The sequence below is a fragment of the Bacillus sp. AFS017336 genome (assembly GCF_002555445.1).
Classification (GTDB): Bacteria; Bacillota; Bacilli; order Bacillales; family Bacillaceae_G; genus Gottfriedia.
Map to the genome: position 1 here is coordinate 1 of NZ_NUCO01000037.1, position 57,671 is coordinate 57,671.

General features: G+C 32.9%; 48 protein-coding genes and 1 riboswitch (1 of these 49 running past the window's edge). Of the genes, 6 read left to right on the forward strand and 42 right to left on the reverse strand.

Features of this window, described 5'->3' with window-relative positions; all coding sequences use genetic code 11:
- Positions 1–325 precede the first annotated feature (325 nt).
- The 18 genes from CN601_RS20000 to CN601_RS20085 form a co-directional block, all read right to left on the reverse strand.
- Complete coding sequence (locus CN601_RS20000; protein ID WP_098172103.1) at positions 326–1,699, reverse strand: murein hydrolase activator EnvC family protein; 1,374 nt, start codon at positions 1,697–1,699, stop codon at positions 326–328.
- A gap of 131 nt (positions 1,700–1,830) precedes the next feature.
- A complete protein-coding gene (gene ftsX / locus CN601_RS20005) occupies positions 1,831–2,724 on the reverse strand; it encodes a permease-like cell division protein FtsX (RefSeq protein WP_098172104.1) in 894 nt (297 codons plus the stop codon).
- Positions 2,714–3,400 (reverse strand): cell division ATP-binding protein FtsE, encoded by a 687-nt coding sequence (gene ftsE / locus CN601_RS20010; RefSeq protein WP_098172105.1) that lies wholly within the window; start codon positions 3,398–3,400, stop codon positions 2,714–2,716. The genes ftsX and ftsE overlap by 11 nt, the downstream gene beginning before the upstream one ends.
- A 481-nt stretch (positions 3,401–3,881) precedes the next feature.
- A complete protein-coding gene (gene cccB / locus CN601_RS20015; protein ID WP_257131760.1) occupies positions 3,882–4,217 on the reverse strand; it encodes a cytochrome c551 in 336 nt (111 codons plus the stop codon).
- Between the two features lie 67 nt (positions 4,218–4,284).
- Complete coding sequence (locus CN601_RS20020; RefSeq protein ID WP_098118819.1) at positions 4,285–5,163, reverse strand: YitT family protein; 879 nt, start codon at positions 5,161–5,163, stop codon at positions 4,285–4,287.
- A gap of 373 nt (positions 5,164–5,536) precedes the next feature.
- Positions 5,537–6,635, reverse strand: a protein-coding gene (gene prfB / locus CN601_RS20025; protein WP_098118820.1) for a peptide chain release factor 2 whose coding sequence is annotated in 2 segments (ribosomal slippage) — positions 5,537–6,562 and positions 6,564–6,635 — 1,098 coding nt in all. Because the reading frame shifts where the segments join, the coding sequence is not laid out codon by codon here.
- Between the two features lie 138 nt (positions 6,636–6,773).
- Positions 6,774–9,287: a preprotein translocase subunit SecA gene (gene secA / locus CN601_RS20030; protein ID WP_098118821.1), complete on the reverse strand. Its 2,514-nt coding sequence runs from the start codon at positions 9,285–9,287 to the stop codon at positions 6,774–6,776.
- 216 nt (positions 9,288–9,503) lie between these two features.
- Positions 9,504–10,049, reverse strand: coding sequence for a ribosome hibernation-promoting factor, HPF/YfiA family (gene hpf / locus CN601_RS20035; protein ID WP_098118822.1), 546 nt, complete (start codon positions 10,047–10,049; stop codon positions 9,504–9,506).
- A gap of 275 nt (positions 10,050–10,324) precedes the next feature.
- Positions 10,325–10,522: a cold-shock protein CspD gene (gene cspD, locus CN601_RS20040; protein WP_088001105.1), complete on the reverse strand. Its 198-nt coding sequence runs from the start codon at positions 10,520–10,522 to the stop codon at positions 10,325–10,327.
- Positions 10,523–10,778: 256 nt separating this feature from the next.
- Positions 10,779–12,599: an APC family permease gene (locus tag CN601_RS20045; RefSeq protein WP_098118823.1), complete on the reverse strand. Its 1,821-nt coding sequence runs from the start codon at positions 12,597–12,599 to the stop codon at positions 10,779–10,781.
- A gap of 365 nt (positions 12,600–12,964) precedes the next feature.
- Positions 12,965–13,225, reverse strand: a complete 261-nt coding sequence (gene flgM / locus CN601_RS20050; protein WP_098172106.1) for a flagellar biosynthesis anti-sigma factor FlgM — start codon at positions 13,223–13,225, stop codon at positions 12,965–12,967.
- Between the two features lie 155 nt (positions 13,226–13,380).
- Complete coding sequence (locus tag CN601_RS20055; RefSeq protein WP_098172107.1) at positions 13,381–13,977, reverse strand: ComF family protein; 597 nt, start codon at positions 13,975–13,977, stop codon at positions 13,381–13,383.
- A gap of 80 nt (positions 13,978–14,057) precedes the next feature.
- Positions 14,058–15,191 carry an ATP-dependent helicase ComFA gene (locus tag CN601_RS20060; protein WP_179865624.1) on the reverse strand — a complete coding sequence of 378 codons (1,134 nt, stop codon included), beginning with the start codon at positions 15,189–15,191 and terminating at the stop codon, positions 14,058–14,060.
- Positions 15,192–15,688: 497 nt separating this feature from the next.
- Positions 15,689–16,531, reverse strand: coding sequence for a DegV family protein (locus CN601_RS20065; protein ID WP_098172109.1), 843 nt, complete (start codon positions 16,529–16,531; stop codon positions 15,689–15,691).
- 294 nt (positions 16,532–16,825) lie between these two features.
- The gene (locus tag CN601_RS20070; protein ID WP_098118828.1) at positions 16,826–17,503 is read right to left on the reverse strand and encodes a response regulator; all 678 of its coding nucleotides are present in this window, start codon (positions 17,501–17,503) and stop codon (positions 16,826–16,828) included.
- 171 nt (positions 17,504–17,674) lie between these two features.
- Positions 17,675–18,844, reverse strand: a complete 1,170-nt coding sequence (locus CN601_RS20075; protein WP_098172110.1) for a sensor histidine kinase — start codon at positions 18,842–18,844, stop codon at positions 17,675–17,677.
- Positions 18,845–19,135: 291 nt separating this feature from the next.
- Positions 19,136–20,182 (reverse strand): LCP family protein, encoded by a 1,047-nt coding sequence (locus tag CN601_RS20080; protein ID WP_257131761.1) that lies wholly within the window; start codon positions 20,180–20,182, stop codon positions 19,136–19,138.
- Positions 20,183–20,268: 86 nt separating this feature from the next.
- Complete coding sequence (locus tag CN601_RS20085; RefSeq protein WP_098172111.1) at positions 20,269–20,889, reverse strand: YigZ family protein; 621 nt, start codon at positions 20,887–20,889, stop codon at positions 20,269–20,271.
- A gap of 1,212 nt (positions 20,890–22,101) precedes the next feature.
- Between CN601_RS20085 and CN601_RS20090 the strand changes: the two genes are divergently transcribed.
- A complete protein-coding gene (locus CN601_RS20090; protein ID WP_098118832.1) occupies positions 22,102–22,758 on the forward strand; it encodes a sugar transferase in 657 nt (218 codons plus the stop codon).
- A gap of 500 nt (positions 22,759–23,258) precedes the next feature.
- Here CN601_RS20090 and CN601_RS26585 read toward each other — a convergent pair whose 3' ends face one another.
- The 7 genes from CN601_RS26585 to CN601_RS20125 form a co-directional block, all read right to left on the reverse strand.
- Positions 23,259–24,881, reverse strand: a complete 1,623-nt coding sequence (locus CN601_RS26585; protein ID WP_142317384.1) for an Ig-like domain-containing protein — start codon at positions 24,879–24,881, stop codon at positions 23,259–23,261.
- Positions 24,882–25,014: 133 nt separating this feature from the next.
- Entirely contained in the window at positions 25,015–27,447 is a 2,433-nt protein-coding gene (locus CN601_RS20100) for an SH3 domain-containing protein (protein WP_098172112.1), read from the reverse strand.
- A gap of 287 nt (positions 27,448–27,734) precedes the next feature.
- A complete protein-coding gene (locus tag CN601_RS20105) occupies positions 27,735–28,337 on the reverse strand; it encodes a lysozyme family protein (protein ID WP_098118835.1) in 603 nt (200 codons plus the stop codon).
- A 455-nt stretch (positions 28,338–28,792) separates the two neighbouring features.
- Positions 28,793–30,037 carry a TcaA 3rd/4th domain-containing protein gene (locus CN601_RS20110; protein ID WP_179865625.1) on the reverse strand — a complete coding sequence of 415 codons (1,245 nt, stop codon included), beginning with the start codon at positions 30,035–30,037 and terminating at the stop codon, positions 28,793–28,795.
- Between the two features lie 549 nt (positions 30,038–30,586).
- Positions 30,587–31,183 (reverse strand): YARHG domain-containing protein, encoded by a 597-nt coding sequence (locus tag CN601_RS20115; protein WP_257131762.1) that lies wholly within the window; start codon positions 31,181–31,183, stop codon positions 30,587–30,589.
- A gap of 226 nt (positions 31,184–31,409) precedes the next feature.
- On the reverse strand, positions 31,410–33,056 hold the full coding sequence (locus CN601_RS20120) for an outer membrane protein assembly factor BamB family protein (RefSeq protein ID WP_098172113.1): 1,647 nt from the start codon (positions 33,054–33,056) through the stop codon (positions 31,410–31,412).
- Between the two features lie 296 nt (positions 33,057–33,352).
- Complete coding sequence (locus tag CN601_RS20125) at positions 33,353–36,016, reverse strand: Ig-like domain-containing domain (RefSeq protein ID WP_098172114.1); 2,664 nt, start codon at positions 36,014–36,016, stop codon at positions 33,353–33,355.
- Positions 36,017–36,494: 478 nt separating this feature from the next.
- Here CN601_RS20125 and secA2 point away from each other — a divergent pair, with 478 nt between their 5' ends.
- The gene (gene secA2 / locus CN601_RS20130; protein WP_098172115.1) at positions 36,495–38,876 is read left to right on the forward strand and encodes an accessory Sec system translocase SecA2; all 2,382 of its coding nucleotides are present in this window, start codon (positions 36,495–36,497) and stop codon (positions 38,874–38,876) included.
- Positions 38,860–39,768: an accessory Sec system S-layer assembly protein gene (locus CN601_RS20135; RefSeq protein ID WP_098118840.1), complete on the forward strand. Its 909-nt coding sequence runs from the start codon at positions 38,860–38,862 to the stop codon at positions 39,766–39,768. Before secA2 ends, CN601_RS20135 begins: the two co-directional genes overlap by 17 nt.
- Positions 39,769–39,849: 81 nt before the next feature.
- Here the strand turns inward: CN601_RS20135 and CN601_RS20140 are convergent, their stop codons facing one another.
- Entirely contained in the window at positions 39,850–40,383 is a 534-nt protein-coding gene (locus tag CN601_RS20140) for a competence protein ComK (RefSeq protein WP_098118841.1), read from the reverse strand.
- A gap of 306 nt (positions 40,384–40,689) precedes the next feature.
- On the opposite strand from CN601_RS20140, the gene CN601_RS20145 reads away from it, so the two are divergent.
- The 3 genes from CN601_RS20145 (at position 40,690) to CN601_RS20150 (ending at position 42,353) form a co-directional block, all read left to right on the forward strand.
- Positions 40,690–41,211, forward strand: coding sequence for a sigma-70 family RNA polymerase sigma factor (locus CN601_RS20145; RefSeq protein WP_098172116.1), 522 nt, complete (start codon positions 40,690–40,692; stop codon positions 41,209–41,211).
- A gap of 455 nt (positions 41,212–41,666) precedes the next feature.
- A riboswitch (cyclic di-GMP riboswitch) is annotated at positions 41,667–41,797 on the forward strand.
- Between the two features lie 35 nt (positions 41,798–41,832).
- A complete protein-coding gene (locus CN601_RS27040; RefSeq protein ID WP_172446378.1) occupies positions 41,833–41,970 on the forward strand; it encodes an anti-repressor SinI family protein in 138 nt (45 codons plus the stop codon).
- A gap of 62 nt (positions 41,971–42,032) precedes the next feature.
- Positions 42,033–42,353, forward strand: a complete 321-nt coding sequence (locus tag CN601_RS20150; protein WP_098118843.1) for a helix-turn-helix domain-containing protein — start codon at positions 42,033–42,035, stop codon at positions 42,351–42,353.
- Positions 42,354–42,777: 424 nt separating this feature from the next.
- Here CN601_RS20150 and CN601_RS20155 read toward each other — a convergent pair whose 3' ends face one another.
- The 16 genes from CN601_RS20155 to CN601_RS20225 all read right to left on the reverse strand — a co-directional run.
- The gene (locus CN601_RS20155; protein ID WP_179865626.1) at positions 42,778–42,960 is read right to left on the reverse strand and encodes a hypothetical protein; all 183 of its coding nucleotides are present in this window, start codon (positions 42,958–42,960) and stop codon (positions 42,778–42,780) included.
- Positions 42,961–43,145: 185 nt separating this feature from the next.
- Positions 43,146–44,327, reverse strand: a complete 1,182-nt coding sequence (locus CN601_RS20160; RefSeq protein ID WP_098172118.1) for a hypothetical protein — start codon at positions 44,325–44,327, stop codon at positions 43,146–43,148.
- A 25-nt stretch (positions 44,328–44,352) separates the two neighbouring features.
- Positions 44,353–44,925 (reverse strand): signal peptidase I, encoded by a 573-nt coding sequence (gene lepB / locus CN601_RS20165; RefSeq protein ID WP_098118845.1) that lies wholly within the window; start codon positions 44,923–44,925, stop codon positions 44,353–44,355.
- Positions 44,925–45,500 (reverse strand): hypothetical protein, encoded by a 576-nt coding sequence (locus CN601_RS20170; RefSeq protein WP_098172119.1) that lies wholly within the window; start codon positions 45,498–45,500, stop codon positions 44,925–44,927. The genes lepB and CN601_RS20170 overlap by 1 nt, the downstream gene beginning before the upstream one ends.
- Positions 45,501–45,591: 91 nt before the next feature.
- Positions 45,592–46,362: a hypothetical protein gene (locus CN601_RS20175; RefSeq protein ID WP_098172120.1), complete on the reverse strand. Its 771-nt coding sequence runs from the start codon at positions 46,360–46,362 to the stop codon at positions 45,592–45,594.
- Between the two features lie 546 nt (positions 46,363–46,908).
- Positions 46,909–47,817 carry an LCP family glycopolymer transferase gene (locus CN601_RS20180; RefSeq protein ID WP_098172121.1) on the reverse strand — a complete coding sequence of 303 codons (909 nt, stop codon included), beginning with the start codon at positions 47,815–47,817 and terminating at the stop codon, positions 46,909–46,911.
- A gap of 71 nt (positions 47,818–47,888) precedes the next feature.
- Positions 47,889–48,902, reverse strand: coding sequence for a metallophosphoesterase (locus CN601_RS20185; protein ID WP_179865627.1), 1,014 nt, complete (start codon positions 48,900–48,902; stop codon positions 47,889–47,891).
- Between the two features lie 67 nt (positions 48,903–48,969).
- Positions 48,970–50,766 carry an ABC transporter ATP-binding protein gene (locus CN601_RS20190; RefSeq protein WP_098172123.1) on the reverse strand — a complete coding sequence of 599 codons (1,797 nt, stop codon included), beginning with the start codon at positions 50,764–50,766 and terminating at the stop codon, positions 48,970–48,972.
- Positions 50,763–51,965, reverse strand: a complete 1,203-nt coding sequence (locus CN601_RS20195) for a nucleotidyltransferase domain-containing protein (protein WP_098172124.1) — start codon at positions 51,963–51,965, stop codon at positions 50,763–50,765. The genes CN601_RS20190 and CN601_RS20195 overlap by 4 nt, the downstream gene beginning before the upstream one ends.
- Positions 51,958–52,440: a lasso peptide biosynthesis B2 protein gene (locus CN601_RS20200; protein ID WP_098172125.1), complete on the reverse strand. Its 483-nt coding sequence runs from the start codon at positions 52,438–52,440 to the stop codon at positions 51,958–51,960. Before CN601_RS20200 ends, CN601_RS20195 begins: the two co-directional genes overlap by 8 nt.
- Before the next feature lie 36 nt (positions 52,441–52,476).
- Positions 52,477–52,782, reverse strand: coding sequence for a lasso peptide biosynthesis PqqD family chaperone (locus CN601_RS20205; protein ID WP_098172126.1), 306 nt, complete (start codon positions 52,780–52,782; stop codon positions 52,477–52,479).
- Entirely contained in the window at positions 52,779–53,699 is a 921-nt protein-coding gene (locus CN601_RS20210; RefSeq protein WP_373604994.1) for an aldolase, read from the reverse strand. Before CN601_RS20210 ends, CN601_RS20205 begins: the two co-directional genes overlap by 4 nt.
- Before the next feature lie 108 nt (positions 53,700–53,807).
- Positions 53,808–53,945, reverse strand: coding sequence for a paeninodin family lasso peptide (locus CN601_RS26590; RefSeq protein WP_142317386.1), 138 nt, complete (start codon positions 53,943–53,945; stop codon positions 53,808–53,810).
- Between the two features lie 14 nt (positions 53,946–53,959).
- A complete protein-coding gene (locus CN601_RS20215) occupies positions 53,960–55,891 on the reverse strand; it encodes an asparagine synthase-related protein (protein WP_098172128.1) in 1,932 nt (643 codons plus the stop codon).
- Positions 55,892–56,408: 517 nt separating this feature from the next.
- Positions 56,409–57,077, reverse strand: coding sequence for an HAD hydrolase-like protein (locus tag CN601_RS20220; protein WP_098172129.1), 669 nt, complete (start codon positions 57,075–57,077; stop codon positions 56,409–56,411).
- Between the two features lie 12 nt (positions 57,078–57,089).
- Positions 57,090–57,671 carry the 3' portion of an aldolase catalytic domain-containing protein gene (locus tag CN601_RS20225; RefSeq protein WP_098172130.1) on the reverse strand. The gene runs 1,041 nt beyond the window's last position, so 582 of the gene's 1,623 nt are visible here — the last part of the coding sequence; the start codon falls outside the window, past its right edge — the gene reads right to left on this strand; its stop codon occupies positions 57,090–57,092.

The following is a 57,671-nucleotide window of genomic DNA, read 5'->3' on the forward strand; positions in this document are numbered from 1 at the left end:
TTGACCGAAGTCCAATTTTTGTTAAAAGATGATACTTTTTCATCGGTTTGACGGCATTTTTTTGGATATTCTGCATTTTAATTACGATTTCCCATTTTTAATTGCGATTCTCACTTTTTATTTGCGATTCCACAATTTTAATTGCGATTCTTGCTTTTTATTTGCGATTTCCCATTTTTATTTGCGATTCTCACTTTTTATTTGCGATTCACATCATTTACCACTCCTCAATTTTATGTGCAATCTTCAACACACGTTTACGATTCCTCATCACAATTTAAAAATAAAAAAACCTATCCCAAAAAATTAGGATAGGTTTACTAACTTAAAAATTAATATATTTCATCGGATCTACTGCATTTGTTTTAGCGTAATTCCATTCACCTTTATGTAATTCAAAGTGTAAATGCTGTCCAGTAGAGTGACCTGAATTACCCATATAACCAATTTGCATACCTTTTGAAACAGTTTGTCCTGTTGATACGTTAAAACTAGCTAAGTGAGCATATACAGTTGTCCATACTTGTCCATCTATATTATGTGTAATGAATACACAATTACCATAAGTAGATGAGACGTAAGCACGTATAACAACTCCATCAGCTGCTGCTACAACTGGTACACTACCTGCTGAGGCAATGTCAACTCCTTCATGGAATTCCCCGCCTTCGAATGAACGTTGGCCAAATCCAGAGGAGATGTAACCGTTAGCCGGTCTTGTAAAGTTTCCGCTAGACACTGTTGGAGTACTATCAGAGCTTCCTGTTGAACTACTAGAACTACTAGAGCTTCCAGATCCACTTGAATGACTTGAACTAGTAGATGGTTTATTTTTTTCTGCTTCAGCCTTGCGCTTAGCTGCTTCTGTGGCAGCTTTTGCAGCTGCTGCTTTTTCCGCAGCTTCTTTCTTGGCTCTTTCTTCAGCTTGTTTCTTAGCTATTTCAAGTGCCTTTTGCATTGCAGCTTGTTGACTAGCTAAAAGTTGATCTTGTTCTTTTAAATTTAATACATCTTCATGGGCTTCGCTTTCTCGCTCTTTTAAGGAAGTCATTAATTTGTTCTTTTCACTTACTTGACTTGTAAGTTGATTTTTAAGACTCTTTAAGCTCGCTAAATCACTTTCAATTTTTGCTTGCTTTGCTGTCAAATCATCTTTTTTAGCACTGACTTCTTTTAAGTCCGAGTTTTGCTGTTTAATAATGTCTTCGTCTGCCTTCATAATAGTTTGTACAGCACTCATTCGTTGAATTAAATCTCCGAAACTATTAGCCCCTAGAATGACATCAATATAGGATACCATTCCCCCAGCTTTTTGAAGAGATCGCATGCGGTTTTTCAATAATTCTTGACGAGACTCAATACGCTCCTCAATAAACTTAATTTCTTCTTTTAGTTTTGAAATCTGCACTTTCCCACTATTAACTGCATCTTCCGTTTGGTTAACTTTTTGCTTAGTTACTTTCATTCGGGCATCAAGTTTTTCAAGCTCTGCAACAACTGCTTGCTGGTCATGTTTAATGTCCGCAATTTTGTTGTTTGTTGCATCCGTCTTTTCCTTAACCTCACTACGCTTCGTTTTGATGCGGTCAATTTCAGATTGGTACTTACTTTCAGCAAAAGAAACGGATGGGATAGCACCGATTATGAAAGTACTGCATAACATAACCGTTATTACTTTCGATGATTGTCTCCTATTCATCTAAGATCCCTCCTTTATGTATATAGAAAAGCCCTAGTACCTGTATCAACTCAAAAAAGACGTTAAATGAGGAACTAGAGCTCATCAATCGCATTACGTTATTAATAAAACTATCGATAAAAAACTTACTCCTATTTTCGTAAAAACTTACGAATAGACATAACAGAACCCCACATACCGATCACAGCACCAATACCTATTAAAACAGCAGATAGTTGGTACACAAACGGTGAAAATCGAAGTAATGTAAACATTGTTCCTGCCAATTTTGGCACTAGCATATCATAAATGACCTTATAGCCAGTTAATAGTATAACGATAGGAATAACTGAACCTAATACCCCTAGTAACAAACCTTCTAATAAGAACGGCCAACGAATAAAATTATTAGTTGCCCCTACTAATCTCATAATCTCAATTTCACGACGTCTTGCCATAATCGTTATTTTAATCGTATTAGAGATTAGGAACATTGCAGTAAATAATAGTCCGAAAATCAGTACTAAACCGATGTTACGACCTACAGAAACGGCATTAAATAATTTTTGTACTTGTTTTTTACCATAAATTACTTCGTCAATATATTTTAAGCCTTCAATTTTCTTCGCTACAGGAGCAATTTGCTCAGGAGAATCTGTTTTAACGATATACGTATCATTTAATGGGTTTTGTTGCTCAAATAGTTGGAATGCTTTCCCATCTTCACCCATGCTTTTGATTAGATTATTTAGTTCTTGATCTTTCGACGAGAACTTAACAGTCGTTACATGATCTAATTTTTGAATTTCTTCTTTTAAAATAGCTTGCTGTTTTTTATTTGCTGTTAAATCAACTAATACACGTACTTCAACATCTTTTTCTAAAGTCGTTCCGATATGATTAACATTTAAAATTACAGTTAAAAATACACCAACAAGCATCAATGTAACTGCAACAGCACTTACTGATGCAAAAGTCATCCAACCATTTCTCTTTAAACTACGAAGTCCTTCGCGAACATGTCTTCTTGCAGTTCTAGCTTTCATAACCGTACACTCCTCTCGCTTGGTCGCGTACAATTTTTCCAGATTCAATTGCAATAACACGTCGCTTAATCGTATTTACAATTTCTTTATTATGTGTCGCCATTACTACAGTTGTTCCACGGTCATTGATTTCTTTAAAAATATCCATAATTTCCCATGTAGTCTCAGGGTCTAGGTTACCCGTCGGCTCATCAGCGATCACTACTTTTGGTCTGTTAACAATAGAACGTGCAATCGAAACACGTTGCTGTTCTCCACCAGAAAGCTCAGTAGGTAAGGATCGTGCTTTATGCTTTAACTTAACAAGTTCAAGTACTTCCATAACTCTCTTCTTTATTGTTTTCGGATTTTCTTCAATAACTTCAAGTGCAAATGCAATATTTTCATAAACTGATAATGTCGGTAATAACTTATAGTCTTGGAATACTACACCTATATTTCGGCGTAGTAAAGGAACCTTTTTATTCTTCATATGGCTTAAATCAATTCCATTAATTAAGATCGAACCCTTTGATGGTTTTTCTTCACGATACATCATTTTAATGAATGTCGACTTACCGGCACCACTTGGTCCAACGACATAAACAAATTCACCTTGGCGAATTTTTACATTAATACCATTTACCGCAAGAACACCATTAGGATAGGTCTTGTATACATCTTTTAACTCAATCATGACATTCTCCTTAATTTTTGTTCCATTTTTCTTCTATCAAATCATATTAGATTCATTCTGGATGTAATTTTTCTTGGCTTTTCTTAATCTCACGTTTCGCCTGCTATTTACATTTTTCGATAAATTCAGCTAAGCTCCTCTATTATACCACTTAAAAAATGTCAGAACTGATAAATTTATGTTACATTTTCATAATAGTCAATATAAATTTCGACTTTTCAGAGTGATTCTTTAACAAATTTTGGCATACTGTAACTAAAATGAAAAAAAACAGACCTTTTCTAATTAACAGAAAATAGTCTGTTTTATTAAATTTGGTTTTGGTTTTAATTGGAAAATAAAAGCAAAATAACATGAAAGAAGTAAGGAATGACAAAATAGCCTTCCTTACTTCTTTTTCGTTACATAAACTTGATACATAATTAGCAACCGAACGATTTGCTTGTCCGTTTTAACAGCAAATCATCAAAAAATCTAACGCTTATTTTTTAGTAGCTAACCACATTGCTACACTCTTAGCTTTGTTTCCTTTTAAAGCTTCAGGAGGCATTGATCCTCTACCATCATGAATAATTTTTTCAATATCCTTTTCAGAATATTTCGCTCCAACCTTTTTTAAACTTGGCCCAATTATACCTTCTAAATTTCCACCGTGGCAGCTAGCACAAGTTTGTTTAAAAAATTTTTCACCATTTTCAACCGAAACCTGCACATTCGAATCATCAGTTTTACTTGTACTATCATTATTATTTGAACCACACGCTGCCATTGTTAACAACATACCACCAGTTACAAATGCAAGAAGTAGTTTTTTCACAAATATCGCCCCTTTAAAATTCCCATAACTATAGTCTACTACTTATAAAAGTATTTATTTTTCCTTTTTATGTCAAATTTGTGAATCCTTCACCAAGAACCTCTGTTGCATCCACGACTGTGATGAATGCTTGTCGATCGATTGACTGAACGATGTCACGTAGGGAAGAAAATTCTGTTTGATCTAATACACACATTAATACTAGACGGTCTTCATTAGTATATCCGCCAACACCGGTAAGCTTTGTTACACCGCGATCTAGTTCGTGAACAATTGCGTTCGTTACTTGCTCTACTTCTGATGTAATAATAAGTGCCATTTTTGATCTAGCAAGACCAATTTGAACTAAATCAATTGTTTTACTCGTAACAAATAGTGCAATCAGTGCATACATACCACTTTCAAGATTAAATACGATTGCAGAAGTAAGTACAATTAATCCATCGATGAATGCTACACAGATTCCAAGTGAAAAACCTGTATATTTATGAACGATTTGAGCTGCTAAATCTGTTCCACCTGTAGATGCTTTACCACGGAATACGATCCCCAGACCTAAACCAATAAAAAGTCCACCAAATATAGATGCTAAAAGTGGGTTATCAGTTGCAGGCTTTACATTGTATAAATCAACTAAATATACTACTAGCGGAATAAAAATTGTTCCAACTAATGTTTTTGCTCCAAATTGACGTCCTAAAAAAATAACACCTGCTATAAATAAAGGAATATTAAATGCCCACTGTACAAAAGCTGGGTTAAATCCCATAGTACTTTTTAGAATAGTCGAGATCCCACTTACTCCTCCAGAAGCAATATGGTTTGGTAATAAAAATACACAGAATGCAATAGCTATAATAGCTGAACCAATTAAAACGAAAAAATAATCAAAAAACGTTTTTCCCCACCCTACAGTTAGAGCAGTTGAATATTTTACCTTTTTCAAACTTATCCCCCTCAAAATTTCTCACTTATCGAAAACTTTTCGATTTTATATCCTTTTTATCGGATACTCTCTCTATTTTTTATTATGAAAAAAACAATAAGATTTCATTACACTTAAACAAAATTTACTTTCTTACATTTGTAAAACAATCGAAAAATAAATATGATTCATGTAACTCCTTCACATTAGTAAGAAAGTTCCTTGCTAATCCCCAAAAAGAAAAAAGTTCAAAAGAATAACACCTTCTAAATAGAAGATGTTGTTGGTCACAGACTATCTGAATTAGATTAATAAAAATACCCCTTTAAGTCCTCAAAGATTAAGGCTGGTAAGAATGAAGTGCTCTTCAATCTTATCAGCCCATTTTTCAAAATTAAATCTTTGAACGTAAGTAAGCATCGATAAATGGATCAAGTCCACCATCCATTACTGCCTGAACATTACCTACTTCAGCATTTGTTCGGTGATCTTTAACCATTGAGTAAGGATGGAAAACATATGAACGAATTTGACTTCCCCAGCCAATTTCTTTTTGTTCTCCACGGATTTCATCTAATTGAGCTTGTTGCTCTTCTATTTTACGTTGATATAGTTTTGCTTTTAACATTTTCATTGCAGATTCACGGTTTTTAATCTGTGAGCGTTCTGACTGACAAGTAACAACTGTGTTAGTCGGTGTATGCGTAATACGAACTGCTGAGTCAGTCGTATTAATATGCTGACCACCTGCTCCACTTGCACGGTACGTATCAATTTTTAAATCTTCCGTACGAACTTCAATTTCAATCTCTTCATTAAATTCTGGCATAATTTCACAAGAAACGAATGAAGTATGTCTGCGACCTGAAGAGTCAAATGGAGATATACGTACTAAACGATGTACACCTTTTTCCGCTTTTAAATACCCATATGCATTGTGTCCTTTAATTGCTAAAGTTACACTTTTAATTCCTGCTTCGTCACCAGGTAAGTAGTCTAATGTTTCTACTTTAAATCCACGTTTTTCAGCCCATCTTGTATACATACGTAACAACATAGAACCCCAGTCTTGTGACTCAGTTCCACCCGCTCCTGGGTGTAATTCTAAAATTGCATTATTCTTATCATATGGTTCACTTAAAAGTAACTGAAGCTCAAAGTCATTTAACTTAACTGTTAATACTTTTACTTCAGAAACTAATTCTTCAAATAGTTCTTTATCGTCTTCTTCTTTAACTAACTCATAAGTTATTTCTAGGTTCTCATAACCTTCATCTAAGTCATTAAATTCATTGATTACTTCTTTCAAACCACTTACTTCGCTAATTACTACTTGCGCAGCTTTTTGATCATCCCAAAAATCCGGTTCTGACATAAACGCTTCAAGCTCTTCTAATCTTGCTTGTTTTGTTTCGACGTCAAAGAGACCCCCTAAATGCTTGAAGGCGTTTCGCCATCTTTTCTAATTCTTGCTTTACTTCTACTAATTCCATTACATAACACCTCGATTAAATTTTACGAACAATAAAAAGCAGGTAAAGACAAGTAGTAAAGTGAGTCTAACTAATGAAAGTTATAACTCATCCTTAACAGTACTTGCCCTTGCCCCTTTTCATATAGTTTCTATTTTATTAGATTCCTTTACCGTGGCAGTTTTTATACTTCTTACCTGATCCACAAGGACAATCTTCATTACGACCAATTTCTTCGCCTTTTACGATTGGTTTTTTCTTAACTTCACCTTCACCGTCATTACTTACATGAATCGCTTCACCTTGTACAGCTTCACGCTCTACATCGGCTTCAATTTCAGCTTTCATAATGATGCGAGATACTTCTTCTTCAATAGAAGCAATCATCTCTTCAAACATTGCAAAACCTTCCATTTGATATTCACGTAATGGATCGATTTGTGCGTATGCACGTAAATGGATACCTTCACGAAGTTGATCCATTGCATCGATATGAGCCATCCACTTACCATCAACTGTACGTAATAGTACAACCTTTTCGAACTCACGCATTTGTTCTTCTGGTAGGACTGCTTGTTTTTCTTCGTATCGTTCAAATACTACTTTTTGAATTAACTCAACCATTTCATCTGGCTCAATTACTCGTAATTGTTCAACTGCAACTTCATCTTCATTTAACAAGTTAGCTTCTAAGAAATCAACGATCCCTTCTACATTCCACTCTTCTTGAAGTTGTTCGTTTGGTGTATGAGCTTGAACTACTCTATTAATAGTTCCTTCAATCATACTCTTAACAATTGGTTGTAAATCAGTTGAATCAATAACTTCAGAACGCTGAGCATAAATAACTTCACGTTGTTGACGTAAAACATCATCGTATTGAAGTAATTGTTTACGAGCATCAAAGTTATTACCCTCTACTCGTTTTTGTGCAGATTCAACTGCACGAGAAACCATTTTACTTTCAATCGGTTGAGTATCATCTAAGCCTAGACGGTCCATCATTACCGATAAATTATCTGAGCCGAATCGACGCATTAACTCATCTTCCATTGATAGGTAGAAAGTTGTCACCCCTGGGTCACCTTGACGACCAGAACGACCACGTAACTGATTATCAATACGACGACTCTCATGTCGCTCTGTACCAATAACGGCTAATCCGCCAAGTTCACGTACGCCTTCACCTAATTTAATATCTGTACCACGACCAGCCATGTTTGTTGCAATCGTAACTGCTCCTTGATGTCCAGCTAAAGCGATAATATCAGCTTCACGTTCATGGTTTTTAGCATTTAATACTTCATGCTTAACACCTTTACGTTTTAATAATTGAGCAATTAACTCTGAAGTTTCGATCGCAACTGTACCAACAAGAACTGGTTGGCCCGCTTTGTGGCGCTCTACGATTTCATCAACAACAGCGTTAAATTTACCATTCATTGATTTAAATACAAGATCCGGTTTATCCATACGAGCGATTGGACGATTCGTAGGAATAACAAGAACATTCATATTGTAAATATTACGGAACTCTTCTTCCTCAGTTTTAGCTGTACCTGTCATACCAGAAAGCTTTTTATACATACGGAAGTAGTTTTGGAAAGTAATTGTCGCAAGCGTCATACTTTCGTTTTGGACTTTTAATCCTTCTTTAGCCTCGATCGCTTGGTGAAGACCTTCACTGTAACGGCGACCTTTCATTAAACGACCTGTAAATTGGTCAACGATCACAATTTCCCCATCTTGAACTACATAATCAACATCATGCGTCATTGTAACATGAGCACGCAATGCCTGAGTGATATGATGGTTTAGATTAACATTTTTTAAATCAAATAGGTTTTCAACGCCGAAAGCTTTCTCTGCGCGTGAAATACCATCTTCAGTTAATAGAACTGATTTTGTTTTTACATCATACGTGTAATCATTGTCTAGCTTAAGCATTCCAACAAATGCATTTGCCGCAATATACGCTTGGGCAGATTGTTTCGCCTGTCCAGAAATGATTAATGGCGTACGTGCTTCGTCAATTAAAATTGAGTCAACCTCATCAATAATTGCATAGTTTAACGGTCGTTGTACGCGTTGTTCTGCGTAAACAACCATGTTATCACGTAGGTAATCGAAGCCTAATTCATTATTTGTATTATACGTTATATCACATGCATATGCTTCACGCTTCTCATCAGGTTCCATGCTATTTAAATTAAGACCAACTGTCAGTCCTAAGAATTCATATAATTGACCCATTTCTCGAGCATCACGAGTAGCTAAGTATTCGTTGACTGTAACAACATGAACACCTTCTCCACTCAATGCATTTAAGTAAACTGGTAAAGCAGATGTTAATGTTTTACCTTCCCCAGTTTTCATTTCTGAAATATTACCTTCATGTAATGAGATTCCACCTAATAACTGCACAGGATATGGAGTCATACCTAGTACACGAGTAGCACCTTCACGAACTACAGCAAACGCATCAGCTAAAATATCATCAAGTGTTTCACCTTTTTGGATACGCTCTTTAAACTCAAATGTTTTACCTCTAAGTTCATCATCAGTTAATTTAGCATACTGATCTTGTAAAGATATAACTTGATCAACCTGTTTTTGCATTTTATTTAATTGTCGTTGATTAAGGTCAAAAACCTTTTTTATCATTCCAAGCATTCGTAACGCTCCTCTATTTTAAAGTCATAAACTAAAATGTCATTAAGTAAGTAGATACTATTTCTAATTTTATCATTAAATGAAGTTAAGTGACAACCTTATGTCGAGAATGTTCTGTTAGAATTATTTAATATTTTCGAAAATATTAACAAATAAGCAAAAAAGGACTAAGCTTAATCATCAGCTTAGTCCTTTTATTATTATTTTGTTGTTATATTATTTAGCTTCAATTAAACCATAACGTCCATCTTTTCTAGCATAAACGATGTTGGTTTTATTTGTATCGCCATTTAAGAATACAAAGAAGTTATGGCCTAGCATATTCATTTGCAATACGGCTTCTTCTGCATCCATAGGTTTTAAATCAAATTGCTTTGTTCGTACTAACTCAATATCATTTTCATGCTCTTCTACTGCAACAGCTGCTTCAGTAGTAGATGGTGCAAACATAAATTTTAATGAACCTTTTTCTCGTAGTTTACGATTAACTTTCGTTTTGTGTTTTCTAATTTGACGATCTAGTTTATCAATCACTAAATCAACAGCTGCATATAAATCTGCATGTTCTTCTTCTGCACGTAATAACATATACGTTCCAGGAATAGTTACTTCAATTCTTTGCTTGTCGTGGAATACCTTAGCATTAACTCTAGCTGTTAACTCTTCGTCAAAATAACGATCAAATCGTGATAACTTTTTATCTACATAGTCACGAATTGCTGGAGTAATTTCAATATTTTCGCCTCGGATGTTTAGCATCATATGGGTTTCCTCCTTCATCAAGCTCCAAAAGTGAAAGCTGTCATACTTATATTCTACACCTCAATTCGAAAATCCTGCTTGCTAATTTTGTCCAATATTCGAAATCTCTGTGTCATTTTAATGAACGTTTATACATTTATATCAGATTATATTTTTATCTCACTCTAAAGATACATACTACATTTTCACGGAAAAACAAACAAAGGCTTACTCAAATGAGTAAGCCCTCGTGGTCCGAATCTATATAAGCAAATACTTACTTATTAACGGAAAAATTAAATTTTAGTAACGTTAGCAGCTTGAGGTCCACGGTTACCTTCAACGATTTCGAAGCTAACTGCTTGGCCTTCTTCTAAAGATTTGTAGCCGTCTGCGTTAATTGCTGAGAAATGTACGAATACATCGTCTCCATCTTCGCGCTCGATAAATCCAAAACCTTTTTCTGCATTAAACCATTTTACTTTACCTTGCATTCAAATCCATTCCCTTCAGTCGAAAACTTGTGAATCTTCTCCACAATTCAACTATACATCATAAAACCAGGACAAGTCAAAAGTAGCTTATCGCCTTTTTTTTCACGAATTCGACAAATAACGAAAAATTCTAATTATTTCTTCATTTATCTTATTCGCGAACCTTTTAACTTGTCCTGCTATAATTTACCTATTTTTTCCAAAAATATTATTAAATTAATTTTTCTATTAAAACCACTGGTTCCTTTAGACTTTACTACACTTTAAATCTGAAAGGTACAGTAGTTACTATAACGCTTCGTTTATGAAGTAAATACGCACGTAATAATAAACTTGATTGGTTGTGTAGAATATTATGCCAGTTTTTCTTCGTAATAAACTGTGGAATTAAGACTGTAATTTCAAAGCCTTGCTCATGAGCTTTAGCTTCCATTTCATCAATTACTTTTAGAAGTGGTCTAGTAATTTCTCGATACTCCGAATGGACGACAATTAGGTTTACATTCGGATTCCATGCTTTCCACTTTTCTCTCATTTGATCTTCACTTTCCTTATCAAAAGAGATATAAACAGCATAGACTTCATCGGCAATACCTTGAGCGTATTGCATTGTCCGTTCAACTACTTTTGTAATTCCTGCAACAGGAACGACCATGATATTTCCACTTATTTTTTCAGGAATATCATTATTTAATCTTAATTGGTCACCTACTGCTTCATAATGCTTACGTATTCTCAAGAAAAGAATAACAATCAAAGGTAAGAAAATAAAGATTGACCAAACTTGGTTTAGCTTTGTAGTTAAGAAAATAATTGAAACTGTTGCAGAAATAAATGCCCCTACAAAGTTTGCGATTAATTTTGGGAACCAACCCGGTGGCTTTTGCTTAATCCATTTAACAACCATACCCGTTTGAGATAGTGTAAACGGTACGAATACACCAACAGCATATAGTGGAATTAACGCTTCTGTTTTACCTTGGAACGCAATAATTAATAATATTGAAGCAACGCCAAGTGTAATAATACCATTTGAATAACCTAAACGATCTCCTCGAAGTAGATACATTCTTGGCATAAATTTATCACTTGCTAAGTTATATGCAAGTAATGGGAAAGCCGAGAATCCAGTATTTGCTGCTAAAACAAGAATTAAAGCAGTTGTACCTTGTACAAAGAAATAGATTATATTTCTTCCGAAAATATCGGACCCTAATTGAGACATTACAGTTTCTTCAGCATTTGGTACAATTCCATACCAGTATGCTAAAAACATGATTCCTGAAAAAAGTACAGCTAAAATTGACCCCATCATTAATAATGTTTTTGCTGCGTTTTTATCAGAAGGAACCTTAAAGTTAGGAATTGCGTTCGAAATTGCTTCTACACCAGTTAAAGCTGAGCAACCAGATGAAAATGCTTTTAAAAGAATAAAGAGCGAGATTCCCGGAACAACCGTACCGATAGCCGCATGATCCGTTTGTGGTGCATGACCTGTAAAGACGTTATACAAACCTACGATAATGATAATAACAAGTGCTACAACAAATAAATAAACTGGATATGCCAAAATTGAAGCAGATTCAGTTAATCCACGTAAGTTTAAAATCGTAATACACATAACCAAAATAACAGCAATAAAAACTGTGTGAGAATGCAAAATCGGAAAGGCGGATGTAATCGCGTCCGTTCCCGCTGAAACACTAACTGCTACTGTCAAAATATAGTCAACAAGTAAGGAACCACCTGCAACTAAACCTGGAACGACGCCGAGATTTTGCTTAGAAACGACATAAGCGCCACCACCATGTGGATAACTAAAAATAATTTGGCGATAAGATAATATTAATGCTAATAATAAAACCAAAACACCTATACCAATCGGAACCGAATACCAATATGCTACTGCCCCTACAGTAGTTAATACGATCAAAATTTGTTCAGGACCGTATGCTACTGAAGATAGTGCATCTGATGAAAGGATTGCTAATGCCTTCGTATTCGATAACCTTTGTTCACTTAATTCTGTCGACTTAAGTGGTTTACCAATCAAGTATCGTTTTAATATCGATAACATATGTACACCTCTACAAAAAAAGTTAAAAACTAAACCATTTGAGTTTATCACATTATTAGAAAAAATTGTGTGATATATTATGAAAATCTTTCCAAGAATTTATTAAGTTTTTATCAAAATAATTAATATTAACTTTCCTCTAATTCAAATTAAAATACTACAAAAAATTAAGTCCCTATAAAAACATAATTCCACTATTGAAATTCGATTTACTTAGTCTAAATTATTATATTTTGGCGAAATTGACTTAGCACAAAAAAAGACCTGGCAGTTCTCTGCCAAGCCCAATTATCTTTTATGTAATCTATAGTTCTTTAATAGAAATTAATACTGAACTCCTCACCACTTAACACCGACTTTAGATCTTATTTTTTATGAAAGTACTTAAGCATTTTTTCAGCAACATCCATAGCTTGTACTTTGTAGGTTCCTTCTTCGATTTGCTTTTTTAATTGCTCTATACGATCATTGCGTTTCGTGATTATCTCATCGGCATTTTGATTTTCCATAGCCTGAGGGGAGATTTCTATTCTTTCTTCTCTATTCTCTTGTTTATCCTCTGCGATCTTTTCTATGTTGTTTTGATCTAAATTAAATCGATCTTCATCAGATGGATTACCCTTCATTTCTCTCACCTCATCGTTAATCGCTTATTACCTCTACAATAGGCATTTTGCTCTATTTCTAGTTTTTTCTTTCTATTATATTCAGTGCACATAATTTATATCGGCAAAATTAGTAGTAAAATTAATTCCTTTTACACATGACAATACACTAACACTTATGCACGAATTAATGTTAGCGAATATACCTCAGCAGCACCATTTTCTAACAAAATTGTTGCAGCATCTCGCACGGTTTTTCCTGTTGTATATACATCATCAAGTATTATTACTGATTCATTATCGATCTTCATCTCTCCACAAAATGAAAATATTTGATCTCGGTTTAGCCTTTCATTTCGGTTTAACTTACTTTGCCTTTCTGTATGAATTCGTTTTAAACATTTGGTTAAACTTAACCCGGCATAACGCGCAAGCTCTTCTACTTGATTAAAACCTCTTTCGTTTAATCTCTCATTACTTAACGGGACAGGCACTATTTTATAATTTCCAAAAGAATTTTCATAGTTTTCTTTCAAATCTTCAGCAAATAATGATGCTAATTTTACATCACCACAAAACTTAAAATAAGTTAACCACTCTTTTATTTCATTTGTATAATGAAATATTGATTTATTTATAATCAGAGGATGATTCGGATTTTGCTCCTTATATTCTAAACAATTTTTACAAAGCTTTTGATTCTCTAATACATGGCCACAACAAATTTCACAAACTGGATCAATAATTTTTATAAACAGCCCTTTACATTGCAAACATACGATATCCTTTTTTTCAAAAAAAAGTTTGTGCAATGTAAAATTCTCAATAAACCGACCTCCGCAATATATACAGATCATTTTTTATCTAGCCATCCTCTCTTCAGTCCTAATTCATTCATTAGAAGGATTTGCTTTTTAGCTCTAACCATTTCCTCACTAATGCCATTATGAAAAAAAAGTACCTCTCCGGTAGCATAATCAATATGTCTTCCCGCTCTACCTGCAATTTGAACGAGTGCACTTTCAGAAAAAACCACTTCATCAGCACCTAGTACTGCAATTTGACTATTTGATATCGTGACACCTCGCTCTAAAATAGTCGTTGTTATCAAGATTTGAATTTCGCCATTTCGGAATGCACGAACTTTTTCATATCTAGATTGGTCTTTACTATGGACTGATGCAGTTTTATTAGATATCTTTTTAACAGCTTCTTCTATATAAATACATTCACTAATCGTCGGGATAAATAGAAAGATTGGACAGTCTTCTTGTAGAATTTTTTTTAGCCATTTCTCTAGTGGTTTTGGGAGTTTTTTTGATTTGTGGATTACTTTACGCCAATTACCAATCCATTCGAAGTCTGGCACAGGCAGAGGTTGTCTATGGTATCTAGCGGGGACCATAACGTTATTAATTCTATTTTTTAGCGCTAACTGTTGTTGAGTTGTAGACGGAGTGGCAGTCAATTGTATCGTTGAACCTATTATTGTTCTTGCTTCACTTGCAACCCAGTGCAAATGCGTTTCAATATTATAAGGAAAAGCATCGACTTCATCAATAATTAGAAGATGGAAAGCATGCCTAAATTTAACCAACTGATGAACTGTACAAATTGTTATTCTATTTCCATCCCATACTTCTTCACTATCACCATAAAGTATTGCAATTGAAATAGTAGGGAATGCTTGCCGAAAACGAGTAGCTAATTCTAAAACAACATCTACTCTTGGAGTCGTAATACAAACGAATTTACCTTGCTGTAGTGCAGCATCAATTCCGTCAAATAACATTTCAGTTTTTCCTGCACCACATACTGCCCAGAGAAGCAGACTTTGATTTTCATTTACAGTTTCAACAACCTTCAGAGAAGCTTTCTCTTGTTGAGGCGAAAGCTTTCCAGTCCACTCAAGTCCAGCTATTGAACGATCTAATTTCATATCAGCTTCATTTAAAATAAGCTTTGTACAAGTTGACATTTTCCCCATAATGATACACTTTCGACAATACGTACATTGCGAAGAACATTTATAACAAAAATGAGTAGCAAAAAAATGTTGGTCTTGATTACCACAACGAAAACATTGATAACGAGTTTTGACTTTTTGAACTGCTTGAATGATTTGACTTGTTGGAGGGAGATCTTGAGGGTTAAATGTGGGGCTGAGTTGGCGTTTTCTACCTAAGAATTCGTCCATTTTTTACCTACTTTCTTTAAATGATTTTTTGGAGGAAAAACAAAAAGATCCCCATGTTTATAGGCATCTTATATACTTTTCATCATTATATTCATCAATTAATTACTTCACTGAATTAATCGAAGTAGCAAGTGACGACTTAAGATAATTGTAACGACAAAGTTCCTTCATCGCGCATATAACACTTTAAAACTTTATGTCAGAAAATCAGATAATTTGTGTCTTTATAAACACTTTCTTCCATACTCTCACCAATAAAAAAGGCCCCTAATCAAAGGAGCTTCTACTCAAACAATATACCAACCCAATCCTAAAGCACCATCACCGAGATGCGTTCCTATGACTGGGCCAAAATATGAAATTTCCATTTCAGCATTCGGATATGCTTCTCCGAGTTGTTGGGCTAATTTTTTGGCATCTTCTTCACGGTTGGAATGAATAACAACTGCCTTCATTTTTTCACCTTTTGATGCAACTTCACCGAATAAGTCTGTAATTCGCTTCATTGCTTTTTTTTCAGTTCTTATTTTTTCAAAAGCTACGATCTTTTTGTCTACAAATGTTAGGATTGGTTTTACTTGTAGTAAACTTCCTACAAACGCTTGTGCACTTGATAGTCTCCCACCGCGTTGTAGGTGATCTAGATCATACACCATGAAGTAGGCATTTGCTGATTTTTTTATTTCATCTAAACGAGCGACGATTTCAGAAGGACTTGCACCATCTTTGGCCATTTTCGCAGCTTCAATGACATAATATCCTTGGACCATACAGCTAATTTCTGAATCATATGCTACTACCTCTAAGTTATCAAACATTGATCCGGCTGTAACCATACTTTGATATGTTCCACTTATTCCAGATGATAATGTGATCGCAACTACTGCCTCATATTCCTTTGCTAACTGTTCAAATTTATCAATAATCGTGCCATAAGCAGGCTGTGATGTTTTTGGTAGGTCCTTTTGTTCTCGGACCTTAATAAAAAATTGTTCAGCTGTTATTTCAATTTCCTCTTGATAGGATGCATCTCCGAAAATTACATTAAGTGGCAGCATATGTATATCTAAAGAATCCCTTAATTCCTGAGCGATATAGGATGTACTGTCTGTTACAATTGCAGTTCTCATTGTCATATCCTTTCTTACAAATAGTCGTTTAACTATGTATTTAATAATTTAATTTTACACAACAAGCTTAGTAAAATCATTGACTTTTGTTCTCTATACTCTGAGGCAATTCGACAATTCCTTTAGAGTTAGAAAGAACTATTATACTTAAAAGCCTATGAGTTGAAAAGCATAACCGAGTAATTAAGGCTTCTTACCAAACGATTTCTAACTGAAAGATGTGGTCTTAGTGCGCCTCTCATTCTACCAAAAAAATAAAAATAGAGTATCATATTGATACTCTATTTTTTCAGATTATTTCACTTCTACCCAAGCATTACGTATAGCCGTTACAACAGCATGAGTACGGTCATTTACTTCTAGTTTTTGTAAAATATTACTTACATGATTTTTTACAGTTTTTTCACTAATGAAAAGCGCTTCACCAATTGCACGGTTACTTTTGCCGTCTGCTAACATTTGGAGTACTTCACATTCTCTTCTTGTCAGTAAATGTAGCGGACGACGCACTTCTACTTCGCGAGATTTAAATAATTGTTCTTTTAATGATAATCGTCTAAATTCTTCTACTAGATTATGAGTAATCTTGGGATGTAAATAGCATCCGCCTTTTGTGACTACCTTAATTGCTTCAATCAAAGTATCTGAGTCCATTTCTTTTAATAAATAGCCTCTTGCTCCTACTTTTAGAACATGAGTTACATATGATTCATCATCGTGAATAGACAAAATGATAACTTTAGCATCAGGATATTTTTCTAGCAGTGCCTTTGTAGCCGTTACTCCGTTCATATTTGGCATGTTGATATCGACAATTAATACATCTACTTGATGTTGATCCATGATACCCACAACTTCTGTACCGTCTGAACCTTCAGCAACAACATCAAAACTTTCTTCAAAATCTAGGATTCTCTTAATTCCTTCTCGAAACAGTTTATGATCATCTACAATTGCAATTCTAGTTTTCATTCCATTACTCCTCTGCCATTATTCTAGTTTGCCTATCTATCGAAATTTGTAGAAATTGGTATTTTTTTCTAAATTATAGTATATTTTAGCATAATTTATTGATAATTTCGACGTAATTATCCAAAAACATGAAACAAAATTTTATTTTTTAAAATTTTCAGACGTTTGTTTTTATATTTCCAATTCTACTTCATTCTCAGTTTTTATTTCTAAATCTATTTGAATAGTTGTACCAACATTTATGATTGATTCGATTTTGAAATGACCATTTAACAATTCAACACGCTCTTTCATACCTGTTAATCCAAATGAATTTTCACTTTGCCTTAATTCAACAGGAAATCCTACTCCGTCATCCTTAATCAAGAGATTAATTTTATTTCTAAAAAATTCTATTTTGACAAAAATCGTTGAAGGATTGGCATGCTTACAAGCATTTTGAACTGCCTCTTGAATCAATCTAAAAATAGCAACTTCTATTTTTGAATTTAAACTTCTATTCTCGTACCCATAATTCTCAAATTTTATTTCAATATGGGTATGAGACTCAAGCGACTTAAAATATTTATTTAGTGCTGAAACTAGACCTAAATCTTCTAATGCCATTGGACGTAAATCATAAATAATCCTTCTTACTTCCCCTAGTGCATTGCGGACCTGTTCCTTCATATCACTAAGTTCTTTCCTGGCATCTTCTTGCGGTCTTTGACGATAAGTTTTAATTAAAAAATCTGAACGCATTAATATACTCGCTAACGTTTGAGCAGGCCCATCATGAATTTCGCGGGATAATTTTAAACGTTCTTCTTCCTTAGCATGCAATACTTGCAATCCGAATTGTTGCCTCTGTTTTGTATCCTCAAGTAAATGACTAACTTGCTCAAAGTCTGTATTAAGATAGTTTAAAACAATTGAAATACGGGAAATGATTAATTCGGCTCTTTGCAGTTTTTCAAGCAAAGTCTGAAGTTTACATTCTATTTCTTTTCTTTTATGGATTAGAACTTTTTCTTCTTTTAATGAAAGAAGAAAATCTTCCTGTATATTTTGGGCTATATCATATGCAGCCTTTATTTCGGAATTAGTATACTTCATGTAGTTTTGATCTACTTCCGTTAACCTTTGTTTTGCCGTTCTCGCTAATAAATCTAATCTAGCTGTATTTTCAATCTTCTCCACTACTTGAACTTTTACTTCTTCAAGCTCTACTCTTAAATTCTCATATTCAGAGCGAGTATCTTCAACAATTCCGAACACGTGGGACTTACTATCTATAACAGAAGAGAGCATATTATCCATTATTTCGTCTAGTGTCTGATTGTCCATTTTCCTAGCTGTCATTCACCTTTTCCTCCATTAGCCTATTACTATATGACTAATTATTTTATGTATATTTAATATTATAATGTAATTAGGATTATAATTGTACAAAAATTTAAAATAAGCAAAAATTTTTATATTTTCCGATTCTATACTAATAACACCGGCATTTATTGTTATTTTATTATAAATTTTAAAAAATACATACCGTTATATGACATCATTAACACAATGTTAACAAGTATTACAAGCATATTACGTTAGACCCAAAAAAAAAGCTGATTCCTCTAAAAGAATCAGCTTTTTGACTATTTATTGACTGGTACTATTCTCATTTCCAGATCCTTGATCCGGATTAGACGTACCCTTTGCAGGTGGTTTATCTAAACCTAGGTGCACACGGAACTTGCTAGAAATATCTTGTACACTTTGTTCTTCAGGAACATAGTAGTAAATCTTGTTGATTGTAGCATCATGACCTTCTAATTTTAATGTTTCTAAATCAGTTGGAGAGATGTTTGGTAAATGCTTCGCAAGCGAAATACCGCCACTCAATTTCATATTCGTGCTAACGTTTTTACTAAATACCTTCGCATATTCATCCATCTTCATAATTGTTTCCGGTGATTTAATCTCAGCTAATATCGACTTAATTACTTGTTGCTGTCTTTCTTCACGTCCAAAATCACCTCTTGGATCACGTTTACGCATACGCGCATACGCTAATGCCTGTTGGCCATTTAAATGCATCATACCTTTTGTAAAGTAAACCTTTTTCCTTGGGTGAGTATCAGTATTTTCCCAGAAGTCAAATGGTACATCAACATCAATTCCACCAACTGCATCAACAATATTTTTAAAGCCATTAAAATCCACTGTAACGTAGTAATCAATAGGTACATTTAAGAAATTTTCAACAGTATCAACTGTTAATTGTAAACCACCATATGCGTATGCGTGATTTATTTTAGTTTTTTCTGCGTGACCTGGAATATCTACATATGTATCACGAGGAATACTCATTGTTTTTATTGTTTCTTTTTTCGGATTAAAGGTAGCCAAAATCATCGAGTCAGTTCGTCCGCCTTTACCACCAGTCGCATAGTTTTCAATCCCTAAGAAGAGAATAGAAATTGGATCTTTCGAAATTGCAACTTTTTCATTTCTTAGATTTGACGAAATATCCTCACCTTTTGTTGCTTTATTTAATTCAAGATATGTTCTAACACCTTTATATCCTACAAAAATTAAGGCAATTATTATCACTAGTAATAATACTCTACCAATAACACTTCTCCTTTTCTTTTTTCTTTTCTTGGCCATTTTTCGAGAATGATCCTGATTCTGTTTCTGATTCATATGTTCGAAGAGACCTCCTTTAAAGTTAGTATGATTTTTCTATATAAAATTAGTCAAAAATTTTACAATTTCAAACAGCTTGACTACTACATGTATTTAACAATACTTTCATTTATCTGGCAACTTCCATTTGTTAACTCAATTATCCAGCTTTTGAAACTGTCAACTTCATTAACTTTTATCCAAAGTTCAAAACTTACTTCATCTAAATGGATAACATTTTCTAAATGATAATGCGAATTACGTAATTCGAACTCAACTTTACCTAATAATTTGTAATTAATTTTTATATTCATTACTTTAACTAAAGAACGTTCAACAATACCAACAGCATTTAAACCTTCACTAACTGCTTGTCCATAAGCGCGAATTAGCCCACCTGCACCAAGTTTTTTTCCACCAAAGTATCTTGTAACTACAACAACCGTATCTTTTAATCCTCGCTTTTTTAAAACCTCTAGCATTGGTACTCCAGCAGTACCACTCGGTTCACCGTCATCATTAGCCTTTTGGATTTCATCATTTTCACCGATTAAATAAGCAGAGCAATTATGAGAAGCATCAAAATGCTTTTTTTTAATTTCAGAAATGAATTGTTGCGCATCGCCTTCAGTTTTTGCTTCTTTTATATAACAAATAAATTTCGATTTTTCGATCTCAATCTCATGACTGCCATAGCCACGAACAGTGAAATAACTCGCTAGCATTTAACACCTAACCTTTCGACTAAACTAATAAAATTTCGACTCACTTCCATATATTACTACAATTATTCATTCCAATCCTTAAAAAACACTAATATTCTTCAAAAGTAAGTATTTACTGACAAGTTTAGATGCAGTAACATTAATAATAGGATATATTTACACCTATGATGGATATTAAGAATAGTCCAAAAGAAATTGAAGAAAGCTCTGCTAATCTTTTTAAATTTTCATTAATTTAAAAAGATCGTTTTTACACGAGCTAACTAATTTAATGTAATGATTCAATTCAAAATTAACTTAATTTTGATATTTACTACACATCCAAGTAGCAAGTACAAACCCTCTATAAAAATCCTTGATTTAAACAAACGATTGCATCAAGAAATTTCCAGATAAAAGAACATAATAAAAAACAATTAAATAAAAAATTCCACTTCACCGTATGAGCAGTCCAAACACCAACTGTTTTTTTAAATTTACTTTACTCCATATTTGAGTCATTTAGCTTTTTTGTTTAAATACACTACTGTTTTTTCTAAAGAAGAAGTTAATACTAATTGATGAGAAAAATATAAGAATCATCTTTACTAAGCAGTAATAAGCTTAATAATGCCGGTAATTAAAAATGTACTTGAAGGTGAGCGGTAAGTTTAAAAAATTTTCGCATCCCTTCCATTAAGAAGCGTCACTCCACTTAGAATATTTACTAAAACCCAATAATCCAATTTAGCTATCATTAGAAAAGATCTGCTGCAAAACAAATGTCTCTATAAAGTACGAAAAGCTTAAACAAATATGGTAAGGGAGTTGATGTTAATCAGGAAGGAGAAAGTTTTGCAATTGGAGAAGTACATAAATTATATAAAGTACAAACACACTAAATTAATCTTAAAATTATTTTGAAAAAGTGCTTTTCAAAACGAGGTATTTTTCTACTGACTTTATGCTAAAATAATAATACCTAAAAAGTCGACCTGGAGTTGATTATTTACTAATTAATGTAATTCCGATTAATAAATCATTCTTGTACACACTATAAGTGTAAGGTACCCTTTTTATGTACAGTAATAAGCTTGTAACATAAAATTAATTTGATTTTTTTCTATGAACATTTATAATTGTTATGATGTTATAAAACGTAAACGTTATACATTAGGACATGTTGCAATGCACTTGCAAGAATGGGCCTAAATTATAAACTGGGGTGTTTAAATGGCCTTACAGAATACTCAACAAAAGGTTGAAAGCCGATATTCTATTCAACAATTTGAGTCATTAAAAAAGAAAAGTATTTTTTATTCATTTATAAAAAGAACGATGGACATAGTCTTTGCGTTGTTCGCATTTGTCATTTCTTTACCATTTGTTTTGTTCTTTATTGCATTAATTAAAATTGATTCTCCTGGACCAGCTCTTTTTATACAGGAACGAGTTGGATTAAACGGTAAAATTTTTAATATATACAAGTTAAGAACAATGCGTATGGATGCAGAGGTAAATGGACCACAATGGGCTAGTACAGATGATCCTCGAATTACAAAGCTTGGTCACTTCCTGCGAAAAACTCGTATCGATGAATTGCCACAGTTCGTCAATGTACTACGTGGTGATATGAGCCTCGTTGGACCGAGACCAGAAAGAGCATTTTTTTTAGTAAAATTTAATCATGAAGTACCAGGCTTTACTAATCGATTAACCGTGAAACCTGGATTAACTGGTTGGGCACAAGTGAATGGTGGATATGAATTATCACCTAAAGAAAAATTAGTTTTGGATTTACATTATATTGAACATCAGTCAATTGTATTAGACATTCGAATAATGTTTAAAACAATAAAAGTTGTCTTAACTGGTGAAGGTGCTCGTTAAATAATATAAGACAAGTCCAAAGTACTACTTGAACGAAAAAAATCGAAGAAATTAAACTACGGCCTTTTCTCAATTGAGGAAAGGCCGTTTAATTTTCTTCAGAAAATACGCAAAAGCCCTAAAGGCGAAACTATGTCGAATTTTTCTTCCAGTTGCAAATTTATCCCCTATTAATGTACAAAATATTTTAAATTTCGAAAATTACCCACATTTTCAAAAACTTATTAACAATTTGTGGATAACCTTCTATACTTATCCACATATCAATTGTTTATAAATTAACAACTAATACAAAGAAATATGAGGATACGACAAAATTCTTCTAAAATGAAAAATCTTCTTGTCGATAAGATTGAATTTTACTCACAAGTTATCCACATATTAGAATAAATTTTCAACATTTTAAAACTTCTATATGTTGATAAGTAGGGCAATTATAAATTATCAGTAAAAAAAGGATGCTCCCAAAAAATTACTTTGGAACATCCTCGTTATTATGATCATTTTATAACTTTAATTGTACGCACACTCTTATTTCCCGACTTATCAACAGCATAAACTTTTAAACTAGTATTCGCACTTTGCGCTTTTATAGACACGGAAAATCTACCACTAGAATTAACTGTAGCTTGACCGATTAAAGTACTACCTCTGTAAATCTTTACTGTTGCATATTTCTCCGCACTACCAGTCACAGTTCTTGATTTAGTTGTTACTTTATTAACCGTCGGCACAGCTGGAGCTGTTTTATCTAACACTTTTAACGACTTATTCGCACTTACATTTCCAGCCTTATCAGTAGCAGTCACAATAACTGTAGCTCCACTTTTTTGCTTTGATATTGTAAATTTGTAGCTTTTATTCGAAGCAGCTGTTGTGCTTTTTTGATACTTGCCACTAATATATAGTTTAACTGTAGAACCAGCTTCTGCAGTCCCAGTTATAGTAGTTGAATGATCAGTGATCGTATTCATTGAAGGTGTTGAAGGTTTTGTTTTATCAATTGTAAAGTTGATCATTGTTGTATTACTTACTTCATCCTTCACTACTAAAGTATATTTGCCTTCCTTACTAACTGTTTGACCATTCTTAAATCCAGCGCTATTTAATGTTGCTGTTCCTTCATTAAATGTAATTTTTACATCTTTATTGTAAGCAATATTATTTTTCACACCAATGACAATTGGAGCTATATTCTTTTTAGCAATATATGCAGAAGAAATATAGCCTGTTGTTTTTCCATCGGTTGATTTAACCGGGAACCATACAAAATGATTTGAACTGCTATTAGGTTCCGTGTATTGAAAATCTCCATTTATAACAAACTCTTTATTTAAAGATTGAGCCGTACTAGACGATGAAGTATTTGGTTGAGTCCTTAATCTTGCACCTTCTGTCGTTACTTTGACGATGTCACCTTTTTTCAAGAAATACGGAGACTCATGCAATCCATTTGTTATTACATATACTAATTTATTAAACTTAATACTCACACTTGAATTAGAATCATAAGTAAAATCATCATATGCAAATGGAAATTGAGCAAGCTTTGTACTACTTAAAAAGCTTTGTTCTTCGATAGTTTTAAATACTTCATCTTGATAAGTATCCAGATTTCTTGAGCCATCATTCCGTTTAATAGGGCTATTTACAGGCATCGTACCGTTATAGGCCATAACAGGAAAATACCAATTTTCAATTATTCCTCTTCCGGCATCCTTTATCTTAGGAAGTGCCGATAACCCGTACTTCTGATCTAAAATATTAACACCAGTTTCAATATTATAAACAATGTCACTTTTTAATCTTTCAGGATCACCAACAGAGTCAGTCACCTGCATAATACCGATGCCATTATCTAATGTAACAATTGGTTCACCTTTATCGTCAAATTGTTTCCAAGAAGACTCTTGCATTGCGATTGATTTTACAACCTCAGGCGGAATATTCTTATTTAATGCAGCATTTGTTAATAGACAATTAATTTGTTGATTAGATGGATTTACTTTTTGTTTAATATCGCCGCATTTCGCTGACCAGTCCGTTGCCGCTGATACTTTACCACCGAGTAAACCTATGGAAAGCGACGTCAATAAACCGACTTTTAATATCGTTAATTTCAAAATTTAACTCCTCCCCAATCCTCATAAATAATTTTCTATCTTTCATTGTAACATACAATCATATTATTCTTTTAAATTGCTAATTAATGAAACTAGTAAAAAAAAGTGACTTAGAAAACTAAGCCACTTCTGATTATTTTAATTCTTGTTTCACATAACTTGAAGAAACCCAACCATAGCTACCGTTTTCTAATTGGATTTTATACCATTTTTTTGTGCTATCCATTGTTAAAGTTCCATCAGTATTTGTAACGATACTTACGTATTTATTAAGGGGTAATACCGCAATTATATTGTTTTCGGCTGTTGTTGCAGATGAGCGAATGTTTACATCACCTGTTATTCTCCCTAAATTTTTAACAGATAAGGTTTGAGTATAAGTATTAAACTTGATACTGCTTGTCCAATAAACGTTTCCATCTATCGATAATTTCACCCAATAATCATTTGTTTTTTCAAGTAAAAGGAAAGCTGTTCCTGCAGTAATTGATTTTACTTTAGTCGCATCTCCCTTTGCATTGTATAGATCGATGTTTCCTTTTGCAACTGCTTGGATATTAACTGGGAATACATCGCTTCCAACCGGAGTAGGTGGGTTACCAGGAATCACAGTATTTGGCTGAGCTTTATCATAGTATGCTTTATCAAACGGAAGTATTTTTTGCATATGCTGTGCAATCAATTTACCCCAGTTTGGATCAGTTGCATAATAGAAATTCATCCCTTCACTTGCCGCATCAATTCTTTTATTACTCATATCTTTCGTACTAAAACCAAGATACGGTCCATTATATTTCCAGTTAGTTGGATTTAAGTATGTTGATTTAATTGATCGTGCAATATACTCAACATTTTCTTGTACACTCATAAATTTATATGATGCCACGAATGGAGTTATATCATATGAACCAAAACCAAATAGATTATTTTTTCCTAATGAAATTTGAGAAGTACCAAAACCACTTTCATGTATAGCATGAGCTGCTAAATAAAGTGCATTTACACCATATTTTTTTCCAGCATCTACAAATAGCTGCCCTTGTCCAGTCAGAATACTTTTAGCACCACTTTTCACATTACTAGCAACATAATTATTGATTTGTGCTGCTGTGACAGGCGATGGTGTACGCAGATCGATAAATTGATAGCTATCTCTTGATGTCATCGGGTCTCCTGTTTTTACTTGCTCGATATATGAACCAGAGACGTATCCTGTTTTACCATTATAGCTAACCTTGTACCAATTGTTTGACGCTTTATCAGTTGCGATTAAAACGATGTTAACCGGTACAACCGTAAGCAATGAAGATGAAGCATCATACGTTTGGCGTAAATTCAAATCCGATGTCGTAATATAAGTCGTATCCGTTATATCAGTCACTGTTACTTTATTAGTATCATCAACTAAAGGGGTCTCATATTTACCAAAATCAGTTACTTTTACATATCCAGGCGTACCGTTATAAGTTACACTATACCAATTGCCAATTTTTTTATTTATTGAAATAACTGTATCCTTTGGTATTTGAGTAACTTGTTTAGAAGCATCGCCGAATGATTCAAACAGATAAGTTGAGTTAAGCGCTTTATAATTCGTTGCAGTAAATGTCGTGAAGCTACTTGCAGTTACATCTTCGCTCTTAACGTAAAGGTTTTGTCCATTGTAATTAACTCGGTACCATATCTTGCCTGCTACATCTGTTGCTTTTTGAGTCGAAGCAAAACCATTGTCTCCATTTACTGTTGCAACTACAGGTTTTGCAGGATCTGGAGTTGCGTATAAATTCGTAACCGATTTTGTAAAATAATATGCAGTACTTGTCGTTTCGTATTTTATCTCATTGACCTTTGAAAAATTATTAATGTAAACATAACCCGTTTTTCCATTAAGAGTAACGTAATACCAATTACCAATTCGCTTAGTTGATGAAATGATCGTACCACTTGGAATACTTGTTAAAACTTTAGATGAAATACCATATGTTTGATACAAACTTGTACTCTTAATTGCCTTATATTTTGTTTGAGCAAACGTGGCAACTACGCTTTTTGTAACATCTGCACTATTTACATATAATGTTTTACCATTATAACTGACGCGGAACCAAGTTTTACCGACACTGTTAACTACGTTTTGAGTACTGCTAAATCCATTGTTAGCAACTACAGTGTATACTGCTGCCTTTTTTGTATCAGCTGTTGGATATAGCTTGGTAGTTTTATTTGTAAAATAATAGGCAGTACTTTGAGCATTGTATTTATAATATTCTTTTAAATAAGTACCACTTACCCAGCCAGTTTTTGAGCTATAAGTCACTTTGTACCAATTACCATTTCTTTGTGTAGCTGTAATTATTTTTCCTTTTGGAATCGTCAAAAGTGTTTTATAAGTTGTACCTGCACCCTGTCTCAAATTAAGATTTGCAGTTGTTTGATATTTCGTTTTAATATTTACGACTGCTGCACTCGCTTTTGATACTTCCATGCCAATATTAGGGCAGGAAATACTGGTGGTTCCAACTAAAATACCCGTTGATACCAAAATTGCTCTTCCCATTTTTTTCATTTAGCTAACTTCCCTCTCCACTTTTTCCATTAAATAACATTATAAGTTTCTTAATCTAGTAAAATAAAAGTAATAATTTCAAAAAAATTTAACAAAAAAGAAACACTAAACTTAATTATAAGTCAAAAAATGTAAAAATTTGAATTGTTTTTACAAGAATTATATCGGTAATAATAGGAAATTGTTTTGTTTTATCGAAACGAAAACTATTTTGTAATTGAATTGACACATTTCTAAAAAAAAAGTTAAAAAGTCCATAAAGAAGAAATTTATCTCTTCTTTATGGACTATGGATTTCCTACTATATTATGTTTTAGTGGCACTAAAATCTCGAAATACTTTGCTTTCTTCATTACCTTTTCACTATATGTGAAATCACCATAACAATATGGATATCTAAAATTTTTCTTATTATTGTTACATGTATAAAGCTCGGGATTCGTATCCACCATCGATAGAGAGTAAGTTTTAGCAAGTTGCTTAGTATGTTTACCACCATGCATTTTTACAAAGTTAATATAAGCAATCCCCATATTATAACTTTGAATTATAGTGGCTAAATCAACACCTTGCTTCTTACCGTAGGAATATACGTCTTTAAAATGAGCTACTCCTTGTTGAACACTCTTCGATGTATCTTGAATACTATCCTTAGCAAGTCCAAGTGATTCTGAAGCCTGCATTGGATCTTTACCCTTCCCCTTTGTTTCCTGCATCATTAGTCCTAGAAGTAGGGGAGTGTATTCTTCTAGATTAGCGGTCTTCAATTCGGTATAAACTTGAGATTCATACTTCAAAACGCCCTGGAAATAGTAGCGATATATGGCAAATAAACCTACAACTGCCATAAGAAGTGTAAATAAAAGAAGTCTTTTAATAAATTTCAACATTTCTATTCTTTTTCATTACCTCCTAACATTTCTGCCTTAATCCATTATATCGAATATTCATATTTAAAAAAGCAATGTCATAAAACTACATATATTTGACATTAAAATGTGAAAAAAGAAATAATTTTTATAATCAAAGCTTAATAATTTTCGTATCTAACTACTACTTAAAGTGAGTAAATATGAACTGATAAAGCAAATTTTCACCTAAACAATTTAACATATCAAAAAAGAGTCCAGGTTAGTTTTGGACTCTTTTTCAATATCTAGACAAGATACAAAAAACTTGATTTCAGACTGATTGCAAGCGCTTGTCTTTCGAGGCGCGAAGCCTGGTGAGGAGCGGAGTTACCCTAGACGGTAATGAGCACCGCAGACAGGTGAAGCAACGAAGAAAGCGAGCGTTTGTCAACAGTCTGAGAGTCCAGGTTAGTTTTGGACTCTTTCAAAATTACCTACTTTATTTCTTTTATTTTTACGATACTGTCCATTTTTAACTCATCATTTTCCCTTGAGAAATGATAAGTAATTTCGAAAGATTTCTTTTTAGCTTCACCATGTTTATCTGTTATCTCATATGTTTCATTTGTCGTAATGATCATGCCTGAATCATCTTGTTTTGAATTTTTCATTGCAAAGCTAACAAGCTTTTGAGTAGTATCCTTCTTCTTAATTTTATCTTGGTATTCCTTTGATTCTAAAAAGGCTTGGCCATTTTGATTAAATAATCCGTTGATTAATTGTATTTCTTCTAAGTCAGATGAAGGCTTTGGACTTGGTAAGTATTTGTCAAAGAACCGTTTAAGACCTGCAAAGAAACCATCCTTTTCATCTGTCTGATCAGGATTTTCAATTGACGTATCGAACAGTAAATCTACAAATTTACCGGTTACCGGGATATCATCAGTTTTATATACTTTGCCATCCTTTTCAACTTCAGCGTGAACGACCGTTTGACCATTTAATAAAAACGGACCAACTTGTTCTAAATCACTAATTTTTTCCCCTGTATCTTTTCCATTTACAAATAATTCAGCATCTGGTTCATTTGAATAAATTTGCACATAACTAACATTAAAAGTTAATTCTTGAGTCAATTTATTCTTGGTAGCGGCTGAAAAATCTAGATCGACCGAATCCTTGACATCACTATATGAACCTTTATAAGAAACAGCTAATGTATATTTTCCAGGTAAAATATTACGATATGTTTTTTCGTATTGACCTATTTTCAACTTTGAATCTTGATTAACTAACTTTAACTCGACTTCATCTATGGGTGAAGAAACCTCTAATTCAAATGGTTCGACTTTTATTGAATACGTTTGGTAAATGCCTAAAAATTTACTACCTTTTTTAATTGAAATCACGTGATTACCACGATCATCTACTAATTGGCTGTTAATTACTTTATTTTTCTGTACCATATCACCGACTTCATCTACTAAATCAGTGCTATTCATGTAATCCATAAATGCAATCACTGAATCTTCATCCAAAGATGCTGTAGTACCACCTTTTTGTAACAAATGAGTAACTTCTTTATAGTTATTATCAGACACTGCTTTTTCAAAAGACTTTACTAATCTGTTAGGTGAATTTAAGTAACTAAAAGTCAAATGTGTAATTACTATAGCGATAATGGGTAATAAAATAAACAGCCATTTTCTTTTAATATTAGGTATTCGTTTGTTTCTCATTGATCGTATACCTGCTCTTGATAAAGAATTTTTTTCCCTCAATTGAGTTTTCATTTATTGTTAACTTCCCCTTAAACTTTCATTTTATATGTTTTTGGCTTTTGATTTTTTAAATTGTCGTACTATTTTAGAAAATAAATAAACTAAATTCTATCATACTATTTTTTATTTACTCGGTAAAAAGAAATTTTTATGACAGTTCCAATCTTAGATTAAACTAACTTGCTTTATTTATCCTTACAATCATCATATTTACTTAATAAACTTATAGCAATCAGACATTGAGGCTTTCATTTTGAGGTCATTAACCGAAAGAAACGCTTTATTTTATATTGTTGAAACTAAAGGGGGAGGTACTCTACCTTTTGAAACTTCACAAGGAGGAAAAAGAGTAAAAAGGGATGGATTAAAAGAATAGACAAAAACTGCCTGGAAAATCTTTAGTGATTTTCCCTTTGGTCCTGCCATTCTTTAATCCACCCCATAAGAATATTGTATTAATTTAGAGTTATAGCCAAGAAATTAGTTTTCGCTCAAACAAATCTATAACTATTCTTTCGATTTAATTAAATTTAAATTATACTTTTCCACATCACTTAGAGCACCATTATATGCTGGATTAGGACTATACCATGATTTTGAAGTGAAATAAATCGTCAAGTCACTCGATTGAAATACAAAACCATGTCTTGCATAAATTTCATTTCTCGCTAATCGTAACTCACTTGAAGTTAATTTACTTAAATCTTCATTTGTTAATTTTCTAAGATTGCTATCTGGAATAATATAACCTTTTAATTTATTCTCATCTTTAGCTGCGTTTGTTTTTTTAGCAGCAGTTTTTTTAGAAGCAGTTTTTTTAGCAACATCCACAGATTTTGTTTCAGTTTTCTTTTCTTTCTTTGTAACTTTTTTCGTCTCTTTATTGGCTACAGCTTTTGTAGCTTCATTATTCGGATGCATATTTCCTTCATTCATTATTTTCGGATAAACATAAAAAATTGCTGTGGCTACGATTACTAGCACTCCAGCTATTAGAAACATTAATGGAAAATAACGATTATTTCCATCTACCTTTTTTTCGTTATTTTTAACTTTTCGATGTTCTGATCGACTTTCAACTTTGTTTTCCGTCTCATAAGCCAAACCTTTTCACTCCTCTAATACAGTATAAAATAGTAGGTTCATCATATTATCTAACCTATTTGCTAAAAACCAATTATTTTAATAGAAGTTTAATATGTAATTAATACAATTGAAAAGACCGTTAAATTAAGGTATTGAATTTAAGCCCTTAAAAATTATATTATTATCCAATTAAAAAACCCCTAGCTCCTCAAATGGAATTAGGGATAATAAAATTCTACTATAGTTATTGTATATTTACACTAATATATTTACCGCCTCTTGTTCCAACAATGACTTGTTGTCCGACTACAATTGGTGATGCTTCAATATTGGCACCTAAATTAACCTTATTTACAATTTTTCCAATACCATTGATTAAGTACAAGTTTCCAACCGAGTCACCTTGAATTAAATAGGCCTTTTTATCCTTTGTATATACTGCTACTGTTGATGACCATCCGTAGTTTGGTAATTCTAGACGCCATTTCTCTTTACCCGTAGCGGTATCATAACTAATTAGAAGCCCACCACTAATTGTTTTATATCTTGAAATATTAAAAATTACTTGCCCTTTTAATGATCCAGTTCCAACAATTGGAGTTGCAAGTAATCCACCGTTAACGGGGTGATTACCCTTTATTGAATAACCTGGTATCTTTTTCTCCCAAACTACTTTTCCGGTCAAACCATTTAACTTTTGCAAACGGGCGTAGCCTTTTGTACCTTGCTTATCGATTTCAGAACCAGTATATAAAAACGGAGTACCATTAGAATTCTCAATAACAATTGAAGCATCAGTATCATCATAAGCATTATTTGCCCATATAGGTTTTTTCTTTATTATATCTAACGCTTGGATGCCACCACCATTATCAGCAAAATAAGCTATATTTTTAAATACCGCTACTGAATTTTCAATACCTTGATAAGAATTATTTTTAAGTTTATAACGATATTTTGAAATCGCTGGTGAAATTTTTATCTTTTTAGCCTTTGGATCATATTTTGTATTTAGTTTTATGAAATAAACTAATCCGTTTTCTCCTCCAACTAGCATTGCATCGTCATTTCGATTAAATAATGCAGAGCCATCAAAAGCGCCCCACCCTCGGTATGAGTATGAATCAATTCCCGGAATAAATGCCAATTGAGAACCATCAATTAAACTAAAGATTCTCATTCCTATTTTTCCAGTTTGAGGAATGCCTTGACCTACATATAAAAGGGGATAGCCTCGTGGGTCTAGAGCTACACTGCCTTTAATTGGATTTTGAATATTTATTGGCTTTCTCGTTTGCTTTCCTGTTGCCAAGTCTAAAAAATAAACCCTTCCATCTAAGGAACCGTAAACTACTTCTTTAAAGTTTTTCTTTGTTTTATATTGAGAATATAAGTTCATAATTTTTTGTTCTTGTGGCTTCCATTCTATTACACTAGGTTGACCCGTCCATCCTGATCCCCCACCCCACCCAGATGAGGACGATGTTTGAAAAGACCAGCCTTTTACTAACTTTTGTTTTGAAACTACCGTCATTCCCATTGAAGCATTATTTCGGAACGGTCCACCTCGAAAGCTAAGTATTCCATTAACAGCTTGATACTGCTCCGGAAAAGGCTTAGTAAAAACTTTTGTGTTATTACTGAAACCATAAGATAAATTTTTACTGCTAGTGAGTGGGTTCAGTTGCAATGGTTCCCATTTATTTAGTTGATTTGTTGCAGTTTTTTGAAGTGCTTGGTCACTAATCTGTTGATTTGTAGCAGCAATTACTTCATTAGATTTTAATAACTTTAGTTTCTGTTCAGAGTCCTTATGTTTCAACGATGGTGAACTAAATATACCAGCTAATAGAATTGCAGCAGAAAAGATTACACCGATCCTTGTCTTCAATTAAGCCCTCTCCCTCATATCTTAGTAGACTATTTATATGAAACTACTAAGATTATATAGAATAGGAAGTAAGTACGTTGTCATATTTTGAAATTTTATAGTTATTTTCACTTAAAAATATAGAAAACCAGCCAGTCGACGAAAATAGAAGTGTAGTTCCACTTATTCCCAAATGTTGGAAACTGCGTCGATTTTCTTCACCGTTGTCATTTATACTAAAAAAAAAGGAAAAACCCCACTGAGATTTTCTCAGTAGAGCCTTTCTCCTAATAAACGTATTATCGTAAATTGAAATACTATTGAACTGCAATGCTATTAAAGTTTACAGCATTATTATTAAGATCAACAATGTCAATTGTACTTTGTGCTTTAACCTGAAGCCCACTTAATGTAGAAAGTGGAGACGCAAGCGCAATTGTTAACTTATTCCCTGAAATTGTCTCAGTAGCCTCAGCCAAAGGCGTTGTACTATTACCTTGGAAAACTTCTAAATCTGCTCCTACATTACCACCATCTTTAATTGCTTCAATAAATGTTACTTCAATATGAGTTGAATCAATTACTCTTGCTGCGACTACTGTTGGACGAACCGTCTCTTTAAAGCTACGTGCCTTAACATCCGCATCCATTACTGCTCCCGCACCAGTAGCTACATTTTTAACAGTAAAGATTCGATCTCCAGTAGTAGTAATAGCATCCGTTCTTAAAGTTAACTCAACGGTTTTAGCATCACCTTTAAAAATTGCAGTTCCTTCAAATGGTGAAGAAATGCCTTCTACAGCATAATTTGAAAGATTTAACGCAGTCGCAGGTGAAACTTCACGATCAAAGCTAACAAGAATTTTGTTATTTGTTTGGTTAAAATTAGACACTACTGGTTTTGTCGTATCAACCGCTGTTCCAAGTTTGAATGTTACAACTCTAGCAGCTGACGAATTAGTAGCTGTATCTAATGCAAAACCTACCGGTAAGTTTAGTGTAAAGTCGCCAGTTAATGCTGGTAATTTTACTTCAATTGATTTACCGTCTGCTCCATTAATTAAATTAGAACCGCCAGCTAATGCTGGAATAGCTCTTGTAATATAATCTGAACCTACATAAGTACCTGTAATTGATTTTGTAGTATCCACCGTTACATCTTCATTGTAATTTAATACAAGATACTGCTGTCCACTTACATTTTTGATACTTTGGCTTACGTATAGTGGTGCATTTCGATCAGTAGTAATTTCTACTACCTTTGTCACTGCATCCATCGTATTTCCTGCAAGGTCTTTAACCCCACCAATTACTAGGCTTTGCACACCAGCAGTTAAACTTGAAGAACTAAATGTTACGACTTTTTTACTTGAATCAATTGAAGTTGATATTCCAGCTGATACTCCATTTACAGTTAATGTAGCACCAGTAGTATTTACTTCTTCAGAGAAAGTGACAGCAATTTTGCCAACGCCAGCTGAAGCAACAGATGTTACTGTTGGTTTTACCGTATCTACATCCTTTTTAACGACCGTTACAGGAATTGGATTTGGTGTTAATAAGTTTCCTGCAAAGTCTTTAAGTCCAGTGATTGTAAACGTATAGTTTTGGTCTTTATTCATTAAAGCTGGAAGTGTCACTGAGAATGATTTTTTATTTGCTGATAAGGTAATGTCACCAGCATAAACTGCAAAACTTGTAGGACCAGCTACAGATAACGCAGTCGCAATTTCTGAAGTCGTTGCATTGATTGGTTCACTAAATGTAAATGTCGCATTTCCGTTAGGTAAATATGTTAACCCAACAAAAGTAGGACGAATTTGATCAGAAACTGTAATCGTGAATGTCTTTTTAGCAAAATCTACTTTATCAGTAGATTTAACTTTATCAATAATGACATCATAACGTTTATCTAGTTTTGATGAAGATGTGACAGTTAATGTTTTCCCATCTGTACTAAGTTCACCTGTAAGCGTCCCTGCAGCAATATAGTCAAGGCTATTTACCGTTACAACTCCTGAAAATAGATTCCCATTTGAGTCAAAAATCGCAGATGAGTCTACAGCTTTATTGAACTTAATTTCAATTTGTGAAGCGTTAATTGCATTCGCTGTCAAAATTGTAGGAATAGCTAACTTGGCTTGTTGAACTAAAATTCGATTTTCTAATTTTTCCTTGTACTCTTTATCTTTTAGACTTGAAACTGCATCTTTAGCAGCTTTTAATTTATCAGCATCATCAGAAGTTAATGCTTCATACTCTACAACAGCTTCAGTTGCTGCGTTATATTTATTTACTACATCTTGAATCTCTTTAGCTTTCTTATCAATAGAAGTAATTAATGAAGCTTTTTTACTTAAATCTTTCAACTGTGCTACTGCAGTTTCTGCAGATTTTTTTACCGAAGCTGATTTATTTGCATCAGTTGGGTTCGTTACATTAAAACTTTCATATTTTTTCACGGCTGCAACAGCTGCATTGTATTTTGTTACAACACTTTGGATGTCTTTTTCCTTTTTATTAATGGAAGCTGTTAATGAAACTTTTTTACTTGAATCACGTAACTGCGCAACTGCACTTACAGCTGATTTCTTTATCGCTACTGATTTATTAGCATCCGTAGGATTTTTTACATTATAGCTTTCATATTTTTTTACAGCAGCTACTGCAGCATTGTATTTTGTTACAACAGCTTGATTCGCTTTTTTCTTGTTAGCAATACGGTTTAATAATTTAGTTTTTGTAGACTTATACTTTGAAGAAGTTAATTTTGCAACTGCAGCTCTTGCAGCCTTTTCTTTTGTTTCTGCTGCTTTTGCGTTTGTAGGGTTTGTTACATTAACAGCTTCATATGCTTTTACAGCTTTCTCCGCAGTTTGAACTACAGTTTGAGCAGCGGCAGCAACAGGAGCTACGGCTGATGCTACCATTGCAGCCGTTAAAGCAGAAGTAATTATTTTTTTATTTTTGTTTAATGCCATTCCAGAGGTCCTCCCTAAGCTTATTTTCTAGAATAAAAAGTAGTAACTTGCTCTCTTTGCTGTCAAACTAAGATGATTAATTACCCTTATTCAAAACTTGTTAAATTTTGGGTAAATTAGCTTTTTTTTCTAGTTTTTTTTACAACGCTAGTATACAACAGCGAAATAGACATTTTTTCTTCAAATAGGTCTAATTTGTTACAAACATCACAAATTCAAATGTCATTTTTATGCATATCCCTTATATATCAAGGTGTTTTACTATTTTTGAACGTTTTTTGTCTAACGATTTTAAAAGGCCGAGAGCCAGTACTTCTTTTTTCATTTAAGAAAACATCCGTTTATGTCGAAAATATTTATGTAATTAATCCTGCTTTTCACTGTTATCAATAAATCCACACTATAGCTAGTCCGAGCAGCTCAAAACTTTTAATAGTGTTAAATAGAATTAATAAATTACCAGCTAAGGAGGAGTACTTTGATCCAGACTTTACAAAAAATCATTGGCAATCGAAAATTAAAAGAATACAAAAGGATTGTATTAGAGATAAACTCAAAAGAATCATTCTTTAAAAACCAAACAGATGCAACTCTACGCGAATTTACCTATATATTGAAGCAAAAAATTGCCAGCAATACAACAACTATACAAGAAATTAAAACAGATGCTTTTGCTCTTGTACGTGAAGCTTCAAAGCGAGTGCTAGGCATGCGTCATTATGATGTTCAATTAATCGGTGGACTTGCATTATTAGATGGAAATATTGCTGAAATGCCAACCGGGGAAGGTAAAACATTAGTTTCATCTTTACCTGCTTTTACTCATGCGCTTGAGGGAAAAGGCGTCCATATTATTACTGTAAACGAATATTTGGCTCGTCGTGATGCCAAACAAATGGGTCAAATTCACGAATTTTTAGGTCTTACAGTAGGCTTGAATATTCCCAATCTAACCTTGGATGATAAAAAAGCTGCGTACAATGCAGATATTACTTACGGAATCGGAACAGAGTTCGGTTTTGATTATTTACGGGATAATATGATTGTCTCTTCTATTGAACAAGTTCAGCGTCCATATCATTATGCAATTATTGATGAAATTGATTCTATTCTAATAGATGAAGCTAAAACACCACTAATTATCGCAGGAAAAAAGGCTGCACAGTTACACTTATATTCTCTCTGTGCGCGATTTATTAGCACATTCATTAAAGAAAGAGATTATTTATTTGACGAAGAAACTAAAGCAATTACATTAACAGAAGCAGGTATCTTGAGGATTGAAAAAGCATTTATGATTGAGAACTTATATGATTTGGAGCATTCGACCCTTTTCCACTATGTCCATAATGCTTTAAAAGCAAATATATTATTTCAACGAGATATTGATTACATTGTTCAAGAAGACGAAATTCAATTAATTGACTTATTTACTGGTCGTATTATGGAAGGTCGATCATTAAGTAACGGACTCCATCAAGCGATTGAAGCAAAAGAAGGTTTAGAAACTACTGATGAAAATCAAACTGTTGCCTCTGTCACAATACAAAATTACTTCCGAATGTATCCAATCCTTTCTGGCATGACTGGGACCGGAAAAACTGAAGAGAAGGAATTTCTACAAGTTTATAACATGGAAGTTGTTAGCATTCCGACAAATAAACCTTTTATCCGTTTGGATTATGAAAATATCGTATTTGAAAAGACAGAACAAAAGCTCAAAGCAGTTTTGGCTGATGTTTTGGTGAGACATAAAAAAGGCCAACCTATTCTAATTGGAACAACTTCCATTCGTCAGTCAGAAATTGTTGCAAAAGTACTTGAAGAAAAATCATTACCATTTCAGCTTTTAAATGCAAAAAATGTTGAAAAAGAAGCAGAAATGATTGCCTTAGCTGGTCAGCGAGGAATGATCACCATTTCAACCAATATGGCTGGTAGAGGAACTGATATTTTATTGGCTAAAGGTGTAACTGAGCTAGGAGGACTTCATGTAATTGGAACAGAGCTTCATGAAAGTGAGCGCATCGATTTACAACTAAGAGGTCGTGCGGGACGACAAGGAGACGCGGGATCATCTCAATTCTATTTATCATTAGAAGATGAGTTATTTGTAAGATATAATGCAGAAAAACTTGAAAAAATATATAAGAACCTCCAATTTGACCAATTTGGGAAAGTAATAAAATCTTCCATCCATGACTTCGTATCTTCAACACAAAAGCTTTGTGAAGCATATCAGTCTTCTATTCGTGAATGGCAGCTTAAAGTAGATGGGGTTGCAAATGAGCACCGCCGTATATTGTATGAGTTGCGAAGTAATTTATTATTAGCCAACGATTTAGAGTGGTTTATCCACCATTTAGACGGGACAGTTGATAAATATTTAAAAGAATTTTATCCCGAAAATAGTACCCCTGAAGATTGGAATCGACTAGAAGCCAAAACTACACTAGAACAAATTATCCCTCCACTGCGAATTGATGTTATACAGTTCAATACTAGATGGGAAGTATTGGATAACGTAAATGAAGCTCTAATTGAATATAAGACCGTATTACGCGGGATGGCCGATGAGGAAAAGGTAGAAATTACTAACAATTTGAAAAATTCCGCATTAAGTACTATAGATTTATATTGGTCTGAACATTTAGAGCATTTACAACATTTGATAGAAGGGATAAACTTAAGACAGTACCAACAAGAAGATCCAATTCGATTATATGAATTAGATGGATTTACTCTGTTTGAACATACTTTTAGCATTATTCAACAGGAATTATCAGCAAGTCTTGCTTCAACATTTCAAGAATTATCTTGTCCACAGGGGGTAGAAATACAAAATGTTATCATCGATTAAGCGTTTATTACAAAAAGGTAAAGATTCAACAGTTTCATCGAGTGATTTATTGCAACAACCATCTACTGATCAAGCAGTTCAAGTTGAAGAGAATGAACTGAGTGATGTTTTTCCTAAAATATCATTTCATCCACTGATGCATATTGAAGATGAAAGACGATATGTTTATCAGTTTTTAAATAATGAACTTGCTCCTTTAAAACCAAATCAATTGTCATTATCTGCAATCGAGCTTGAAGCTAATGAAGATGGCAGTGCAACGGTTACAGCTTTCGTTCGAAATAGTTTAGAAAAGGCAGTTCATTTAGAAGATGCAATCCTTTTATTAATTAGCGAAGAAGGAGAAATTTTAGGTAAAAAAGGATTCAAATTAGAAGAACTTGGGGACATGCCTCCTTGCAGTAGTCGCCCATGGCACTTTGTATTTGAAAGAGAGTTTTTACTAAAAGAAGACTTGCCGGAAAAGGGATTCGAATTAGCCTTTGACTTGTCAAAAACAATTCATAGATTAGATATAGATCCAACATGGGAAGGCCGACTTACAGAAGAACAAATCACTGAATTAAGCAACCTAGTAAATACTTTACCTAAATTACGTGTAAATGAAGTAAGCTTACATGCTTTACGCGCTAACTATAATGATGATGGAAATTTAGCTGTAAATATTTTAGTTCGAAATGGTTCCACAACAGCAGTAAATCTAGAGTTACTACCATTAGAAATGTTAAATGAAAAAGGCGAAATAATTGCAAAAGGTTTATTCACACTACCACCATTAACAATTCAAGCAAATACAAGTAAACCATGGACATTTATCTTCCCACAGGAACTAGTTGAAATCCAAGCATTTTCTCAATGGTCAATTAGAGTGCCAGACCAGGAAGTAATTTAAGATAAAATCAAAAAACAGGACAAACGATCCAAAAAGATCCTTTGACCTGTTTTTTTATATTCTGTTCCTTCCCCCTCTTATCTAATCATCAGCTGTATATCCTTCTATTAGCTCTTTAATCATCATTAGCTTATCCCCATCAGATTTTAGTTTATATTCTACTTTTTGACTTAAATACAAACTAATGATCTTTGTTGCTTTGCTTATTTGTTTATCAAAAATGTAATAAGAAACTGGTAGTATTTTCTCATCCCCATTCCTGAATTGTACTTTCGTTTTGTTTTTTTCTTTAATATATTTATTGATTTGGATAAAGTTTAGCCATTTACATGATTTGTTATTTTGCGAAGATGTAGGAACCATAATAATTGTTAAAGTGGCATTAATCATAAGAGGAATCTTTTTCATAGTTGGGTATTTACTTTTGACGACTTCAAGATGGCCTTTAGTAGAGTGATTATGGTAGAGGGCTGATTCTTTTAAAATTGCTTTCATTGGCCGTTTTGAATAGATTATACCTTTGTTATTATCAGTAATTTTTGTTAAATATTCTGGGTGGTCTGCAGCTTCAATTAGCATCGTTTCATATGAAATTACATAATCTAACTTTGACATATATGCCTCCCTATAGAATTTTTACATATTGATTATATCAGAATAATCTTACCAATTTTTTGAAAATTCTATGTCTGTGAAACTAGTATTTTAGTAAATTTTACTTTTTTAATAGTCATTAATAGATAAACTTTTATATGCTCATTCTTTTTATATTTGATGTTTTCGTATCGAAACTAAAAGTTTTTATTAGTTATTTAATTTCATAGTTAATCTTTTCATAAATGCCATATTTCTTTTATTTTTATATAGTTACTTCACCGCGGAATCTATATAAGGGCATGCCTTTTTAGAAAGGCAAAAGGAATGAAAAATTGTAATGCACACTTAGGATACCAACCTTTTTCGGGAAAAGTAAAACCTAGTACATTTGAGGAATGTTTAAGTCAATATTCTCGTATGATTAAAACAATTATAAAAAAGCTAAATATTTATAAAAACTTTGATGAATATTATCAAATTGGACAAATCGCTTTATGGACAGCGTATCAACACTATGAAAGCGAAAAAGGGAGTTTTTCTAGTTATGCTTTTTTCACTGTGAGAGGTTATTTACTTAACGAGCTATCTAAAGCTGTTAAATATGATGAACGAAACGTTGTCGTCGATCAGTGTATTGAAGATGCAACATATTATGATGATGCATTTCTACTTGAGGATTTTATGAGCTTACTTGATGGACTCTCTCTCCAACAAAAGCAAATTTTAGTTAGACGCTTTTATTTCAATCAAGAATTTACCCAAATCGCAGACGAACTAAATATGAACGAATCTAGTGTCAGATCCAGCTATCGCTATGCATTAAAAAAATTAAGAGGATCAAAATAAAACTGCAAAAAAATAGAGTAATTTTTCAACTAATTACTCTGTTTTTTAATTTACTAACCGACTAGTTATCAACTATAAAAAAACTAATACTTTATTCCTATTTCAATTACTCCCAAAATCATGCCATACAGATTACTTCTAAACTTTGTCTAATCTAACTCTAAACTAAATAACAAACCAAAAATGTTATTTTAAAATTAGTAAATTTTACTATTTGAAATATATAATTCGACATTTTTTCTTTAAATGTCGAATTATATTTCCTTGAAACTTTTTCCATTATTTCAATTATAAAAAAACACCTTGATTTATCTAATGCTCTTAACACAAATGAAACATTATTAATATAATTGTATTATTTCTTAACTACAAATTCCTACAAAGTATGAATTCAATTCGTTATATAATTGTTATATAAAGTTCAAAAAAATTATAACAAGTATATCAAAACACTCTCTAGAAAAAGGCAAACCAATTGAGAAATTGGGACGCAAAGCCACTGGTCTTAGTTGAGAATACAGCAAAAAAGTACTAGTTTACTGTATATTTCCACGATTAATCGAACTAAGATAGCAGGGTTACCTAGGTATTTTGTACCTTATTTTTAGGAGGCTATAATCCATGTACAGTGAATTAGAAAGCAATTCTACAGATTTAAATTGGATCGACCTACTACTTGAATGCATTGAAGTAGGCATAAGTCCTGACGAAGTCCGCTCATTTCTTTACAATTGCGTTAAAGATTCATGTCAAAACTAGGAGAATTACTCCCCACTATGATATACTTTTTGTAATAGTCAAAAAGATATGGAGTAGCTTATATGATTGGAGAACGAATTAAAAAACTACGTTTACAACATGGAATGTCCCTAACAGAACTTGCAGAACGTGCTGGTATCGCAAAATCTTACATAAGTTCGATTGAACGGAATTTGCAAAGTAATCCTTCGATTCAAGTACTTGAAAAAATTGCAGGCGTCTTCAATACAACGGCAGAAAGCCTCCTGAAAGATGATATTGATCCAACAAAAATAATTGATTCTGAATGGATGGAAATCCTTCAAGAAGCAATTGATTCAGGTATACCAAAAGATGAACTATTAAAATTTATTGAGTTTAATAAGTATAAGCAAGGTAAATAAACCTTCAAATTAAATTGACTTTAATTTGAAGGTTTTTTTTACGTACAACAACTGCGGCGTCCTAATTGTCAGCGTAACTGACACATAGGCAGTCTTTAATAAAATTTGAGTAATAGTTACTCTGGGTCTTAGTCTGGCTAGAAGCTAAATGGGGGTATTATAGTAGCATCTTTCAATTAGAGTTGATTCTATGGTCATTATATATGGAAATTTAGTAGATTTCTTTACTTTTTTAGTCGGTTCAGAAAGAATAAGAGAGTACTTTTTAATTTTTCTTTTACTTTGTCCTCATTTATAGCCATTATTAGGTTAGAATACCCTTACCGGTATAGGTAATTTCTTATCTAACTTAAGTTGCTAGGATATTTAATTGCACTTTCACTATTTTTAATTGCAGTTCTGTTCATTTTAATTGCAGATTTACTTATTTTATTTGCAGATTCTCTATTTTAATTGCACTTCGACCATTATTTGCAGTTACTGGCACCTTATTTGCACGGTTCATCAGTTTATTTGCACCATCAACACTCTTCTCTTTATTTGCAGTTTCTAACTCCCTATTTGCACGATTCACTAGTTTATTTGCAATTAACACTCCTCTTTTCACTTCGACTCTTATTCGCAGTTTCTGGACCCTTATTTGCACGATCAGCACTCTTATTCGCACCCTGACATTTTCTTTGCACTTCAACTATCATTCAACTACTCTACATTTTAAATTTGTTCTATGAAAATAAAAATGAGGATGTCCCCTAAAGTTATACTTTTAGGACATCCTCATTAGTCTGCTAATTATTTGCGTAAATCATATTTTAATGAAATATTGTCAATATAACCAGCATCCTTGCTTCCGCTACCAGATTTATCTTTTGCGTAAGTAAGTTTTAATACGTGTTTACCCGGTTTGATCCCAAGGTTTACATTTGACCAGTGGTTATCTGTTCCTGACTCACTAACAAGAACATTATCATCTAATGAAATTGTTAAGATATCTTTATTTAGTTGTGAAAGAACTAAATAATCAAAAGATAAGAATGCATTATATCCATTGTCTGGAACGTTAATTGTCACTTCAGCAGTAGAAGTTTGGCTGTTTGAAATATTACCGCTAATCAAGTAATAATCAGTTTTTCCATCTACTTTTGAATTATTTCTTTCCCAATCACCAGTAATTGCAAACGGTGAGTTTCCACCTTCAAAGTTTTCTAAAAAGCTATTTTGTGGCGTATATAATCCCCCAGCTAGTGAGTCTAAATCAGTAAGTGTATCATTTTTAATCGTTGTTGCTTTAGTAGCTAATGCTTTAGATTTTTTGAATTCTAAATCATTAGTAGCGTCATTAATAATTTGAGTTACTTTATCAATTTGACCTTGTAAGTAGTCTTTTACTTGTTGGTCAGCTGATTGTTTTTGCATATCAATTAATTGGCCTAAAGTTTGTTTAGCCGCATTGATTGCATCTTCTAAATCATCAAGTGCTTTAGCTTGCTCAGCTGAAATTTTTTGTTGGCCGTTTGAAACTTGTGAACTGAAGTCTGGTTTTAATCCATTAACTTCACTTTCAACTCCAGTAGTTGTTTGCGAGTTTAATTGTGAAACTAAACTTGAAAATTGACCAGGCGTGTTTTGTTTAATTCCAGATAAAGAATCGTTAATCGCTTGAATATGCTCATTAGATTGGCCGTTAATTTTATTAACACCAGCTTGTTCTAACTCACCTTGTTTATTATTTACGCCTTCTTCTGAGTCAGTAACTAATGCACTTAATTTATCTTTTAATGCATTAATCTTTTCAGAAGTTTTAGTACCTAAAGTACTACTTACAGTTGATTTTGCATCATTTAATAGTTGAGAGGCAAAATTTTTAAATAAGTCCCCAGCATTAGTCGTTGCAAATGCCAAACTAGATGATGTTACTATTCCAGCAGCCAGAATTCCGACTGCAATCTTCTTTTTAATTGACTTTTTTTCCATTTCTTTCGTGCCTCCATTAGACAGATTACACTTTAAGTGGTTTCGCAATTTTATGAATAGGTAGAATTGAAATAAGTACATAACCTTTAATATCTTTAATCGGAATAAATCCAAAATCTTTACTTCGACTATCGAAGCTTATTCCCGGTTCACGGTTGTCCCCAACAACAAATAGTTTGTTCTTAGGAACAGTTATTTGTGCCATATCATCAGAAGTCCCATTTGTTGAGATCTCTGGAACAGGCTTGTTGTTCACATAAATAATTCCACTTTTAATAAAGACTGTGTCTCCAGGAACTCCAATTATTCGTTTTACAATATTAATCCCTTCACTTTTTAAACTCATAATCGCTACATCTCCAAGTTCGGGGTCATGTGTGAAACGTTCTAATTTATTCACAAAGACTAAATCGCCGTCATTTAAAGTAGGGTACATTGAGAATCCACTTACTTTTGTAAGTCCAACCGTATTTAGTAAAATAACTAAAAGAACACCTAAAATTAGAAAGAACTTTAGCCAATCAATTAATGACTGACGAAAAGTATTTATATTCTTATCATCCACTACCTTTTGTTCTTCAACTTTTGAAGCATCCATTACTGTTGACCTTCCTCGCTAGACTGTTCTTGGCTGTTTTTATTTTGTGAATCATCATTTTTAGAGTTAGATGTTTCATGTGAATCATCATTATTCTTTGAGTTCACCGTAGGAACTTGTTCGTTTATTTGCTCTTTTACTTGTTCCTGTGCATTTTGTATGATTTTGTCAATTTTAGCTTTTGCTTCTTGTACATCTTTTTCATTCTTGCTATCAATTTGCTGAATCAATTGATCTCCGTACTTTTGAAGTTCTTCCTGTGATTCTAAGCTTTTTTGTGATGCATATTTTTGTATTTCATCAGCAGATTCCTTCGCTTTTTCTTGCACTTCTGTGATTAGACGTGCTTTTTGCTTAGTAGACTCCGCTTCCGTCATTCCAATAATATAATCATTTGCTTGCTTAGTTTGTTGGCTTGTCCATGCAGTCATTGCTGCAGGTAAATTCGTATCTGCAAATGAAAACGTTGTTGCGATGAGTAATCCACCACTCAACGTAACAGATCCAATTATAAGCTTTTTAAATTTTTGGGAGATCCTCGTTTGTTTTTCCGTTTTTTCAGTGCGATTCTGCATAATTTACCTCCTAATGACTACATGAAAAAAACAAACTTTTAAATTTTTCATAATTTAATAGATTTATGTACTAATAGTTAACTATTAGTTCTTATTTATTAATTGCGTCTACTAAATCTTGCATATCTTTTGTTGCATCATTAATAGCTTTTGTTGACGTATCGTTTAAAGTTTTGATTGCATCAGCTTTTTGTCCATCGATTTCAGCTTCTAATGCAGTTTCAATACGAGTAATTTCAGCAGATAAGTGTTCTAAAACAGCCTTTTCAGAAGCTGTTGATTGATCAGTAATTAAAGAATTAATTTCTGCTTTAGCATCTTGAATTTTTTGAGTTAATGCGTTTACAGCTGCACTACGAGAAGAATTTAAGTTAGTTTGAAGCTTTGTATCTGCGCCTTTAGCTACTGCTGAAAGCTGTGTATTGAAACTACTGTTTAATGTAGTTGCCAATGCATCTAAATCAGAAGATGTTTTACCATTTGTTGTAGAAATGTAGTTAGCAAAATCAGCTGGGATACTCATGTTTAAAGCAGCTAAAGCGTCAGAAATTGCAGTAAGATGTTCATTTAATGCTGCAGAAATTTGTTGATTTGCAAATTTCGTTTGAGCATCTCCAACTAATTCAATGTTGTTTGCAGCATCAACTTTGTAGTTATTAACATTTGTTTTCATATCTTCAACTGAAGAATCATATTTTGATTTATATGATGAAGAAAGCTCTGTTTTTGCATCAGAAGTTTTCGTATTAGCCCAGTTTGTTAATAAGTCACCAGCGTTCGTGCTTGCAAAAGCGATTCCTCCAGAAATAACTAGACCAGCAGATACAATTCCAATTACAACTTTACTTTTAACCTTTTTCATTTCTCTCTCTCCTTAAATTGTATATGGTATGTATTTGTTCTTGCGTGAGAACGTATACAACTTAACTATACAAAAGACCAAATAATCTAACAATTGCGCCAGACACTTAAAAAAACTGCTATTTCTACAATATTCTACATATTTTTTGTCTAATTTTGTTGATAGTTGTATTGTTTTTTATTTTTGTGTCGTTTCTTGTAATTAAAACGCATCTTTTAGTCTATCAGCCTACTTATTAGTCCTTATTACCTAGAAATTCCCATCTCCACACCTACCAAAGTTGAATTTCTTTTTACTCCTATTTTGTTTATAGAGATAATAGACTTAGGACTTTTTATATGTTTAACTGTAAAAAATTGAAATCATTATAAATTTTGTAGAATTGGTTATAAATATTCAATTTGTATTTTCCGCTCTTTATACTCTTTCGATGTGTTCACTATACTGTTTATGAAAAAATTAGTTTAAACATAAAAAAAAACACTCATTATGTAATATAGTTAACCTATATACATAACGAGTGCTTTTTTATTTTAAGATTAGTTCTTATTGTGCTAGTCCTAACTGGTCCCGCAATTCATTTGAAAGTGCTAGACGATTTTTTTCCGGTACCAAATAATAGTAGATCCCTTTAATCATCTTCCCACTTCCTTGTAATTGCTGTTGTTCAATACTGGCAGTAGCACCACGGTAGTCCTTCTGAATCTCGAACATCTGCTGCATTGTAAAATTTGTTTCTAAATTTTTATTGATTGAATTTAGTATATCCTTATAACTTACTAGGCTTTTAATTTTTGTTCCTTTATTAATAACTTCTTGAATAATTTGACGCTGTCTAGCTTCTCGACCGAAATCACCTTGTGGGTCTTCATATCGCATACGAGAAAAACTTAGCGCCTTCTCTCCATTTAAAGACAATAACCCTTTTTTAAAATGAAAACCGTCATTAGTGAAGTCTAGTGTATTCATCACTTCTACACCACCAATTGCATCTACAATATCCTTAAACCCCTCCATATTGACTTCTAAATAGTAATCAATAGGAATGTTTAAAAATTTCTCTACAGTGTTTACGGTCATCTGTATGCCACCGAAGGCAAATGCATGGTTAATCTTATCAACACTATTTTTCCCTACAATTTCAGTTCGGGTATCACGTGGAATACTAATAATTTTTGTTGTATGCTTTGTAGGATTTACTGTCATTACCATAAGGGAATCTGAGCGCCCTTTGTCACCTGGTCGTTTGTCTACTCCTAGGAGGAGTACTGAAAATGGATTTTTTTCGTTCATATTTAATGGCGCATTTCTTTTAGTTGTTTTCTCTATAGGTTGATAAATTGTACTGGTCGTTTCCGCGACTTGATGGTAGATATAAAAACCTGTTGCTCCAACTACTACCGCTAAACCTAATACAACTAATCCAATTCGTAACATTATTTTTTTCCAGGTCATGGGTATTGCTCCTTTTAGGTAAAATGGTGTAAATAGTAAACTAGCGTTATTTAATCTTTTAAATTTTAGGATTAATTGCTGCTATTTTTTTTACTGCTTTTTAATGTCAGTACATTAATTTCTGGTGGATTAAAAAAACGAAACTTCAACAGTGGAATTGCTTCGCTACTTCCTAAACCTGCACTGACATATTGTTTAGTATGTTTATATTCCCATAGTCCTTTAACACGGTTTTGTGGAGGAAACAATCCATTATTTTTATACCATGATTCCGGGACAAAAAGTGCCCCAATAAAAGGTATACGAATTTGACCGCCATGATAGTGTCCCGCAATAATTAAATCGTATTTCCTATCTTTAAACTTCAAATTCGGATCATTTAATAATGTATCAATACGTGCATCAACAACGGGAAAATGATTAAGCGCAATCAAGATGTCGTTCTTATTTAAATGATCAATACTAGAAACCTCGCTGAGTAATTTTTCGCGATGGTCAGTATACTGTACTGTTCTCTCATATGCCGGTACGAAGATACCATTAACTCGCACATAACTCTGAGTTGGGTTTAGTATAGACGCCTCAAAATCAACAAAGTTTATAGAAGAATTGTTTTTCTTCACGGAATAGACCGATTCTAAAAATTTGACTCCTCGTTTTTCAATTCCTTTTACAAATTCAGTTTTTGCTAATTCACCTTTTGAATTGACAAAGTATGCCTCAGGGTCATCATTTCCAGGTATGTAAATAGCGTTCTCTTTATTTCGGATTCCCTTTAATAGATCATAAAAAGGTTTATACTTTTTAGTTTCGTTATTAAGAGCCATATCTCCTGTGAAAACGATTGAATCGTAATCAATTGAATTAATTGATTGTAGCAATCGACGTTGATTTTTACCAAACTCTTTACTATGTAAATCTGTGATTTGAAGAATTTTATACCCCTCAAGATCTTTAGGTAGATGATCAATAATAATATCTTGTTTTACAATTTTGATACGATTGTTATCCCAAATTGTATAAATAACTAAAAGAAGAATGGCTACCAACAGAACAATTAAAAATTTACGTCTAGCGTTTTTCAAATCCATCCTCTCCAAAAAATAGAATCTAATTCAATAAGAAAAACACTACATATTAAATGAGTGTTTATCAAAGGCTAGCTTCCCACTGGTTTTGTAATAGATTACTAAACATACTTTTCTTTTCTGATGCAAGTTGATTAAACCCACCTTTTTGGATTACTCTTCCTTGCTCTAATACGACAACCTGATCAGAATTTCGTATTGTCGATAGTCGATGAGCAATGACGATTATGGTCATTTTTCCTTTTAATCGTTCGATCGCTTCCTGTATCTTTGCTTCACTTTCAGTATCAAGCGCACTTGTCGCTTCATCTAAGACAAGAATAGACGGATTTCTAAGAATAGCCCGAGCTAATACTATTCGCTGTCTTTCTCCCCCTGAAAGTCTAATACCGCGATCCCCAATCAATGTATCCAATTTATTAGGAAGCCTATTTACAAACTCCGCAGCAGAGGCAAACTCTAGTGCTTCCCATATTTGTTCGTCACTTGCATTTGGTTCAACTAACATTAAGTTTTCACGAATAGTTGTATTAAATAGAAATGGATCCTGCGGAACATAACTGATTGCTTTTCTAAGTGATAATAAATTGTCACTTTTAATTGGTGTCCCGTCTATTAAAACTTCACCTTTTCCAGGTTGGTTTAGGCCCATTAATAGATCAATTAATGTACTTTTTCCTGCACCTGATCTACCAACTACAGCAGTCATTTTATTGGAAGGTATCACTAGATTAATATCCTGAAGTGCATTCAATTTCTCATTTTGATTGTATTGAAAACAAACATTGCGACATTCGATTTCATGCTTTAATGCGATTGGTTTTATAAGTTGGTTCGAGTCTCTTTCAAATTCTTTCGCATTGTTACATTCATTTTGTAATACTTTTACAGCTTTAAAAGACGGAAGATTTGTTGCGATTTGCTCCATTGAGGCTTGAATACCAGCTACCCTCGGCCACAATCTTGAAAAGATAACAATAATTAACATCAATTGAGCAGTCTGTGCATGAAATAAACTAACACCAATATAAATAAAAATTGCGATTAATACTGCAGAGGCAATTTTATAATATAATTGAGATGTAGTTTTAAGTTTCATGTATTCAACCTGTTCTGACTGCATTTTTTCAGTAATTGATTGAAACCAATCCATTCTTGAGTTTTCTAAAGTATTACTTTTTATATCCTTAATACCATTTATTTGATCATTTATCCCCGCAAAATAACTTTTTGCTAATTCGTAATTTCTGTTACCTAATGCTAAAGAACGTTTAAGAAATTTTCGATTAAAAATAATTAGAACTAACCCAAATAATATGACGAAAGTGGTTATTTTAGGTGAAAGCCAGAAGGCAAGAACAACCTGTATACCCGTAAATATTAGAGATGACATAAATTGTAGAAACGCATTTGTCCCACTATTAGCTCGAACAACTTCTGCTAATAGCAAATTAATCAGATCTGACTTCCTCTTCTTAATAAAAAAGTTCCAGTCAGAATGAATCAGCTTGTTATATGTCTCTACTCGCAAATGCCTTAAAAATCCTTCTTGAATAATCGTGTTTTGAATTGTTATTTTCCGCTGGACTAGATTTTGGCCAATTACTATTAATAGATAGATTCCTAGCATAATGGGTAAGTTTATTGTTACCGATGTATGATTTATGAAATCGAAAAAACTTGAAAGTGGTGTTCCACTAACATTCAAATTAACGATCCCACTCATGTTAATAATCGGAATTATTAATATCATCCCAATTCCTTCAAGCAATCCAATAAAAGTCATTGCTAGAAGATTAACGTATAAAATTTTTCCAGTAAATGAGTGAATTTGCTTTAAAAAGTAAATGACATCTTTCATTTATTAAATCCTCCTATGGATACGCGTTTCCTTGTTTTTCTCCATACCCATAAAAAAGGACGTAAAGGAAAGTATAAAAAGTGTAAGTAATTTGGTAATGGTAATACCTCGGCATCTTCGGGGTATGGATGTAAAAAACTTAGAAAAAATAATATTTTTTGCTCGAATGACATTAATGAAAATAAATGACATTTATGATATTTAGATACCTCTTCAGGGACAGGTTCGGTATGTAAATTAATCATATTCTCAAAGTAATAAATAGCATCTTGAGCTAAAACTTTAGCTACGTTACTTTTTATAAGCTGTTCCATTTCTTTTGTAATAGGAGTATTTAATAAATGAGAGGATAATATAATTGCTTGTCCTCCGATATGAACGCATTGGTATTTATCTAACAAAACCTTGAGTTTATTCCAGTCAATTGGTTGTTTTAATATTTGGTGAATATCCATTAACCATCTAAGACGAGACCACCCGTGACGTGCCCCATGTGTAATTAAAAATATAAACAGGTCTTCACGCCCTAAAATATAAATAGGATACTTCGTAATTGAACTTTTTCTTTTTCGTTTCCATAGATCATTAAAGTCCGGTTCCCTCCTCGGTCCGGGGTTAAGCCTCCAATGAACTTCAAGTTTAATTCTCTTTTTAGGATGATAGTACGTTATATGGTGATGTCTCCATTTCCAATCATTCAGTACTGTTTTGATGTACTCATCTTTTTCAAAGCCTTCTTCTATTAGTATTTTTTCAATCCGATCTAAATCATGTAGTGGAACGAGTATATCCAAGTCACTGGATGTTCTTAACGAAATATCTCCATATAGCTCCGTTGCAAGTACCGGCCCCTTTAGAAAAATTACGCGGATTTTATTCTCAGTTAATAGTTTACTTACTTTTTCCATCTCAGCACTTAAATGGAGCATTTGAAATGTATTTTTTTGATATTGCTTTTTAAGATTCTGTTTTACAAATGCCGGAACAATCGAATCACTTAAACTCTTAATTTTTGAGTATATAACTGAGAACATACGATGATGCATAGTCAATTTTAAAAAATGATCCCAATCAATATCTACTAAAACCTTATTATTATTTAATAATGCGTTATTAGGATCATCCAATTTTAAAAATTCAAGCAGTAAGATAAATTCTTTCGAAATACGGGTTAGATCCAAAGCGAAATTTTTATTCATTGTTTTCTCCATTTTTATTTTCCTCACTTACTACTTTTGCGAATTTTCCAACTACAGTAAATTTCTCCATTCCTTCTGAACCCGTAACAAAAATAGGACCGCTTCTTAACCAAGCATGAGCAATTAGTTTTCCGTTTTCATCTTTACCAGTTCCTAAATAAAGAGTACTGTTTATTCGACGTCTCTCAAGCATTTTCATTCCAGCTATTGCTTTAACAAGGCATTTACTTTCCCAAACCGTATAGCGGCTCATAATATTTAAGGAACTAGATATATCTCTCAGGATTTGTATTTGTTCTGCATTAAAGGAAAGAGATGTTTCAGTCATTCGTTTACCTAAAGTCGGTGCAACCTTTGCAAACTGTTTTCCTTTTAGGAATCTTCCCCATCCTAAATAAACAAAAGCCTCAACACATAATAGTTTAATTTTAATATCCATTGAAAAAAATATTCTTAATCTATTAATAAACGTCATGATTTACTTCCTACCTTTTAACAAGAAAGTTAAATATTAACAACTAGATTCATCTAAGATACTTATCAAATTCTCAGATAATAGTTGATTTAAAAAAGTGACTAAGTGTTCCTCACATTCCTTTTGTTCGATCTCATACTCTGATATTAACGCTGTAACTACTTCGGAGACTTTTATTGATTCCTCAAGATAACTCCAAATTACACCGCCTAATTCACCTAAGTTGTAATATTTCCCCTTTTGAACGTTTAACATTACCGTTTCCCCGTCCATATCACTAACGATGTTTCCTTCATTTTGTATAACCTGACAGTTTAATGAAATTTTAATCGTATTAATCATCTAATTTCCCCCTTATTTATTGTTTCTATAATTAACGAAACTAGTTCATAAGCCGTGAATTTGGAAATTGGGCGCACTAACTGATATAAATTAATCTCTTTTATTATTTTTACGGAAAATGTAAAATGCCAGTTCATCAATCCAAGCCCGTCAATAAAGCTATTACGAAATGTATGGGAATATAGGGTTTTTAACCGTTCAAGCTTTTCAATTGGAGACATTACAATTTGTTCGTTCTCCTTTTTGACCAATTCAAAAACGCCTGCAAGAGGTAATCGATTTGCACAAAATTGTGATTCTACAGGAACAGCATACTTCGTTTCCCTTTCAAATAAAGGGCGATAGTCCATGATATCCTTCCCAAATTCATTTAGGCTTTCCAGCCAAAGCTTTTGCTGAGGATAAGAAGGTAATATATAAGGTTTATTCTTTTCGTCAAAGGAAACTGCTATAACATCATCGCTAAGAAGTTGATATCCTTTACTTAGGAATGCTGAAGCAAGAGTCGACTTTCCCGCACCTGATTCCCCTACAAAAGCATATGCTTTTCCATTAATAGCTATAGCACTGCCATGTAATGGAAAAATTTTTCTTTGCATCAATATTGCACCCATACATGTTCCAAGAATATAAAGTCTAATCTTATCTTCCTCTGCACCAAAAATAGGATCAACTATTATTGTTTTACCATCCTGAATTGAAAATATCGCCGCATCTGGCACTTGAAACATAACCAGATTTTTTTTTATTATTACTTTCTCTTGCAAACTATTTAACTTACTCCATTGCTTTGATAAGTCTTTAATTTTCACTTCAATATCTAAATCATCGATTTTATTTTCAGATTGAAATAACTCTGGCAGCTTAATTTCGCTTACGATTTTCAAACCAAAGGCATTATAAACTGTTTTATTAATTGTATTTTTCACCTTATACACTCCAATTAAAAATAAATACGATTTAAAAAGCCCCCATACCATTAAAACTGTATAAGGGCATTAGAGGCGGATTGCCTTTGTAATTAATTAACTGTAATTAACAACATCGTGGTGAGGTGAGTCTGGATCCGGTTGAACAGCATCTGGAGTTCTAATACCTGGTCCTGCCATTGTCATGTTCACATCAAGTACTTCTAATATTGGTGTGCTCCATTCTTTTTTCATTGTATCACCTCCTTTCAAATAGCCTTTTTCATAAAACGGTATACGATTAGGCTACGCATTAATATTCTAAAATCAAAATCAAATGCAAATTCTGGCTGAGCTTCATTCTGTATTTTTAATATAGCAGCTCTAATTGTATCCATATTTAATAATTCACACATTAAAGGATCTTCACTTAATTGTTTTAATTCGGCAATAAACTCATTCCAGAATGGTGCCATACGGTGTACACCATCTGAACCTTGAACGCCTCGAACCTGTTGATTTAGTCTTACATTATCGGGTAAGATATTTTTGGTTGCCCTCCGAATTAAAGCTCGACCTAACCCATTTTGAACAAATTGGCCTTCAGGAACAGATAAACAAAAGCGGATAACATTTAAGTCATTCGTTGGGTCTCGATCCCACAGGGAATAACGTAAAGATAATTTAGTTCCATACGTCCCAGTTATATTCCAATAATATAAATCTTCAAAATGTCTTTTTCTAATTTCATATACATCTGCAAAATTGGTTCCAGTAAGATCTACATCTTTGCTACTTAGTTTTTCATATACATTCATCCTTCTTGCAAAATCTGAATTAATAATGACAGGAAAATGCTCACTATTTGATTCGGAAGAATTTAAAGAAGGAAACGCTATTTTCTTTACTACTTTAAAAACTTTAGATGTATTAACTCCCAGGTTTCTACTATATTGCTTTAGTTCACTATAAAAACGAATTAATTTTAGCTTTTTTAATAGCATTGCTTGATAGTCTAATGCCGGCCCCCACGATACTGTCCAGTTTCCTCTTTGACCATTTAAAAGAACACCAATTCCTTGTTTTTGTGCCTCTTCATAAATTCCATTTAACCAATATGTATTCTCAAAAAATTTATAAGGCATTTCAAGCATATCCAACCATTCATCAATTTCTGTTAAAGGTGATCTTTCAGCAAAATCTAAGAAATTTGTATCTATATTACCAACATAATTTACAGTTGATTGGATATATGGTCTCTCATCTGCAATCCTGCTTTTATGAGTCCAATCAACAAATCCTTGAACAGGTACATAACTGAATGTATGTAACTTTTTATTTTCTTTAAGCAAATCTCTTGCTGCAAATCCAACAACGGATCCAGAATCTAGGCCACCACTTAAATGTGCACCTACTTTTTGATGAGTTCTTAACCGCGCTTTAATCGCTTTTTTATAAACCTCACGAAACGCTTCCTCATATTCAGCATTTGACTTTAATTTTAATTTCTCATTTTTCATCAATGTTGAATATCTAGCTAAACTTGCTTCACCATTCGTGATTGTAATAGTATGCGATGGAGGTAGTTGTTCTATATTTTTGTATACTGTAGAAAAAAGATCCGTAGACTCATAATTTACAGGTATAGATAAATATTCAGCTAACCATTGCTCATTTATTTGCTTTTCAATATAAGGCAAAGAAAACATAGGCCTTATCACTGTGCAAAACGTAAATAATTTATGATTTTTATAATAATATAAGGTTCGGTTTCCTGAAAAATCTCTTGCTCCAAATAAAATTCGTTTTTTTTCATCCCAAATTATGTATGCAAAATCACCTACAAGATATTTAGGTGAATCTTCTCCCCATTTTTCATATGCCAATAAGATCAATTGACTGTCAGCCATTGATTTTCTTAAAGTCATGTTTACCTGAAGGCTATCAAATAATTCTTCACGATTATCTATGATAGCATCTGCCGTAATTACTAATTTTCTTTCATAGTCATAAAAAGGAAGTTGTTCTCCAATTGACTCAGGAGTAATCCACTGTGCGTGGCACCCAAGAAAAACATTTTCTTTATGCCAAACTTGGATATCATCAGCAGGGTATTTTTGTAAATTTTTCATTAATCCAAGTCCATGTTCAATAGAAAGAGGCTCGTTATTAAAATGAATAATACCAGTTATTGCACTCATGTTCTCCTCCAGTTTTCAATACAATGATTTAAATAAAAATTTAATTTTTCATTTATCTATTAATGAACTGTTCACAGCGAATAATCATTTTATTTATGCAAATATTTTATTCTTAAAAAGTAAAATATTTTTAAAAACCTTGAGTCTTGAGTAATCCAATAAGTGTTCTTTATAAAGAACATAGTTAAATTTTAACTTCCGCATTAAATGATGTCAATTGATAAATTGTTAAAAAATACTAAAAATTCCGACATTTTAATGCTTTTTTAAATTTTTTTAAAAACATTCCAATTGATGTACTTTCAAAAAGATTTAGACCAAATAATTTAATCTTTAATTTTAAAGAAGTTTATATATACACTTTACAAATTTAAGTAAATTCTTATTCTAACTATTACCTACAAAACTATAATAATAATGTTTGAAAATTGACATTGTTTTATTTAGCTTTCTTTATCGTTCTTTATATTGAACATTACAACATCTTAATATGGATTGCAAAGATATATTCCTATCCCTATTTAATCGTCTCATTTAATTCAAAAAAATCTATCAAATCTTCCGCACTCTCAGAGATATAAACATGCTTACACTGAAGTACATCTACTTTATTTTTAAATCCGTACCCATATGTCACTGCTATAAAGTCAATACCGACTTCTTTAGCACCATTTGCATCATGAATACTATCTCCAATCATTACTACTTTAGAAAGGTCATTTTGTCCTAATTCATTTAAACACATAATAATGAGATCAGACTTATTTAGAGTATCGGCATCATCAACTCCAATTATGGAATCGAAATACGCACTCAATTCAAAATTTTTTAAAATTTCTTTAGCCAAATCATCCCTTTTTAGGGTAGCAACTGCTGTTGTATAGCTTTTTTCTTTTAACGCGGTTAGCAATTCTTCTATAAACCGATAATGCTTTGCTTCAAATTTACCTTTTTCTTTGTATCGATTTCTATATATTTTTACCGCTTCTCTTGCTTGCTCCTCTGTAAAACCACATTCATTCATAAACGATTTAATAGGTGGTGGGCCAATGAAATTTTTTTGCTGTTTTACTGTTAATTCAGATGCCCCCATTTGAATAGCAGTGTAATTCGCGCCAATCATAATCCCTTCTGCTGTATCCAATAATGTTCCATCTAAGTCAAAAATAATTGTAGAATATTTCATATGTCCCCCATATCAGTATGTCTTACTATACAATTGAACGTCTTTATAAATCGTCGACGTTACAAAATGAATTTCCATGTTCTTTTCCACAAATGCTAAATAGTTTTTAATTTCTTCATTCTTCTTTACAAGCTCTACCATTTCAATATGATTGATTAGATCAGTAGAATAATAGTTTTTTGCCTTGTTTAAACTGAATCCATCAAATCCTGCCAGATACACATTATCAATAAATAAACGATTTAATAAATTGATAACCATTAGTCCTGCGTTATCCGAAATTACAGGGTTATCTAGGAGTAAATCTGAATAATTAACGACGATTGACGAATCCACTTTTAAGTTTGTAATATTTGACGTTGTTATTAAAGATGTAGTAAGTGGTCTTTCTTTTACTACATCCTCCATACTCTTAAACCTCTTACTATTACTAATAAAAATAGCGTCACACTTAAAGGCATCCGGTATAAAGTTTACACTAATAATAAATGGGTCCTCTTCATGTATAAATTTTTTAATGATTTCCAATTCTTTTTCAACCGATTTACCTGGTGCTATAATTATTACTTTTTTATCTCCAATTAACTTCCCTAT

Excerpts from the sequence above, each read along its gene's own strand:
- CN601_RS20000 (WP_098172103.1), bottom strand. The coding sequence starts at position 1,699 with ATGAATAGGAGACAATCATCGAAAGTAATAACGGTTATGTTATGCAGT.
- ftsX (WP_098172104.1), bottom strand. The coding sequence starts at position 2,724 with ATGAAAGCTAGAACTGCAAGAAGACATGTTCGCGAAGGACTTCGTAGT.
- ftsE (WP_098172105.1), bottom strand. The coding sequence starts at position 3,400 with ATGATTGAGTTAAAAGATGTATACAAGACCTATCCTAATGGTGTTCTT.
- secA (WP_098118821.1), bottom strand. The coding sequence starts at position 9,287 with ATGCTTGGAATGATAAAAAAGGTTTTTGACCTTAATCAACGACAATTA.
- hpf (WP_098118822.1), bottom strand. The coding sequence starts at position 10,049 with ATGATGCTAAACATCCGAGGCGAAAATATTGAAATTACTCCAGCAATT.
- cspD (WP_088001105.1), bottom strand. The coding sequence starts at position 10,522 with ATGCAAGGTAAAGTAAAATGGTTTAATGCAGAAAAAGGTTTTGGATTT.
- CN601_RS20045 (WP_098118823.1), bottom strand. The coding sequence starts at position 12,599 with ATGTTATCGATATTAAAACGATACTTGATTGGTAAACCACTTAAGTCG.
- flgM (WP_098172106.1), bottom strand. The coding sequence starts at position 13,225 with ATGAAGGGTAATCCATCTGATGAAGATCGATTTAATTTAGATCAAAAC.
- CN601_RS20060 (WP_179865624.1), bottom strand. The coding sequence starts at position 15,191 with ATGGGGAAAATGTCAACTTGTACAAAGCTTATTTTAAATGAAGCTGAT.
- CN601_RS20065 (WP_098172109.1), bottom strand. The coding sequence starts at position 16,531 with ATGAGAACTGCAATTGTAACAGACAGTACATCCTATATCGCTCAGGAA.
- CN601_RS20070 (WP_098118828.1), bottom strand. The coding sequence starts at position 17,503 with ATGAAAACTAGAATTGCAATTGTAGATGATCATAAACTGTTTCGAGAA.
- CN601_RS20075 (WP_098172110.1), bottom strand. The coding sequence starts at position 18,844 with ATGACAGCTAGGAAAATGGACAATCAGACACTAGACGAAATAATGGAT.
- CN601_RS20080 (WP_257131761.1), bottom strand. The coding sequence starts at position 20,182 with ATGAATCAGAAACAGAATCAGGATCATTCTCGAAAAATGGCCAAGAAA.
- CN601_RS20085 (WP_098172111.1), bottom strand. The coding sequence starts at position 20,889 with ATGCTAGCGAGTTATTTCACTGTTCGTGGCTATGGCAGTCATGAGATT.
- CN601_RS20090 (WP_098118832.1), top strand. The coding sequence starts at position 22,102 with ATGGCCTTACAGAATACTCAACAAAAGGTTGAAAGCCGATATTCTATT.
- CN601_RS20100 (WP_098172112.1), bottom strand. The coding sequence starts at position 27,447 with ATGAAAAAAATGGGAAGAGCAATTTTGGTATCAACGGGTATTTTAGTT.
- CN601_RS20105 (WP_098118835.1), bottom strand. The coding sequence starts at position 28,337 with ATGTTGAAATTTATTAAAAGACTTCTTTTATTTACACTTCTTATGGCA.
- CN601_RS20110 (WP_179865625.1), bottom strand. The coding sequence starts at position 30,037 with ATGAGAAACAAACGAATACCTAATATTAAAAGAAAATGGCTGTTTATT.
- CN601_RS20125 (WP_098172114.1), bottom strand. The coding sequence starts at position 36,016 with ATGGCATTAAACAAAAATAAAAAAATAATTACTTCTGCTTTAACGGCT.
- CN601_RS20135 (WP_098118840.1), top strand. The coding sequence starts at position 38,860 with ATGTTATCATCGATTAAGCGTTTATTACAAAAAGGTAAAGATTCAACA.
- CN601_RS20140 (WP_098118841.1), bottom strand. The coding sequence starts at position 40,383 with ATGTCAAAGTTAGATTATGTAATTTCATATGAAACGATGCTAATTGAA.
- CN601_RS20145 (WP_098172116.1), top strand. The coding sequence starts at position 40,690 with ATGAAAAATTGTAATGCACACTTAGGATACCAACCTTTTTCGGGAAAA.
- CN601_RS27040 (WP_172446378.1), top strand. The coding sequence starts at position 41,833 with ATGTACAGTGAATTAGAAAGCAATTCTACAGATTTAAATTGGATCGAC.
- CN601_RS20150 (WP_098118843.1), top strand. The coding sequence starts at position 42,033 with ATGATTGGAGAACGAATTAAAAAACTACGTTTACAACATGGAATGTCC.
- CN601_RS20160 (WP_098172118.1), bottom strand. The coding sequence starts at position 44,327 with ATGGAAAAAAAGTCAATTAAAAAGAAGATTGCAGTCGGAATTCTGGCT.
- lepB (WP_098118845.1), bottom strand. The coding sequence starts at position 44,925 with ATGGATGCTTCAAAAGTTGAAGAACAAAAGGTAGTGGATGATAAGAAT.
- CN601_RS20170 (WP_098172119.1), bottom strand. The coding sequence starts at position 45,500 with ATGCAGAATCGCACTGAAAAAACGGAAAAACAAACGAGGATCTCCCAA.
- CN601_RS20175 (WP_098172120.1), bottom strand. The coding sequence starts at position 46,362 with ATGAAAAAGGTTAAAAGTAAAGTTGTAATTGGAATTGTATCTGCTGGT.
- CN601_RS20180 (WP_098172121.1), bottom strand. The coding sequence starts at position 47,817 with ATGACCTGGAAAAAAATAATGTTACGAATTGGATTAGTTGTATTAGGT.
- CN601_RS20190 (WP_098172123.1), bottom strand. The coding sequence starts at position 50,766 with ATGAAAGATGTCATTTACTTTTTAAAGCAAATTCACTCATTTACTGGA.
- CN601_RS20195 (WP_098172124.1), bottom strand. The coding sequence starts at position 51,965 with ATGAATAAAAATTTCGCTTTGGATCTAACCCGTATTTCGAAAGAATTT.
- CN601_RS20200 (WP_098172125.1), bottom strand. The coding sequence starts at position 52,440 with ATGACGTTTATTAATAGATTAAGAATATTTTTTTCAATGGATATTAAA.
- CN601_RS20205 (WP_098172126.1), bottom strand. The coding sequence starts at position 52,782 with ATGATTAATACGATTAAAATTTCATTAAACTGTCAGGTTATACAAAAT.
- CN601_RS26590 (WP_142317386.1), bottom strand. The coding sequence starts at position 53,945 with ATGAAAAAAGAATGGAGCACACCAATATTAGAAGTACTTGATGTGAAC.
- CN601_RS20215 (WP_098172128.1), bottom strand. The coding sequence starts at position 55,891 with ATGAGTGCAATAACTGGTATTATTCATTTTAATAACGAGCCTCTTTCT.
- CN601_RS20220 (WP_098172129.1), bottom strand. The coding sequence starts at position 57,077 with ATGAAATATTCTACAATTATTTTTGACTTAGATGGAACATTATTGGAT.